We start from the raw sequence: 55,345 nt of genomic DNA on the forward strand, positions 1-55,345 counted from the left end.
GGGTTCGACACGCCCTACCCGGCGTCGAAGGTCGAGGACCACTTCCTGCCGGACCTGGACCGCCTGCTCGACGCGGTCGACCGCGTCATGGGCAGAGCCCACTCCCTGACCGGTTGGAGGGCGTCATGATCAAGACGATCACGCTGCCCGACCTGGGCGAGGGCCTGACCGAGTCCGACCTGGTCGGGTGGACCGTCGCGGTGGGGGACACGATCGAGCTCAACCAGGTGGTCGCCGAGGTGGAGACCGCGAAGGCGCTCGTGCAGCTGCCCTCGCCCTATGCCGGCGTGGTGGCCGAGCTGCTCGTCCCGGCCGGGGCGACCGTTCCCGTCGGGGCGCCCCTCCTGACGATCACGGTCGATGTGCCCGCGGCCGTCGACGACGCGGTACCGGTCGTCGACGAGCCGGACGTCGTCGAGCCCGACGCCGCCGAGCCCGCCGCGGCTCCCGAGCGGACCGCGGTCCTCGTCGGCTACGGCCCGCTCGTGGAGGCCTCGTCGCGCCCGCGGCGTCGCGCGCGGTCGGCGGCTTGGACGGCTGCGCACGCGGTTGAGGAGGTCGCGGCACTCGTCGCCGGCCGCCCGATCGGCCCGCGGGTGCTGCCGCCGGTGCGCAAGCTCGCGCACGACCTCGGCGTCGACCTCAACCGCGTGGCCGGCACCGGCAAGGACGGCCTGATCACCCGCGAGGACGTGCTGCACGTCGTCTCGGGCGACCGGTCCACGCCGGTCGTCGCGCGGGAGGCAGCGGTCCGCCCGCCCGCACCGGCGTCCCGGCCGAGTGTGCCCGCGAGTGCGCCTCGCGAGCGGCGGACCCCCGTCACGGGCGTCCGCAAGCAGACCGCCGCGGCGATGGTGGCCAGCGCGTTCACCGCGCCGCACGCGTCGACCTCGGTCACGGTCGACGTGACGCCCACCCTCGAGCTGCTCGAGCACTTCCGGGCCGACCGCGCGATGGCCGGGCACCGGCTCACGATCCTCACGCTCGTCGCCAAGGCGGTGACGATCGCGCTCGGCCGCAACCCCTCGCTCAACGCGCGCTGGGACGAGGCCGCGGGGGAGATCGTCGAGCACGCCTACGTGAACCTCTGCATCGCGGCGGCGACCCCGCGCGGCCTGCTCGTCCCGAGCATCAAGGACGCCGAGCGGCTCCGGCTCCCGGAGCTGGCGGACGCGATCGACTCCCTCACTGAGGCCGCGCGTGCGGGGACGACGACGCCCGCGGACCTGACGGGCGGCACGATCACGATCACCAACATCGGGGTGTTCGGCGTCGACACGGGGACGCCGATCCTCGTGCCGGGCCAGGCGGCGATCCTCGCGATCGGCACGATCCGGCGGCAGCCCTGGGAGTTCCAGGACGAGATCGCGCTCCGGCACGTGATGACGCTGAGCGTGTCCTTCGACCACCGGCTCGTCGACGGCGCCGAGGCGGCCCACTTCCTCACCGACGTGGCGGGGATCCTCGCGCGGCCCGGATCGGTGCTCAGCCTGGTGTGACGTCCCTGCTGCCGAGGGCCGCCAGTGCCATCTCCTCGAGCAGCGCGCGGGTCCGGGCCACCGTCACGGACCGCGCGCTGTGCGGGGTCGAGTTGAGCAGCCCGAAGGTGGCCTGCGCGCGCAACCGCAGCTCGGCGCGCTCGGTCGTCGGGCTCAGCCGGTGCAGCACGTCGACCCACAGGTCGACGTAGCGGCGCTGCAGGGCGCGCACGGACTCGCGGTCCTGCGCGGACAGGGCCGCCAGGTCCCGGTCCTGCACGCGGATCACGTCGGGGTCGCGCAGTGCGAAGTCGACGTGGAACCGCACGAGCGAGCCGAGCGCGGCCGACGCGTCCGGGCCGGCATCGTCCACGACGGTCCGCCCGCCGGAGAGCAGCCCCTCGCTCACGCCGACGAGCAGGGCCGCGAGCACGGCCTGCTTGCTCGCGAAGTGCCGGTACACCGCGGGCCCGCTCACGCCGACCGCCGCCCCGAGGTCCTCGATCGACACGCCGTCGAACCCGCGGCCGGCGAACAGCCGGGCGGCCGACGACAGCAGGGCGTCGCGGCGCTCGGTCTTGGCCCGGCCGCGCGCGGTCGGGACGATCTCCTGCGGCTCGGCGGCCATCGGGCTCCTTCGTGGACAACTCCGTGGGAGAACTGTAACGTCAGTTGAGTTAGTCACCACTAACTGGAATGCCCTTCTCCCACCACCCCGCGGAGACAGCGTCGATGGAGATGCTCAGCAGCACGGCCGTCCCGGACGCGGACTCGTTCCGCGCCAACGCCGAGTCCCAGCGCGCGCTCGTCGGGCAGCTGCGCGACCGCCTGCGTACCGCGGCCCTCGGCGGGCCGGAGCGCTCGCGCGAGCGTCACGTGGCCCGCGGCAAGCTCCTCCCGCGTGAGCGGATCGACGTGCTCCTCGACGACGGCAGCCCGTTCCTCGAGGTCGCGCCGCTCGCCGCGTACGAGCTGTACGACGGCGAGGCGCCCGGGGCCGGGGTGATCGCGGGCATCGGGCTCGTCCATGGGCGGCACGTGATGGTGCTGTCCAACGACGCGACCGTGAAGGGTGGCACCTACTACCCGCTGACCGTGAAGAAGCACCTGCGCGCGCAGGAGATCGCGCTCGAGAACCGGCTGCCCTGCCTCTACCTCGTCGACTCGGGCGGCGCCTTCCTGCCCAAGCAGGACGAGGTCTTCCCGGACCGCGACCACTTCGGGCGGATCTTCTTCAACCAGGCGCGCATGTCCGCGGAGGGGATCCCGCAGATCGCGTGCGTGATGGGCTCGTGCACCGCGGGCGGCGCCTACGTGCCGGCGATGAGCGACGAGACGGTCATCGTGCGCGACCAGGGGACGATCTTCCTGGGCGGTCCGCCGCTGGTGAAGGCCGCGACGGGCGAGGTGGTCACCGCCGAGGAGCTCGGCGGCGGCGAGCTGCACGCGCGGACGTCGGGCGTCACCGACCACCTCGCGGAGAACGACGCGCACGCGCTGCAGATCGTGCGGGACATCGTCGCGACCCTGCCCGCGCCGCAAGAGCCCGCCTGGGAGGTGCACGAGAGCCGGCCGCCCGCCGCGGCGGAGGACGAGCTGTACGGCGTGGTCCCCACCGACCTGCTCACCCCGTACGACGTGCGCGAGGTCATCGCGCGGCTCGTCGACGGCAGCGAGCTGCACGAGTTCAAGCGCGAGTACGGCACCACGCTCGTCACCGGCTTCGCGCGCCTGCACGGGCACCCCGTGGGCATCGTCGCGAACAACGGGGTGCTGTTCGCCGAGTCCGCGCTCAAGGGCGCGCACTTCGTCGAGCTGTGCGACCAGCGCGGCATCCCGCTGGTGTTCCTGCAGAACGTCAACGGCTTCATGGTCGGCCGCGACTACGAGGCCGGCGGCATCGCCAAGCACGGCGCCAAGATGGTCACGGCGGTCGCGACGACGCGCGTGCCCAAGCTGACCGTGGTGATCGGCGGCTCGTTCGGGGCCGGCAACTACTCGATGTGCGGGCGGGCGTACTCGCCGCGGTTCCTGTGGATGTGGCCCGGGAGCCGGATCTCCGTGATGGGCGGACCGCAGGCAGCCTCGGTGCTGGCCACGGTCCGCCGCGAGCAGCTCGGCGACGACTGGAGCGCGCAGGACGAGGAGGCGTTCAAGGCGCCGCTGCGCGAGCAGTACGAGACGCAGGGCAGCCCGTACTACGCGACCGCGCGGCTGTGGGACGACGGGATCATCGACCCCGCCGACACGCGGCGCGTGCTCGGGATGGCCCTCGACGTCTGCGCGACCGTGCCGCTCGGCGAACCGCGCCTCGGCCTGTTCCGGATGTGAGCGCGATGTTCGAGGCCGTGCTCGTGGCGAACCGGGGCGAGATCGCCGTCCGCGTGATCGCGACCCTGCACCGGCTCGGGATCCGTGCGGTCGCCGTGTTCACGGACGCGGACCGCGGCGCGCTGCACGTCGGGCGCGCGGACACCGCGCTGCGGATCGAGAGCTACCTGTCGATCGACGAGGTCGTGCGCGCCGCGATCGCGTCCGGCGCGCAGGCCATCCACCCCGGCTACGGCTTCCTGTCGGAGAACGCCGACCTGGCACGCGCGTGCGAGGCCGCCGGCATCGCGTTCGTCGGCCCCGGCGTCAAGGCGCTCGAGGTCATGGGCGACAAGGTCCGCGCCAAGGAGCACGTCGCCGCGGCGGGGGTCCCCGTGATCCCCGGCGTCGCGCTGACGGGTACGCGCGACGACGAGGCCGCGGCCCGGCTCGGCTACCCGCTGCTGGTCAAGCCGTCGGCGGGCGGCGGCGGCAAGGGCATGGTCGTCGTCGACTTCGCCGAGGACCTGCCCGCGGCGCTCGCGGGTGCCCGGCGCGTCGCGGCGGCCGCGTTCGGCGACGACACCCTGCTGCTCGAGCGCCTCGTCCGGGCCCCGCGGCACATCGAGGTCCAGCTGCTGGCCGACGAGCACGAGCACGTGATCCACCTCGGCGAGCGGGAGTGCTCGCTGCAGCGGCGGCACCAGAAGGTCGTCGAGGAGGCGCCCTCGCCGCTGCTCGACGAGCCCACCCGCGCGCGGATCGGGGCCGCGGCCCGCGACATCGCGCGCAGCGTCGGCTACGTGGGCGCGGGGACGGTCGAGTTCCTGGTGTCCGACGAGGCGCCGACGGAGTTCTTCTTCATGGAGATGAACACGCGGCTGCAGGTCGAGCACGCGGTCACCGAGCTCGTCACGGGGCTGGACCTGGTCGAGTGGCAGCTGCGGGTCGCCGCGGGGGAGCGGTTGACGCTCGCGCAGGACGACGTGGTCCTGACCGGCCACGCGGTCGAGGCGCGCGTGTACGCCGAAGACCCGGCGCGCGACTTCCTGCCGTCGGCCGGGACGGTGCTCCTGCTCGACGAGCCCTCCGGCGACGGCGTCCGGGTCGACAGCGCGCTCGTCGACGGCCTCACCATCGGGTCCACCTACGACCCGATGCTCGCGAAGGTGGTCGCGTGGGCCCCCACGCGGGCCGGCGCGATCGCGCGGCTCGACGGCGCGTTGGCCCGGACCACCGTGCTCGGCGTGCGGACCAACGTCGAGTTCCTCCGGTGCGTGCTCGCGGACGCCGACGTCCGCGCCGGCCGGCTCGACACCGGCCTGCTCGCGCGCCTCATCCCGCAGCTCGCGCCGAGCACCCCACCCGTCGCCGCGTACGCCGCGGCCGTGCTCTCGCGCGGCTCCGCTGCGCGGGGTCCGTGGAGCGCCGACGGGTGGCGCCTGGGCGAGCTGCGCGCGGTGCGGTGGGACGTGGGCGGTGTCGAGGTGAGCGTCTTGGGCGACGTCATCACCGTGGGCGACCACGCGCCCGTGCGGGCTTCCTTGCTCGCCCCCGGGGTCGTCGAGGTCGACGGCGTCGTGCACCGGATGAGCATCGCGTCGGACGGGCCCGTCACCTGGGTGGGCGACCAGGGATCGACCTACGAGCTGCGCCTGCGGAGTCGCATCGAGCGGCTGGCCGACGACCTCGCGGCGCGCACCCGCGGCGCGCGGCCGGTGGACCCGGAGGTCCGCTCCCCGATGCCCGGCACGGTGGTCTCGATCGAGGTGCAGACCGGCGACGAGGTCGTCGTCGGCCAGGTCCTGCTGACGATCGAGGCCATGAAGATGGAGCACCGGATCGCCGCGCCCAGCGCCGGCGTCGTCACGCTCTCGGTCCGACCGGCCGAGCAGGTGGCTCTCGACCGCGTGGTCGCCACCATCACGTCCACCCCCCACGAAGGGATCCGGCATGAGCCTGCGACTGACTCCTGAGCAGCAACGACTGAGCGACGAGGTGCGCGACTTCGCCGACAACGTCGTCGCCCCGGCGGCCTACAAGTACGACACGCTGCGGGAGCTGCCCTACGAGATCATCGGCCAGATGGGCGCGATGGGGCTGTTCGGCCTGCCCTTCCCGAAGCAGTACGGCGGGCAGGGCCGCGACTACGTGGACCTGTGCCTCGCGGTCGAGCAGCTCGCGCGCGTCGACCAGTCCATCGCGGTGACCCTCGAGGCCGGCGTGGGGCTCGGGGCGATGCCCATCTTCCGCGACGGGACCGAGGCGCAGAAGCAGGAGTGGCTGCCGATGCTCACGAGCGGCACCGCGCTCGCGGGCTTCGGGTTGACGGAGGCCGACGCGGGATCGGACGCGGGCGGGACGCGGACCACGGCCGTGCTCGACGACGGGCAGTGGGTCATCAACGGCACCAAGCAGTTCATCACCAACTCGGGCTCGGAGATCACCCGCCTGGTGACCATCACGGCGGTGACGGGCGAGAGCGTCCGCGCCGACGGGTCGGTGAAGAAGGAGCTCACGGCGATCCTGGTCCCGAGCGGGACCCCCGGCTTCACGGTCCTGCCCGCGTACGACAAGGTCGGCTGGCACACCTCGGACACCCACCCGCTGCGGTTCGAGGACGTGCGCGTGCCCGAGGCGAACCTGCTGGGGGAGCGCGGGCGCGGCTTCGCGTCGTTCATCCGGACGCTCGACGAGGGCCGGATCGCGTTCGCCGCCCTCGGCGCCGGCGCCGCGCAGGGCTGCCTCGAGGAGGCCGTGCGCTACGCCAGCAGCCGCAGCGTGTTCGGCCACGCGATCGGCGAGAACCAGCACATCGCGTTCACGATCGCGCGCATGCAGGCCCGCGTGCACTCGGCCCGCCTGGCCTGGTACGACGCCGCCAACCGCCTGGTCGCGGGCCGGCCGTTCAAGCTCGAGGCCAGCCTCGCCAAGCTCATCGCGAGCGAGGCCGCGATGGACAACGCGCGCGACGCGACGCAGATCTTCGGCGGCTACGGGCTGATGAACGAGAACCCCGTGGCCCGGCACTACCGCGACTCGAAGATCCTCGAGATCGGCGAGGGGACCACCGAGATCCAGCTCATGGTCATCGCGCGCGAGCTGGGGTTCGCGGGGGCACCCCGATGACCCGCGACGTGGTGCAGCGCGGCTTGTACTACGAGGAGCTCGAGCTGGACGCCCGGTACCTGCACCGACCCGGCCGCACGCTGACCGAGGCGGACAACGTCCTGTTCAGCACGCTGACGATGAACGGCCAACCGCTGCACCTCGACGCCGCGTGGTCCGCCGAGCAGCCGTTCGGGCAGCGCCTGGTCAACTCGATGATGACGCTGGCCGTCCTGGTCGGCAGCTCGGTCGACCAGCTGACGCAGGGCACGATCGTCGCCAACCTCGGGTTCACCGATGTGCGCTTCCCGCACCCGCTGTTCCACGGCGACACCCTCTACGCCGAGACGGTCGTGACCGCGAAGCGCCTCTCGGCGTCTCGGCCCGGCCAGGGCGTGGTCACGCTCGAGCACACCGGGCGCAACCAGGACGACGTCGTCGTCGCCAGCGCCACGCGCTCGGTCTTGTTCTGGTGCCGGGAGGCCGCGCCATGACGTCCTTCACGATGGGCCCCGCGCTCCTGTTCTGCCCGGCCGACCGCCCCGACCGCTACGCGAAGGCCGCCGCGCGGGCCGACGCCGTGATCCTCGACCTCGAGGACGCGGTGGCGCCGGACGCGAAGCCGGCGGCCCGACGCCGCCTGGTCGAGACGCGGCTGGACCCCGCCCGCACGATCGTCCGCCTCAACCCCGCGGGCACCGACGACCTCTGCGAGGACCTGCGCGCGCTGGTCGAGACGCCGTACCGCACGGTCATGCTCGCCAAGACTGCGGGCGCGGACGACCTGCGCCCGCTGGCCCGGTACGACGTGGTCGCGCTGGTCGAGACGGCCGCAGGCGTCGTGCAGGCCGCCGCGATCGCGGCCGAGCCGAACGTCGTCGCGCTGATGTGGGGCGCCGACGACCTCGTCGCCTCGATGGGTGGGACATCGAGCCGCACCCCCGAAGGCGCCTACCGCGCGGTGGCGCTGCACGCGCGCTCGACCGCGCTGCTCGCGGCGAGCGCGTGCGGCCGCGTCGCGATCGATGCCGTGCACCTGGACATCGAGGACCTCGACGGGCTCTCGGCCGAGGCCGTCGACGCCGCGGCCTGCGGGTTCGCGGCGACGGCGTGCATCCACCCGTCCCAGGTGCCGGTGGTCCGGGCGGCGTACCGGCCGTCCGAGGCCGAGGTGCGGTGGGCTCAGGACCTGCTCGCGGCCGCGGTGGGGCAGCCCGGCGTGTTCCGCTGGGACGGGTCGATGGTCGACGGCCCGATCCTGCGGCACGCCGAGCGCGTGATTGCCCGCGCCGGGCATCGTCCTCAGGCGGGATGACGAGCCGCGCGACGCCCCACCGCGGGGCGTCGCGCGTTGTGCGCGAGCGTCAGGACCGGGCGAGCTTCGCCCGTACGCCGGCGACGAGGTTCGCCGGGCGCTGCTGCTCGCCCTGCTGCGCTCCGAGCACGACGAGTGTCCCGACGAGCGCCGGGGTCACCCACTGCAGGATCCGCTGCTGCTGCTGGGCGGACGCGACCTCGGGCGGCGTGCCGGTCGAGGGGGTGACGCCGCTGTCGGCCGGGGCGGACTCGTGCGCCGCGATCTTGGCGCCCAGGATTCCGCTGTACAGGGTGGTGCCCGCGGCGGCCACGGTGAGCACCGTCTTGACGACCGTGTTGGCCGCCGCGCCTTGCTGCCCCTTGATGCGCCCGCGGTTGGCGAGGATGAGCCCGAGTCCGCCGACCGCGTGGGCGCCGATCGCGACGGCGTTGACGGGAGCCCACTTCGCCCAGCCGACGGACGCGGTGCGGATCCGGTCGGTCGGGTCGGTGACTGCGGCCGAGGCGCCGTTGAGGCCGACGGCGCCCATGAGCGTCCCGCCGAACCATGCTGCGGCACCGAGGTCGTGCAGGGAGCGGACGAGGAGATTGCTGGTTGCTGCCATGGGGGGTGCCCTTCGGATGGCTGCGCCTCGAGCGGGGGACACGGTCCCGGTCCCGGGCTGGCGTGCGCAGGGCTCCACCTTCCGCGACACGTGCCGCCCCCGCATCCGGTGGCGGGCCCGAACCTGAGAGGTCTGCCAGGAATCTCCCACCGAAAGGGGGGGACGGGGTGGTCTACGCCGAGCCGCGCCAGACGATCGGCGTCTCCAGCACGATCTGGTCCACCTCGGGCTCGGCCCCGTCCACCTGCCGCAGCACCGACTCGGCCGCGCGCTGGCCCAGCCCCGCGGCGGGCTGGTGCACGGTCGACAGCGGCGGCTGGCAGCGGGTCGCCCACGCGCTGTCGTCGAACCCCACCACGCCGACGTCCTCCGGGACGGAGCGGCCGGCCTCGCGCAGGGCCTCCAGCGCGCCGGCGGCGACGGCGTCCGAGGCGGCGAAGACGCCGTCCACGAGCGGTTCGCGCGCGAGCAGCGCGCGCATGCCCTCGAGGCCCGCCCGGTAGGAGTACAGCGGCACCGGCTCGACGAGCGTGGGGTCGAACCGGGCGCCGAGCGCCTCGGTGAAGCCGGCCAGGCGGTCCGCGCCGGAGTCGCGGTCGAGGGCCGCGGCGATCATGCCGACCCGCGTGCGCCCGGTCTCCAGGAGGCGGGTGGTGATGGTGCGGGCCGAGCCGCGGTTGTCGATGCCGACGAACGCGGCGGTGCCCAGGTCCGGCGGGTGCCCGACGAACGCGGCGGGCAGCGACAGGCGCTCGACGACCCGGGTGATGGGGTCGTCCTGGCGCGCCGAGACGATGATGACGCCATCGACGAAGCCACCGCTGAGGTACCGCGCGACGCGCTCGGTGTCGCGGTCGGAGTCCACGATCAGGCAGACCATCTGGTAGTCCGACGCCGACAGCGCGGTGTTGGCCCCGAGCAGGATCTCGCCGATGTTGGGGTCCTCGAGGAACAGCGAGTGCGGCTCGTGGACGATGAACCCCACGGCCTGCGAGCGCTGCATGACCAGCGTGCGGGCCGCGGTGTTCGGCACGTAGCCGACCTTCTTGATGGCGGCCTCGATCGCCTCGCGCGCGCTGGCCGAGACGTAGCCGTCGCCGTTGATGACGCGCCCGACCGTGCCGCGCGAGACGCCCGCCTCGGTGGCGACGTCGTGGACCGTGGCGCGGCGTCGGCGGCTCGGGGGAGAGGTCACGATCAGGACTCTATCGTCGCGACCCGTTGACGAGCCGGGACTGCCCATGCCAATGTGTGCACGTACACACAAACCCGGTCGCGGTTCGCCGCGAGGGAATGTGTGCACGTGCACACACGCGAAGGAGCGGGTCGACGATGGAGTCACGGGCACAGCGGCACCCAGCCGCGCCGCACGACGGTTTTGCCCACGAGGGCATCGCCTTCGGGTGCGACTACAACCCCGAGCAGTGGGACGAGTCCGTGTGGGCCGAGGACGTCGCGCTCATGCAGGCCGCCCACATCGACCTCGTCGCCATCAACATCTTCGGCTGGTCGCACCTGCAGGGGCCCGACGGGATCGTCGACTTCACCGGCCTCGACACGGTCGTCGGGCTGCTGCACGACGCGGGCATCCGCATCAACCTCGGCACCGGGACGGCCTCGCCGCCGCCGTGGCTGACCACGCGCCACCCGGAGATCCTGCCGATGGCGCAGGACGGCACCACGCGGTTCCCGGGCGGGCGGCAGGCCTGGTGCCCGAGCTCGCCGGTGTTCCGCCGCTATGCGCTCGAGCTGGTCGAGCAGGTCGCGGCCCGCTACGGCGACCACCCGGGCGTGGCCGTCTGGCACGTGTCCAACGAGCTCGGCTGCCACAACGCGCTGTGCTACTGCGACGAGAGCGCGGCCGCGTTCCGCCGCTGGCTCGAGGCGCGGTACGGCACGATCGAGCGCCTGAACGCGGCGTGGGGCACCACGTTCTGGAGCCAGCGCTACTACGGCTGGGACGAGATCGGCACGCCGCGGCTGACACTCTCGACCCGCAACCCGGGCCAGGTGCTCGACTTCCAGCGCTTCAGCTCCGACGAGGTGCTCGGCTACTACCTGGCCGAGGCCGAGACGATCCGGCGCCACAGCCGCGTCGCGGTGACGACCAACTTCATGGTCACCGCGCACATCCGCAACCTCGACTACTGGGACTGGGCCGGCCACGTCGACGTCGTCGCGAACGACCACTACCTCGACCACCGGCTCGAGGACCCCACGGCCGAGCTCGCCTTCGCCGCCGACGCGACCCGCGGGCTCGCGCAGGGCGCCCCGTGGCTGCTCATGGAGCACTCGACGGGCGCGGTGAACTGGCAGCCGCTCAACCTGACCAAGGGGCCGGGCGAGATGGTCCGCAACTCCCTGACCCACGTCGCGCGCGGCGCCGACGGCGTGTGCTTCTTCCAGTGGCGCGCCTCCCAGCAGGGGTCGGAGAAGTTCCACTCCGCGCTCGTGCCGCACGCCGGCACGGACAGCGCGAGCTGGCGCGAGGTGGTCGAGCTCGGCGACCTCGTGGACCGGCTCGGCGAGGTCGCGGGGACGCGCGTCGAGGCCGACGTCGCGCTCGTCTTCTCCTGGGAGAACTGGTGGGCCGCCGAGGCGGAGATGCGCCCGAGCCACGACGTCGCCTACCTCGACCAGGTGCACGCGCTGTACGGCGCGCTGCACGCGGCGGGCGTGACGGTCGACGTGGTGCGCCCCGGCGCGGACCTGTCCGGCTACCGCGTCGTCGTCGTGCCCGGCCTGTACCTCGTCTCGGACGCCGCTGCCACGGAGCTCGACGACTACGTCCAGGCCGGCGGCACCGCGGTGGTCACCTTCTTCAGCGGCATCGTCGACGAGGACGACCGCGTGCGGCTCGGCGGCTACCCCGGTGCGTTCCGCGACCTGCTCGGCGTCCGGGTCGAGGAGTTCGCACCCCTGCGGGCGGACGAGTCCGTGGCGCTCTCGTCGGGCGCGACGGCACGCCTGTGGACCGAGCGGCTCACGACGACGACGGCCACGGCGGTCGACTCCTTCGTCGACGGCCCCGCAAGCGGGGTCCCTGCCGTCACCCGGAACGCGCGCGGCACCGGGACCGCCTGGTACGTGGCTACGACGCTCGACAGCAAGAGCCTGGGCGGGCTCGTCGAGCGCGTGCTCGCCGAGGCCGGCGTCGACCGCCACCCGGCGGCGGGCAACGGGCTGGACGTCGTGCGCCGCAGCGCCGCCGACCGGTCCTACCTCTTCCTCATCAACCACCGCACGGACGACGTCGACGTGGACGTCGTCGGGCACGAGCTGGTCACCGGCACCTGGGCGGACGCCTCGGTCACCGTGCCCGCCGGCGCCGTGCGGATCATCCGAGAGAGGAGCGCGGCATGACCGCGACACTCACCACCCCCGCCCCCGGGCGCACGGGCGGGCGCAAGCGCCGGACCAAGGTGCACCACAAGGGCGCGATCTTCGCGTTCGTCGTGCCGTTCGGCGTGCTGTTCGCCGCCTTCTACCTGGTCCCGATCGGCTACGCGATCGTCCAGTCGACGCTCGTCGTCGAGCGCGAGGGCACGTTCGGCAAGGCGACCGAGGTCTTCGGCGGGCTGCAGCAGTACGCGCTGGTCTTCCAGAACGCGCCGTTTTGGCGCTCGGTCGGCCGGGTGCTGCTGTTCGGCGTCGTGCAGGTGCCCGTGATGCTCGGGCTCGCGCTGCTGTTCGCGCTCCTGCTCGACTCGCCTCTGGTCAAGGGCAAGAAGTTCTTCCGGCTCGCGTTCTTCGTGCCGTACGCGGTGCCCGGGGTCATCGCGGCGATCATGTGGGGCTTCCTGTTCTCGCCCGACCTGTCGCCGTTCACAGCGCTGACCCAGAACGTGCACTTCCTGTCGGCGGACCTCGTGCTGTGGTCGATCGCCAACGTCGTGACCTGGGTGTTCGTCGGCTACAACATGCTGATCATCTACTCCTCGCTGCTGGCGATCCCCACCGAGGTGTACGAGGCGGCGCGGCTCGACGGCGCGAGCCAGGCGCGCATCGCGTGGTCGATCAAGATCCCGATGGTGCGGCCCGCGATCGTCCTGACGGCGATCTTCTCGATCATCGGCACGCTCCAGCTGCTCGCCGAGCCGCAGGTGTTCCGGTCCTTCAGCTCGGCCGTGACCAGCACGTTCACGCCGAACATGACCGTCTACGCGACCTCGTCGATCCCGAACTTCAACCTCGCGGCCGCGTTCTCCGTGGTGCTCGCGCTGGCGACGTTCGTCCTGTCCTTCACGTTCCTGAAGTTCACGCAGCGAAAGGACGCGTCATGAGCGTCGCCACCGCCGAGCGGACCGCCGCGTCGTCCACCAGGCCGCGCGCGACGGGCGTGCGCGAGTCCCTGCTGTCCCGCACGGGCGCCATGCTCGTCATGGGGATCTTCACGGTCTACTTCCTCATCCCGATCTGGTGGCTCGTGGTCGCGTCCACGAAGTCGTCGGGCGAGTTCCTCTCGTCGAACCCGCTGTGGTTCGCCGACATGGACCTGGTCGGCAACCTCAAGGCGCTCTTCCAGTACCGCGACGGGCTCTACCTGCAGTGGCTCGGCAACAGCGTCCTGTACGCGGGCGTCGGCTCGTTCCTCGCGACGCTCATCGCCGGCATGTGCGGCTACGCCCTGGCCAAGTACCGGTTCCCCGGGCGCGAGCTGCTGTTCAACGTCGTCCTCGGCGGCGTGCTCGTGCCGGCTACCGCGCTCGCGCTGCCGCTGTTCCTGCTGTTCAGCAAGGTCCACCTGACGAACACGTACTGGGCGGTGTTCCTGCCGAGCATCGTCAGCCCGTTCGGCGTGTACCTGGGCCGGGTGTTCGCCGCGGCGAGCGTGCCCGACGAGCTGCTCGAGGCGAGCCGCATCGACGGCGCCGGCGAGATCCGCACGTTCTTCACCGTCTCGGTCCGGCTGATGATGCCCGCGCTGGTCACGGTGTTCCTGTTCCAGTTCGTCGCGATCTGGAACAACTTCTTCCTCCCGCTGATCATGCTGCGCAGCGAGAAGCTCTTCCCGGTGACCTTCGGGCTCTACACGTGGAACTCCCAGCTCAACCAGTTCCCCGAGCTGCGCACCTTCGTGCTCGTCGGCGCGCTCGTCTCGATCGTGCCGCTCGTCGTCACCTTCCTCCTCCTGCAGCGCTTCTGGCGCACCGGTCTGGGCACCGGCTCGCTGAAGTGACCCCCTGACTGAACGACCCCACGCCGTGCTGTCCGCACGGCTCCACCCCCACCAGGAAATGGATCACCATGTTCACCAAGAGAGCGGCCACCGTTGCCCTGCTCGCTACGGTCGCCCTGGCCGGTTGCTCGAGCTCGGGCGGGAGCACCGAAGGCAGCACCGACGCCGCCGACGCGGGCGCCTGCGCACCCTCGGGCGGCAACGTCACCCTGCAGTTCACGTCGTGGATCCCCGGCATCGAGGACGTCGTGAAGCTGTGGAACGACAAGAACCCTGACATCCAGGTCAAGGTCCAGACGGGTCCGAGCGGCAACGCCGGCACCTACCAGAACCTGTTCAACCAGCTCAAGGCCGGCAACGCGCCCGACCTGGGCCAGATCGAGTACGACGCGCTGCCGAACTTCCGCGTGCAGGACGGCCTCGAGGACCTGGCCGCGTGCAAGGACGTCGTCGCCGCCAAGGACAAGTTCGTCGACTGGACCTGGGGCCAGGTGACGCTCGGCACCGACTCGTCGGTCTACGGCGTCCCGCAGGACTCGGGCCCGATGGCGCTGTTCTACCGCTCGGACCTGTTCAAGAAGAACGACATCCCCGTGCCGACCACGTGGGCGGAGTACAAGGAGGCCGCGAAGAAGATCCGCGCCCTCGGTGGGTACATCACCAACTTCTCGCAGTCGGACATCAACCAGTTCGCGGGCTTCGTGTGGCAGGCCGGCGGTCAGTGGTTCGCCAACGACGGCAGCGACTGGACCGTCGACATGACCACCGGCGCGTCGAAGGAGGTCGCCGACTACTGGCAGGACCTGATCGCCGAGGACCTCGTCTCGACGTACCCGGCGTGGACCGACGAGTGGAACAACGCCTACAACTCGAGCAAGGTCTGGACCTGGAACTCCGCGGTGTGGGGTGCCAACTCGATCGCGAGCGGCGCACCGGACACCTCCGGCAAGTGGTCCGTCGCGCTCGCTCCGCAGTGGAACGCGGGCGACAAGGCCGCCGGCAACTGGGGCGGCTCGTCGATCGCCGTGCTCAAGGGCAGCAAGCACCTGTACGAGTCGGCGAAGTTCGCGTTGTGGCTCAACACGTCCGACGAGGCGCTGACCGCGCTGAACAAGGCGGCGAACATCTACCCCGCCACGAAGGCCGGGCTCGACCTGCCCGTGCTCAAGGAGGGCGTCGAGTTCTACGGCGGCCAGCCGATCTACGACGTGTTCGCGCAGGCCTCCGGCGAGGTCAACCCCGACTTCGTGTGGGGACCGACCATGACGCAGACCTACGCTGACGTGTCCGACGGCTTCAAGTCCGCCGCCAGCGGCAAGGGCACCCTGCTCGAGGCGCTGACCTCCGGGCAGCAGTCGACGATTGACACCATGAAGGCCCAGTCGATCCCGGTGAAGGGCTGACCGAGTTGCTCCACCACCTCCGTGCCGCGGGCGTCAGCGCAGTCATCGACGCCCGCGGCACGGGCGTGCCCCGGGTCGTGCACTGGGGCCGTGACCTCGGCGACCTGCCCGACGAGGACCTCGCTGCGCTCGCGGCCGCGACGGTCCCCGCCGTGCCACCGAGCTCGGTCGACCACCCGCTGGCCGTCTCACTCGTGCCGACTCTCGCCTCCGGGTGGAGCGGGCGGCCCGCGGTGGCGGTGCACCGTCCGGGAGCGCCGCTCGATCTCGACCTGCGCTCCGCGGGCGGGTTCGCCACGCTCGACGCGGCGGCCGGCGTGGCCGTCGAGACCGAGGTCGAGCTGACCCCGCAGGGCGTGCTGCGCCTGCGTCAGATCGTCAGCAACGTGGGGTCGGCCCCGCTGGCGGTCGACTCGGCGGCCGTCGTCGTCCCCGTCCCCGACCGCGCGCGCGAGGTGCTCGACTTCTCCGGCCTGTGGAGCCACGAGCGCCGACCGCAGCGGCACCGGCCGCCGCACGGCGTCTGGTCGCGCGAGTCGCGGCACGGCCGCCCCGGCCACGACGACGCGCTCCTGCTGACCGTCGGCGTGCCGGGGTTCGGCTTCCGGCACGGCGAGGTCTGGGCCGCGCACGTCGCGTGGAGCGGCGACTCGGTCTCGTGGCTCGAGCGCTCGTCGCTGGGCGTCTCGGTGCTCGGTGGAGGCGAGCTGCTCGCCCCCGGTGAGGTCACGCTCGCGCCGGGCGAGAGCTACACCGGGCCGTGGACCGTGCTCGTCTGGTCGGACGCCGGCCTCGACGGGCTCTCGGACCGGCTGCACGCGTGGATCCGCTCGTGGTCGGCGATCGACCGCCCCCGCCCCCTCGTGCTCAACACGTGGGAGGCCGTGTACTTCGACCACTCGCTCGAGCGCCTCGAGCCGCTGGTCGACGCGGCGGCCGCCGTGGGCGTCGAGCGGTTCGTGCTCGACGACGGCTGGTTCCGCGGCCGCGGCGACGACACGCGGGCGCTGGGGGACTGGTTCGTCGACGCGGACAAGTGGCCCGACGGCCTGACCCCGCTGATCGAGCGGGTCACCGGCGCGGGCATGGAGTTCGGCCTCTGGGTAGAGCCCGAGATGGTCAACCCCGACTCCGACCTGGCTCGCGAGCACCCCGAGTGGCTGGTGGGCGCGGGGACCTGGCGCCACCAGCGGGTGCTCGACCTGACGCAGCCCGCCGCCTTCGACCACGTGCGCGACCGGCTCGACGCGCTGCTGTCCGAGTACCCGATCGCGTACCTCAAGTGGGACCACAACCGCGACCTGCTCGCGTCGGGGGCGCACGGGCAGACCCGCGCGCTCTACCGGCTCCTGGCCGCGCTGCGGGCGGACCACACCACCGTCGAGATCGAGTCCTGCGCGTCGGGTGGTGCCCGGATCGACCTGGGGATCCTGCCGCTCGTCGACCGTGTGTGGACGAGCGACACCAACGACCCGCTCGAGCGGCAGTCGATCCAGCGCTGGACCGGGCTCGTGATCCCGCCCGAGTACCTCGGCAGCCACCTGGGAGCGGCCCGCGCGCACACCACCGGGCGGACGGCCACGCTCTCGTTCCGGCTGGTCACCGCGCTGTTCGGGCACGCCGGGATCGAGTGGGACCTCACGCGCGCCTCGGCCGACGAGCTCGCCGCAGTGACCCGCTGGACCGCGCTCTACCGGTCCTCGCGCGCGCTGCTGCACGGCGGCGTCGTGGTGCGCGGCGACTCGAGCGACCCCGCCTGGATCACGCACGGCGTCGTCGCGCCGGACCGTTCCGAGGCGCTGTTCGCCGTGGTCGCGCTCGGGACCGCGGAGGGCGCGCTGCCGCCCGCCGTCCGCCTGCCGGGCCTCGACCCTGAGCGGTCCTACCGCGTGACGGTCGTCGACGTGGGCGCCGAGCCGACGGTCGTCCAGCCGCGGCCGCCCGCGTGGTGGCCCGGCGGGGTCACCGCCTCGGGTCGGGTGCTCGCCGAGGTTGGGTTCGCGGCGCCGCTGCTGGCACCGGAGAACGCGGTGCTGCTGCGGTGCGAGGCCGTCTGACTACGACCCGATCTGCTGCCGCGCGACCGACACGACCTTGCCGAGGTTGACCGTCCAGCCGACCCCGAACACCCTCGGGTTGATCACGTGCGAGCTCTCCGGGTCCCACATGCGCTTCTTGAGGCGCGCGATCGTCGGGATCCGGAAGTCGTAGGGCACGAAGCCGACGACCACGCCGTGCCACTCGCGCTCCTCGGCCGGCGTGCGGACCTCCTTGACGATCGCCGCGACCGCGAGGCCGAAGGTCGCCAGGCGGATCAGGCGCTGGATGTCGCGCGGGCCCTTCGAGTGCTTGTCTGACGTCATCTCGCGTCCTCACGGTCGGGTCGGGCTTCCACTATCCACCCGGGCACCGGCGTGTGCATCGATTCGGTGACGGTTCGCGAACCGGGTCAAGCCGCCGTCCGCGCGCGTCGATGCCTCGAAGGACGAGGGGGAGGGGCGCCCATGCGCGAGGCACGACCGGCAGTGGCGTGGCTGACGCACCCCGTGACGCTCGTCGCGCTCGCGGTCCTGGTGCTCAACGACCACGTGCTCAAGGCGGCGTACGGCACGTGGTGGACGGGGAAGCTGTCCGATGTCGCGTGGCTGGTGCTCGCCCCGCCGCTGCTCGCGACGGTCGTGGCGCTGACCGCACGACGCCGGATCGGCGCCGGATGGAGCGTGGCGGCGGCCGGGGCCGTGTTCGTGGTCGTGAAGGTGACGGCCTTCGGCGCCGCTGCCGCGTCGGCGATCCTGAGCCTCGTCGCCGGCCGGAGCGTGGTGCTCGCCGACCCGACGGACCTGCTCGCGCTGCCCGCGCTCGGCCTCGCGCTCCTGGCCGCCGCTCGCGGGGCGCGCGCCCCGAAGCGCCAGCTCGCGCTGCTCGTCGTGCTGCCCGCCGCGGTGCTGGCGACCGCGGCGACGAGCAGCATGGGCGCGGACGGCGCTACGCACATCGGCGTCGTCGACGGGGTGCTCGTGGTCGCGGACGCGTACTCGGGGGACGACTTCGCCGGGGCGACCTGGTACCGGTCATCGGACGGCGAGACCTGGGAGGCCGTGCCCTACTCCAGCGACCGCGCCGACGAGCTGGCGGCCCGGTTCGTCGCGGTCGACGCCGACCGCGAGGTCCAGTGCTCGGGAGACGACTGCTTCCGGGCCGGCGACGGCCCTGGGCTCGAGGTCGAGCACAGCACGGACGGCGGCAGCACCTGGAGCACGGAGTGGTCGGTCTCGGGCGCTGCGCTGCAGGGACTGGCCGACCGGTACGAGGGCGACATCCCTCCGCTGCAGACCGAAGGTGTCGCCGTCCTGACGACGCCCGACGGGTTCCGGGTCTACGCGGCCAACGACGGCGACGGGCTCGCCGTGCGTGACGAGGCCGGGACGTGGCAGCGGATCGGCTTCGGGTACCGCGGGGAGACGTCGGTCGTGCCGCTGCCCGGCGAGCCGACCGTGATCGACCACCCCGCCCCGGCCGCGCTGTTCGTCGGCCTGCTGGCGGCGCTCGTCACCCTGGCGCTGGGCCGGCCGCGGACCGAGCGCTCGGGCGGGCGGACCGTCGGCGGGAGGATCTGCGCCGTCGCGGCCGCGCTGACGCTGTGGGCGGGGGCGGCTGTGAACGACGCCGCGGGCGTGGTGGCGGGGCAGCCGTTCGGGGCCGACTTCATCCTGGGGGCGATCGGGCCGTTCGGGCTCGTCATCGTCCTGGCCCTCGCCACGATGGTGCTGCTCGGCGTCGCCGCCGGACTCCTGCGCGGCACCCGGGGGTGGCTCGTCGCGTTCGCCGGCGTCGGCGTGACTCTCGTCGTCCAGCTCGTCTCGCCCTGGCCGCTCGCCGCGCTCGGTGCCGTCGCGGTGGTCGTCGGAGCCGTCGTCGTGTCCCGTGCCCGGACGGCCGCGGCCGTCCCCGCGTGACGCGCTACTTCTGCTGGCCCACGGGCCCGATGTCCATCTTCACCGCGCCCTTCTTGTAGCCCACGCGGTTCTCGGACCCGGGCTTGGAGTAGAGCTCGAGGTTGACCACGGTGAACGTGCGGTCCTCGCCGAGCAGGACCTCGCCGAAGCACAGGGTGTACTGCGTGGCGTCGGCGCTCGAATCGGAGGCGGCAAGGCCGACGATCTGGGGGCCGTTGGCGATGTTCACGTACACGCCGTACTCGCGGAAGCTCCCGGTGCCGTTCTCCAGGGCGGAGTAGCTCGACAGTGCGATCGAGGCGATGTCCGGGTGCCACGTGATGGTGATCGTCTCGAGGGCTCCCGGCGTGCGGATGTCGCCCGAGTGCCGGACGGCTCCGTCGGGCGTGACCAGCACCTCGTCCGCGTTGGCGGCACCGACGTAGACCAGGCGACCGTCGCGGTAGCGGACCAGCGCCTTGAGGTCGTAGTCCTTCTTCTTCGCGGTCCAGCCGTTGCTCGCCTCGATCGTCGGGCGCTCGGCGGCCGACTTGGTCAGCGTGATCCGCGAGCCCTTGGTCAGGTTGACGGTCGGCGCGGCTGCCGGGGCGGGAGCGGGCTCGGGCTCGGGCTTGGAGCGGGAGAACAGGCCCATCGGGACTCCTCGGTGCGATGCGGTCGGGGTTCGGGTCCACCGTAGCGACGAGGGCGGCCCCGCAGGTGCGGGACCGCCCTCGTCGGGCCGGTCAGGACTGGATGAACTCCAGCAGGTCGGCGTTGATCGTCGCCGCCTCGGTCGTCGGCATGCCGTGCGGGAAGCCCGCGTACGTCTTGAGCGTGCCGTTGCGCAGCAGCTGCGCCGACAGCGGGCCGGAGTCCGCGTAGGGGACCACCTGGTCGTCGTCGCCGTGCATGACCAGCACCGGCAGCGTGATCTTCTTCAGGTCCTCGGTGAAGTCCGTCTGGGAGAACGCGACGACGCCGTCGTAGTGCGCCTTCGCGCCGCCCATCATCCCCTGGCGCCACCAGTTGGCGATGATCGCCTCGGACGGCTCGCGGCCCGGGCGGTTGAACCCGTAGAACGCGGTCGACGGCAGGTCGCGGTAGAAGTTCGAGCGCTTGGTCGCCACCTGCTCCTGGATGCCGTCGAAGACCTCCTTCGGCAGCCCGCGCGGGTTCGACTCGGTCTGGACCATGATCGGCGGCACCGCGGCGATGAGCACCGCCTTGGACGCGCGGCTCTCGCCGTGCCGCGCGAGGTAGCGCACGACCTCGCCGCCACCCGTGGAGTGGCCGATGTGGACCGCGTCGTGCAGGTCGAGGTGCTCGGTGAGGGCGGCCAGGTCGTCGGCGTAGTGGTCCATGTCGTGGCCGTCGCTGGTCTGCGTGGATCGGCCGTGGCCGCGGCGGTCGTGTGCGATCACGCGGAAGCCGTGCTGGACGAAGAACAGGAGCTGGGCGTCCCAGTCGTCGGAGGACAACGGCCAGCCGTGGCTGAAGACGAGGGGCTGGCCCGTGCCCCAGTCCTTGTAGAAGATCTCGGTGCCATCCGGGGTGGTGATCGTGGCCATGCCAGTCCTCCAGGTGAGCGGTGGGGCGATCGGGCTGTGGCGATCGCCTGATCAGGCCAAACGTACAAGTCGGGCACCGCTGGGCGCGCGGCCGGGAGGTAACGGGTGCGTGAACGCGTGCCGCGGGCGGTGGTGTGACCTCGCTCTCGTCGGCCGATTGCCGGAAGAAACTGACGCCGCCCCCGGTTGCCCCCGAAGGCCGCCGAACCCGGCCGACCCCGAGCACCCTGGAGCCTTCCTCGTGAGTCCGTGGAACCTGACCGAGCGCCGCACCGTCGACCTGCACCGGGTCGCCAGCGCGCTGTGTCGGCGGTAGTCGCACCCGCCGCCCTCGCGTCCCCCACCCAGAAGGCTTCCCGTGACTGACACCATCGCCGTGCCCAAGCGCCGGCTGCGTCTTCCCTCCTTCACCGTCCAGGTCCTGCTCGGCCTCGGGCTCGGTGTGCTCCTCGGCTGGATCGCCCTGCAGATGGGCGAGACCGCCGGGGGCGACCCGAACTGGCTGACCACGACGCTCGACACCATCGGCTCGTCGTTCATCACGCTGCTCAAGGCGATCGTCCCGCCGCTCGTGTTCCTCGCGATCGTCACGTCGATCGCGAACCTGCAGCAGGTGACGAACGCCGCGCGCCTCGCGTGGCAGACCCTGCTCTGGTTCGCCATCACCGCCGCGATCTCCGTCGCGGTCGGCATCGGCCTGGGCCTGCTGTTCCAGCCGGGCTCGCACTCGACGCTCAGCCCCGAGGCGGGCGTCGACCCCGGCGTCAGCGCGAGCTGGCTCGACTTCCTCGACGGCCTCATCCCGGGCAACTTCCTGGGCCTGGGCGCCTCGACCGACGCGTCCGCGATCGACGGCGGCGGCATCGACGCGAGCACCTCGATCTCGTTCAACGTGCTGCAGATCGTCGTCATCGCGATCGTCGTCGGCATCGCGGTCCTGCGCACGGGCAAGCCCGCGGACCAGTTCCTCGGCTTCACGCGCTCCGCGCTGGCCGTCGTGCAGAAGGTGCTGTGGTGGGTCATCCGCCTCGCGCCGCTGGGCACCCTGGGCCTGATCGGCAAGGCCGTGGCGACCTACGGGTGGGACCTGCTCGAGCCGCTCGGCACGTTCGCCGTGGCGATCTACGTGGGGCTCGCGATCGTGCTGTTCGTGGTCTACCCGGTGATCCTGAAGAGCAACGGGCTGCGCATCGCGAGCTTCTTCCGCGGCGCGTGGCCGGCGATCCAGCTCGCGTTCGTCTCGCGCTCGTCGGTCGGCACGCTGCCGCTGACCGAGCGCGTGGTCGAGCGCAACCTCGGCGTGCCGCGCTCGTACGCCTCGTTCGCCGTGCCGCTCGCGGCGACGACCAAGATGGACGGCTGCGCCTCGATCTACCCGGCGATCTCGGCGATCTTCGTCGCGCAGATCTTCGGCATCCACCTGGGGCTCACGGACTACCTGCTCATCGCGTTCGTGTCCGTGGTCGGCTCCGCCGCGACCGCCGGGCTCACCGGCGCGGTCGTCATGCTGACCCTGACGCTCTCGACGCTCGGCCTGCCGCTGGCCGGCGTGGGCCTGCTGCTCGCGATCGACCCGATCCTCGACATGGGCCGCACCGCGGTGAACGTCGCGGGGCAGGCGCTCGTGCCGACGGTGGTCGCCAAGCGCGAGCGGATCCTCGACCTGGAGCAGTACGAGGCTGCCTCCGCGGAGGACCTGTTCGCGGACGACAAGCCGGTCGACGAGTCGCGCGAGGCCGGTGCGGACGTGCCGGAGCTGGTCGAGGCTCGCTGACCCGCTGATCGCGACGCCCCGGCCGCTGCTCCACGGAGCGGCGGCCGGGGCGTTCGTGGTCCTTGACGCGACCTTGACGCCGGGACCCGGCAAAACGAGTCCTCGGGCGTCGCGGCAGGCCGCATGCTGTACCCCGGGCTCCACCGGGCCCCGGCCAGCACGCAGGCAGGAGGTGCCCCGTGGCACTCATCGACAACGCCATCTACGTCGACGGCGACCGTTCCGGGAACCCGCACACGCTCGAGGACACCTACGAGCTGTTGCGCGAGCGCAACGGCATGGCCTGGATCGGGTTGTACCGGCCCGACGAGGCCGAGCTGCACTCGGTCGCGGCCGAGTTCTCGCTGCACCCGCTGGCCGTCGAGGACGCGCTCAAGGGGCACCAGCGCGCCAAGCTCGAGCGCTACGGCGACACGCTGTTCGTCGTGCTCCGGCCGGCCTGGTACCTCGACGCCGAGGAGGAGGTCGCGTTCGGCGAGGTGCACCTGTTCATCGGACCCGAGTTCGTCGTCACCGTCCGGCACGCCGAGAAGCCGGACCTCGGCGACGTGCGGCGGCGCCTCGAGAGCGACCCCGCGCTGCTCGCGCGCGGGCCCGAGGCCGTGCTGTACGCGGTGTTCGACCAGGTCGTCGACGGGTACGGGCCGGTCATCGCCGGGCTCGAGAACGACATCGACGAGATCCAGGACCAGCTGTTCGGCGGCGACCCGGCCGTCTCGCGGCGCATCTACGAGCTGCTGCGCGAGGTCATCTCCTTCCAGCGGGCCACCGGTCCGCTGCAGGAGATGCTCGAGGCGCTGCGCCGCGGCGCGGACAAGTACCAGGTGGACCTCGAGCTGCAGCGCTCGCTGCGCGACGTGCTCGACCACGCGCTGCGGATCGCCGAGCGGGCCGACGGGTTCCGCGTGCTGCTCGAGAACGCGCTCGTCGTGCACTCGACGCTCGTGACCCAGCAGCAGAACGACGTCATGCGCGAGCTGACCGAGTCCGGGTTGGCGCAGAACGAGGAGGTCAAGAAGATCTCGTCGTGGGCCGCGATCCTGTTCGCGCCGACGCTCGTCGGGACGATCTACGGCATGAACTTCACGCACATGCCCGAGCTCGACTGGCGTTTCGGGTACCCGCTCGCGCTGACCGCGATGGTCGTCATGGGGTTCGTGCTCTACCGGATCTTCAAGCGCCGCCGCTGGTTGTGACTCATGGCGGGCGCACAGGAAACTCCGAGAACTCTCGGAGGACCGGTGCGCACAGTGAACCCATGACCACGACGACACGAGTCGCCCCGCCGACGATCGCTGCCGTCGCCGGGCGTGCGCCCGCGCCGCGTCGTCGCGTGTCCGCCGTGCTGGTCGCGACCTGGCTCGGGTGCGCGGCCGTCCTCATGTTCTGGTGGCAGGGCGCGTCGCCGGCCGTCGCCGCGGCGCCCGGTGGCGCGCTCATGAGCGTGGGGGAGCTGGCCGGGCTGCTCGCGTCGTTCCTCGTGTGCGCGCAGGTGCTGCTCATCGCGCGGGTGCCGTGGTTCGAGCGGTCGGTCGGGTTCGACCGGCTCGTCGCGTGGCACCGGTCGCTCGGCACGACCGTCGTGCTGCTCGTCGTCACGCACGTGCTGCTGATGATCGTCGGTGGCGCGCTGCTCGACCGGGTGTCGGTGTGGGCCGAGGTGCCCGCCGCGCTGAGGACGCAGCCGTACCTGTGGTGGGCGCTGGTCGGGACCGTGCTGTTCGTGGCCGTCGGCGTCTCGAGCGCGCGGCTGGCTCGTCGCCGGCTGCGGTACGAGGTGTGGTTCGCCATCCACCTGACGGTCTACGTCGGGATCTTCCTCGCGTTCTTCCACCAGGTCGCCGGCGGGACGCACTTCGTCTCGTCCTCGTGGGCTCGTATCGCGTGGATCGTGCTCTACGCCGCGACGGGCGGGGCGATCCTCGTCTGGCGGACGGTCCTGCCGCTGCTCGACCACCGTCGCCTCGCCCTGCGCGTCTCGGCCGTGGTGCCCGAGGGGCGCGGACTGGTCAGCGTGTGGCTGTCCGGCGCCGGGCTGTCCCAGCTGCACGCGCAGGCGGGTCAGCACCTGCTCGTGCGGTTCGTGACCCGCGGGCACCTGGGCACCGCGCACCCGTACTCGCTGTCGATGGTCCCGACCGACGACCGGCTCCGGCTGACCATCGGCGCGCTCGGTGACCACTCCACGGCGGTCGCCGGCCTGCGGCCCGGGACGCGCGTGCAGGTGGAGGGGCCGTTCGGGCGGTTCACGGCCGACCGCGCCTCGACCCACCAGGTGCTGCTCGTCGGCGGCGGCGCGGGCATCGGACCGGTGCGCGCGCTCGCGGAGGAGCTGGTGGGGCGCGGGCACGAGGTCGTCGTGGTGCACCGCGCGCACACGGCCGACGGGCTGGCCCTGGCCGGCGAGTTCACGGAGTCGGCCCGGTTGCGCTACCTGCCGGTGCCCGGACGTCGGGCCGAGCTCGGGTACGACCCGCTCGCCCCGGCCCACCTGCGGGCGCTCGTGCCGGACGTCGCCGCGCGTGACGTCTTCGTGTGCGGGCCGCCGGCCATGATCACGACCGTCGTGCGGTCCGCGCGCGCCCTCGGCGTGCCCGCGGCCGCGATCCACCGAGAGGAGATCGGCTGATGGCTGCACGACCGTGGCGGGGGACGCTGCTGTACGTGGGGGCGGTGGCTGCGATGGCGGCGGCCGGGATCGCGAAGTTCGCGGGGGTCGCGCCCGAGGTGGCCGCGGCGCCGGCGGCGACGGCGACGACGGGATCGTCGGGTGTTGGGTCGCCGGACGCTGGGTCTGCGGACTCGTCGGGCTCGTCGGACAGCGGCACGACCGACGGCTCGGCCGGTACCGACTCCGGCACGGACACCGGGGGCGACGCCTCGTCGTCCTCGGACGACGTGACGATCGTCGGCGACGTCGAGCAGACCCGGTACGGCCCGATCCAGCTGTCCGTGACCTTCTCGGGCGACACGATCACCGACATCACGGCCCTGCAGACCCCGAGCCGCGAACGCGAGAGCGAGCGCATCAACCAGCAGGCCGTGCCGGTGCTGACCCAGGAGGCGCTCGCTGCGCAGTCGGCGCAGATCGACACCGTCTCGGGGGCGACGTACACCTCGCAGGGGTACCTCGAGTCCCTGCAGTCCGCGATCGACCAGAGGGGCTGAGCTGGTGCGCCACCAGGAGACCGTGATGGGCATCCCGATGTCGCTCGACGTGCCCGGCGCGCGCCGCGATCACGTCTGGGGGCTGGTCTCGGACGCGTTCGAGGTGCTGCACGCGGCGAACCGCCGGTTCAGCCGCTTCGACGCGAGCAGCGAGGTGAGCCGCTACGGGCGCGGCGAGATCGTGCCGTGGGAGATGTCCGACGACCTGCGCGAGGTGCTTGCCGTCGCCGAGCGCGCGTCGGCCGACTCGGGTGGCGCGTTCTCGGTCCGACGGCCCGACGGGTCGCTCGACACCGATGGCGTCGTCAAGGGCTGGGCCGCGCAGCGCGCGGTCGATGTGCTGCGCGCGGGCGGGCTCACGCGGTTCTGCCTGAACGCCGGGGGAGACGTCGCGGCGGCGGGCGAGCCCGAGCCGGGGCGCGGCTGGAACGTCGGCGTGCGAGACCCCGCCGACGCGCAGCGGATGCTGGCGATACTCGAGGTGCGCGACGGCGCGGTAGCGACGTCCGGGCTCTACGAGCGCGGCCACCACGTCTGGGACGGTCGGACGGGCGAGCCCGCCTCGGGGCTCGTCTCAGCCACGGTCGTGGCCGCTGACCTCATGACCGCCGACGTGCTGGCGACGACGGTGCTGGCGCTCGGGCCCGAGGGCGTCGACTGGGCGCGGGACCACGGCGCGGTGGCCGTCATCGCGGTGCTGCCCGACGGGCGCGTGACGACCGGCGGCGCCGCGCGGGAGGGCGCGTTCGTCTGACGGGTCAGCGCGCGAGCCGCTCGACGATGCTGCCGTACAGCCGGGGCGTGGCGGCAGCGAGCGGCACGATCCCGCCGCGGAGCGGCGAGCCCGCAGCAGCCAGCAGGCCCGACGTCAGCACCCGGTAGCTGCGGGTCGCGCGGGTCCACGCGCGCTCGTACTGCGCGTTCGCGGTCGCCACGTCCGGCCCGAGGGTCGCGATCGCCGCGTGCGCCTGGGCCAGCCCGACGCGTACGCCCTCGCCCGTGAGCGCGTCGACGTAGCCGGAGGCGTCGCCCACCAGCCGCACCCGCCCGGCAGTGCGTGCCGACGTGCGTTGGCGCAGCGGTCCGGCGCCGCGCACGGGTCCGATCGTCGGCGCCCCGGCCAGGTGGCGGCGCAGGTCGGGGAACGCGTCGAGCGTGTCCTCGTAGTCGCGGTGCGGCGGCCCCAGCAGGGCCACGCCGACGACGTCGTCGTCGACCGGCGTCACGTACGCCTCCACGTCCCGCCCCCAGTGCACCTCGACGAGGTCGGCCCACGGGGCCACGCGGAAGTGGCGGCGGATCCCGTACCGGCGGCCGGCGTGCGCGCGGGACGCGACCTCGAGCCCGAGCCCGCGACGCACGGGGGAGTGCAGGCCGTCGCACGCCAGCAGCCAGCGGGCGCGGATGCCGGCGCAGCTGATCGAGTCGGCGTCCTGCTCGACGTCGCCGGCCTTCCCGGTGACGATCTGCGCGCCCAGCTCGTCGGCCCGCCGCGCGAGCGCGGCCTGCAGCGTGGTGCGTCGCACGCCGCGGCCGTGCGACGTCGCGAAGAGGTGGTCGGCGACGCGTGTGCCGGACAGGTAGCGGATGCCCGTCAGCCGGTGCCCGGTCGGGTCCACCCCGAGCCGTGCCAGGGCCGCGACGGCACCGGGCATGAGCCCCTCGCCGCACGCCTTGTCGACCGGTGTCGCGCGCGGCTCGAGGACCGTGACGGACAGCCCGGCCAGGCGCGCCTCGATCGCGGCGGCGAGCCCGACCGGTCCGCCGCCGACGACGAGCACGTCGATGGTCATGCGACGAGCGCGCGCAGGGCGCGTTCCTCGGTGGGGATCCGGAAGCGCAGGAGCAGGATCGCGTTGAGGACGGTGAAGGCGATCGCGGTGACCCACGCGGTGTGCACGAGCGGAAGCGCCAGGCCCTCGACCGCGACGGCGACGTAGTTGGGGTGCGAGAACCAGCGGTAGGGACCGCGGCGCACGAGCGTCGAGCCGGGCACGACGATCACCCGGGTGCTCCAGTGCCGGCCCAGCGTCGCGATGCACCACCAGCGCAGCGCGTTCGCCGCGACGACGAACGCCAGCGCGGTCCAGCCCAGCGCGGGCAGGAACGGGCGGTCGGCGGCGTGCACCTCGACGACGCACGCCACCAGCAGCCCGGTGTGCAGCGCGACCATCGGTGGGTAGTGCCGCTGCCCGGACTCGATCCCGCCGTGCGCGAGCGCCCAGGTCACGTGCCGCTGGGACACCACGAGCTCGGCGACCCGCTCGAGCGCGATCACCACGATCAACCAGTCGTAGGGGCTCACCAGGTCTCCTCGGGCCAGCGCAGCAGGACGGTCTCGGTGCACACACCCGGGCCGATCGCGAACAGCACGCCCGGGGAACCGGGGATGTGGCCGCCCGCGTGCAGCTCGTCGGCCAGCACGTGCAGGACGCCCGACGAGGAGAGGTTGCCGACCCGCGCGAGCGAGGCCCAGCTCGCCGCGAACGCGTCGTCGGGCAGCTCGAGCGCACGGGTCGCGGCCTGCAGGATGCGCGGCCCTCCGGTGTGCGCGACCCACGTGCCGACGTCGCTGACCTTGAGCTGGTGCGCGGCGAGCAGGTCGACGACACCCGGGGCGAGGTGCTCCCCGACGATGTCCGCGAGGCTCGCCGCGAGCACGATCCGGAAGCCGCTGCCGCCCACGTCCCAGCCGAGCGCATCGGCGGTGTCGGGGACCAGGGCGCTCCGGGTGTCGAGCACGTCGACGCCGGGAGCGTCACCGGCGCGATCGTCGCCGAGCATCACCGCCGCGGCCGCACCGTCGCCGAAGAGCCCGCTCGAGACGATGTTGGCCATCGAGGCGTCCCCGTGCTGGAGCGTCAGGGAGCACAGCTCGAGCGAGACGAGCAGCGCGACGTCCTGGGGGTGGCCGACGAGGTAGTCACGGACCCGGGCGATGCCCGCGGCCCCTGCCACGCACCCGAGCCCGAAGGACGGGATGCGCCTGACGTCGCTGCGCAGCCCGAGCCGCGCGACGAGCAGGGCGTCGACGGACGGGGCGGAGATGCCCGTGACCGAGGTGAAGAAGATCAGGTCCACCTCGTCGGGTTCGACGCCTGCCTCACCCAGGGCCCGCCGGCAGGCCTCGGCCGCCAGGTCGGTGCCCTCGCGGACGAAGGCGTCGTTCGACGAGTCGAACGAGGTCAGGTTCGCGTAGGCGTCCAGGGGCAGGACCGTGTGCCGCGTCTCGACTCCCGTGTGGGCGTGGATCCGCGCGATCGTCGCCAGACGCCGGGGGTCGGTCGTCAGGAGGGGCGCGATGGCCGCGGTGATCTCGGACTGCGGGTGGACGTGGCGGGGGAGGACGGGGGCGATCGAGGTGATACGCACCATGTCGCGCATCGTGTCACGGGGTCCGGCGTCCGGCTCGGCGAGCGTCCTGGGGTGCGGCCCGGATGCGCCGCACCTAGCGTCGCTGGATGGACACGCCGCTGCACCACGTCGTCATCGTCGGCTCCGGGTTCGGCGGGCTGTTCGCCGCCCAGGCCTTCGCGCACGCCCCGGTCCGCGTGACGTTGCTCAGCGGCACCAACCACCACCTGTTCCAGCCGCTGCTCTACCAGGTGGCCACGGGCGTGCTCTCGTCGGGAGAGATCGCGCCGCCGACGCGCGACGTGCTCAAGCGGCAGCGCAACGTGCGGGTGCTGCTCGGCCTCGTCACCCACATCGACCTCGACGCACGCGAGGTCACCTCGACCTCGCCCCTCGGTGAGCGGCGAACCTCGTACGACAGCATCATCGTCGCGGCCGGCGCGGGTCAGTCGTACTTCGGCAACGACCAGTTCGCGCAGTTCGCGCCGGGCCTGAAGGGCCTCGACGACGCCCTCGAGGTCCGAGGCCGCATCCTTGGCGCGTTCGAGCTCGCCGAGCTCTCGACCGACGACGAGACCCTCGACAGGTTGCTCACGTTCGTCGTCGTCGGTGCGGGAGCGACCGGCGTCGAGATGGCGGGCCAGATCGCCGAGCTGTCCCGGCGGACGTTGCCCGGCACGTTCCGGCACATCGACCCGTCGCGGACCCGCATCGTCGTCATCGACCCGGTCCCGCAGGTGCTGCCCGGCTACAGCGACAAGCTGTCCCGCGCGGCCGCCGACCGCCTCGAGTCGCTCGGCGTGGAGCTGTGGCTGGGGCGCAAGGTGGTCGACGTCGACGAGGACGGTGTGGTCGTCGAGGACGCCGACGGCACGCGGACCCGCCTCGAGGCCGCGTGCAAGGTCTGGGCTGCCGGCGTCGGGGCCTCCCCGCTCGCGGCGCAGCTCGCCGAGGACTCGGGCGCTCCCACCGATCGCGCGGGGCGCATCGAGGTGGAGGACGACTGCACGCTGCCCGGCCACCCCGAGGTCTTCGTCGTGGGCGACCTCATGACGATCAAGGGCTACCCGTGGGTCGCTCAGCTCGCGATGCAGAGCGGCACCTACGCGGCCCGCGCGATCACCCGGCGGGTGCGGGGCGAGGAGCCCGCTCCGCCGTTCCACTACCGCGACAAGGGCATGATGGCCACGGTCGCGCGGTTCCATGCCGTCGCTCGCATCGGCCGGTTCGAGACGGCCGGGCTGTTCGCGTGGGGACTGTGGCTCGGCGTGCACCTGCTGTACCTGATCGGCTTCAAGAACCGCGTCTCGACCCTCATGCACTGGGTCGTCAGCTTCGTCGGGCGATCACGGTCCGAGCAGGCAGCGACGTGGCAGCAGGTGGTCGGACGCAACGCCTTGCGGCGGGAGGGCAGCCCGCCGCTGGCCGCTCAGCCGGGCACGGATCCGGGCTGACGCCCGCCTACGATCGGTCCGTGGCGATCCCCGAGTTCATCCTGGCGCTGCGAGCCTCCGTCGGTCACGAGTCGCTGTGGCTCAGCGGCGTGACCGCGGTGGTGGTGCGCGACGACGACCACGTGCTGCTCGTCCGTCGCGCGGACACCGGGGCGTGGACCCCGGTGACCGGGATCATCGATCCCGGCGAGGAGCCCGCTGTGGCGGGAGCGCGCGAGGTGCTCGAGGAGGCCGACGTCGTGGCGGTGCCCGAGCGGCTCGCCTCGGTGCACGTGCTGCCGCCGATGACCTATGAGAATGGCGACCGGGCGCAGTACCTCGACCTGGTGTTCCGGTTCCGCTACGTCTCTGGGACGCCGCACCCGGCGGACGGCGAGAACACCGACGCCGCGTGGTTCCCGCTGGACGCGCTGCCGCCCGTGTCGGCGGACATGGGCGGCAGGATCCGCCGCGCGCTCGCCTCCGGCGAGGCCGAGTTCGGCCGCTAGCCCCAGAACGCGGCGAGCTGCTGCGCGAGGGCACGGCCCTGGTCGTAGCCCCCGCGCGCGGCCTGCGGGCGGGTGGACGGGTCCATCGCCCTGGCGTTGAACACGTCGCCCGCGCTCGCGTCAGGGAACACCACCTCGACCGTGCTGCCCCCGGCGCGCAGCTCGTCGACCTGGGTCGCGAGGTCCATGCCCCACGCGAGCGGGTGGCGCGTGCGGCCCGAGAACGGTGACATCACGAGCACGCGCGCGTACCCGGCCGCGAGGTCGGCGTTCTCGTTGCGCCGGTAGCCGCCGTTGATGAGGCGCTGCCCGCCGATGCCGTACGTGCCGGCGAAGCCGTTGCTCGTGCTCGCGGCCACGGCGTCGACCAGGTCGACCCCGCTGTCGCGGTCGAGGACCACCGGTTCCCCGGTGCGGGCGTCGACCGCGGCGAGCCGGACCAGCTGCGCGGGCCAGTCGTGGCGGGGGAGCCGAGCCGCGACGGTCGCGCGCCAGCGGGTCGTGCCCGCGTCATCGGGCGTGTCCTTCTCGAGCGCTGCGGCGCCCATCCGGCGGCGCATCTCCGCCGCGTCCGCCGAGGAGGCGATGGTCGTGTCCGACCAGTCCATGAAGCTCTGGGCGGACGCCTGCGGCGGGCGGGTCGGCTGTGGACCGGCGGGAGGAGTCTCGGCGACGACGGCCGCGTAGAGGTCGGCCGGTCGCGTGCCGCTCGTGATCTGGGCGGCCACGGTCGAGCCGGCCGACGTGCCGACGACGAGGTCGGCCGCGGTGAGGTCGACGCCGGCGGCCGCGAGCCCGGCGACGAGGCCGAGCTCCCAGGCGTTGCCGGCGGCGCCGGCTCCGGCGAGGACGAGGGCGCGGGTGATGCGTGGGTCCGAGACGTTCATGGGAGTCGCCTTTCGCGATGTGCCTGTGCGGCGCTCCCGGTCGCGACCAGTTCAGTCGCGGGCGCTGGGGAGCACCCGGTGGGGTCCTGCGTCCATGGGTGTCACCTCCGGCTGGTCGATCGAGTCATTCGGACGCTAGCACCGCGGTCAACCGAGATCCTCGACGTACCCCGCGACGAGTGCGCCGATCGGGGACGGGTGGCTCAACGGGGCGAGGTGGCCCCCGGGACCACGTCGGGCTCGACGCCGACCCGATCGAGCGCGACGCGCTGCTGCAGCGCGAGCGGGAACAGCCGGTCGTCGCGGCCCGCGATCACGTGGATCGGAGCGTCGGGCCAGGAGAACCGCGACGAGTCGGCGAACACGGCGTCGGACTGCGGCTTGTCGTGCCGGGCGACGTCGCGGACCAGCTCGGGGGCGAAGCCGTCGAGGAAGTAGACCTCGTCGGTGAACTCCGTGGGGTAGCCGCCCGCCCGGGCTGCCGTCTCTCGTGCCTGCGTCGACCCGACGTTCTCGCCCCACTCGCCGACCGTCTCGCCGGGCAGGGGGATCATCGCGTTGACGAACACGACCATCCGCATGCTCACGCGCGACCAGACCAGGGGCGCCGTGAAGCCGCCCATCGACTGCGCGACGAGCACGACGTCCGTGCGGCCGCCGATCGCGTCGACCACCGCGTCGGCGGCGGCGGCGGCGAGCCCGTCGTGCGGGCCGGCCGTGGGCAGGTCGACCGCGAACGCGTCGAAGCCGCGCCCGCGCAGGTCGGTGACCAAGGGGTGCAGGAACCAGCCGTCCCCGCCCGCCCCCGGGATCATCGCGATCGTGGTCACGCAGCGACCTCGTCGCGCGCGGCCGCGAACGCCTCGACGCACGCCCGGATGTCCGCCTCGGTGTGGACGGCCGAGAGCTGGACCCGGATGCGGGCCTTGCCGCGCGGCACGACCGGGAAGCTGAACGCCGTCACGTACACGCCACGTGCCTCGAGGGCCCGCGCGACCCCCGCGGCCAGCACGGCGTCGCCGAACATCACGGGCACGATCGGGTGCGAGCCGGGCAGCAGGTCGAATCCCGCGTCGGTCATGAGCTCCCGGAACAGCGCGGCGTTGGTGTGCAGCGCCGCGCGGGCCTCGTCGGACGAGGCGACGAGCTCGAGTGCCGCGAGCGTCCCGGCGACGACCGACGGCGCGAGCGTGTTGGAGAACAGGTACGGGCGCGCGCGCTGGCGCAGCAGGTCGACGATCTCCTGCTGGGCCGCGACGTAGCCGCCCGACGCACCGCCGAGCGCCTTGCCGAACGTGCCCGTGAGGATGTCGACGCGGTCGGCCACGCCGAACAGCCACGGAGTGCCGCGGCCGCCGTCGCCGACGAACCCGACGGCGTGCGAGTCGTCGACCAGCACGAGCGCGTCGTACCGGCCGGCGAGGTCGCAGATCCCGTCGAGCGGGGCGTAGGAGCCGTCCATCGAGAACACGCCGTCGGTCACGATGACCCGCGTACGCGCGCCGGCCGCGGCGACGAGCTGTGCCTCGAGGTCGGCCAGGTCGGCGTTGCGGTAGCGGAAGCGCTGCGCCTTGCACAGCCGGATGCCGTCGATGAGGGACGCGTGGTTGAGCTCGTCGGAGATGATCGCGTCCTCAGCGCCGAACAGGACCTCGAAGACCCCGCCGTTCGCGTCGAAGCAGGACGAGAACAGGATCGTGTCGTCGCGCTGCAGGAAGTCCGAGACCGCCTTCTCGAGCTCGAGGTGGATGTCCTGCGTGCCGCAGATGAACCGCACGCTGGCCAGCCCGAAGCCGCGGTCGCGGATCGCGGCGACCGCGGCGGCCTCGATGCGCTCGTCGTCGGCCAGGCCCAGGTAGTTGTTGGCGCAGAAGTTCATCAGCCGGGCCTCGCCGAGCCCGATGTGCGCCGACTGCGGGCTGCTCAGCGGCCGCTCGTGCTTGGTGAGCCCCGCGGCCTCGATCTCCGCCAGCTCGTCGGCGAACCGCTGCCTCGTCGTCGCGTGCATCAGATCTGCGTCCAATCGATGATGACCTTGCCGACCCCGCCCGACGCGGCCGCGTCGAACGCCTCCCGCCACTGCGTGGCGGCGAACCGGTGCGAGACGAGTGACGCGATGCGCCCGCGGAGCACCTCGCTCGTGTGCAGCATGGCGCTCATCGAGTTCCACGTCTCGAACATCTCGCGCCCGTAGATCCCCTTGAGCGTGAGCATGCGCGTGACGACCACGCCCCAGTCGATGCTGAACGGCTCGCTCGGCAGCCCGAGCATCGCGATCCGACCGCCGTGATTCATGTTGTCGATGACCAGCGGCAGCGCGGTCGGCGAGCCGCTCATCTCGAACGCGATGTCGAACCCCTCGCGCATGCCGACCTCGCGCTGGAGCTCGTGCAGGTTCTCGCGCGTGACGTCGAGGGCGCGGTCGGCGCCCATCTCCTTGGCCAGCGCGAGGCGCGCGTCGTTGATGTCGGTGGCGACGATGAACCGTGCCCCGGCGTGCCGCGCGACCGCGATCGACATCAGGCCGATCGGGCCGCAGCCGCTGACGAGCACGTCCTCGCCGACCACGGTGAACGCCAGCGCGGTGTGCACGGCGTTGCCGAGCGGGTCGAACAGCGCGCCGACCTCGGGCTCGATCGCGTCGTGGTGCACCCAGACGTTCTCGGCGGGCAGCACGACGAACGGCGCGAACGCGCCGTCGCGCTGCAGGCCGACCCCGACCGTGCGGATGCACATCTGGCGACGCCCGGCGCGGCAGTTGCGGCACGTGCCGCACACGATGTGGCCCTCGCCGGAGACGAGGTCGCCCGGCGCGATGTCGTGGACGCCCGCGCCGATGTCGACGATCTCGCCGCAGAACTCGTGCCCCGGGATCAGAGGCGCTCGCACGGCGCCCGCCGCCCAGGGATCCCAGCGCTCGATGTGCAGGTCAGTGCCGCAGATGCCCGTGCGCAGCACCCGGATCTTGACCTCACCCGGTCCCGCCTCGGGCTCCGGGCGGTCGACGAGCTCGAGGCCGGGTCCGGCGGTCGCCTTGTAGAGGGCCTTCATCGGGTCCGCAGGTCCTTGCGCAGGATCTTGCCGGACGCCGACTTCGGCACCGCGTCGATGAACTCGACGCGGCGGACCTTCTTGTGCGCCGCGACCCGCTCCGCGACCCACGCCATCAGCGCGTCGGCGGTGACGTCGTCGGAGGCGCGCACGACGAAGGCCTTCGGCACCTCCTGGCCGTCGCCGTCCGGCACGCCGATCACCGCAGCGTCCTGCACGCCCGGGTGCGTGAGCAGCAGCGCCTCGAGCTCCGCGGGCGGCACCTGGTAGCCGTGGTACTTGATGAGCTCCTTGAGCCGGTCGACGATGGAGAACGCGCCGGCGGCGTCGACGGTCGCGATGTCGCCCGTGTGCAGGTAGCCGTCCGCGTCGAGCGTCTGCGCGGTCGCCTCGTCGTCGCCGAGGTAGCCGGTCATCACGTTCGGGCCCAGGCACCACAGCTCGCCGGGTTCGCTCATGCCCTCGTCGGGCACCGGGATGTCCGTCCCGTCGGCGGGGTCGACGAGGCGGCACACCATGTTCGGGATGATCAGGCCGACCGAGCCGCGCGGGATGTCGGTGCGGTCGGCGGGGACCGCGTGCGAGACCGGGCTCATCTCGGTCATCCCGTAGCCCTGCACCACCCTGCAGTCGAGCCGCTGCGCGACCGCGTCGGCCAGCGCGCCGTCCAGCGGGGCCGCGCCGGACAGGATGGTGTGGACGCTGCTCAGGTCGTGCTCCGCGACCAGCGGGTGGCGCGCCAGGGCCAGCGCGATCGGCGGTGCGATGAACAGGTAGGTGCAGCGCCGCTCGGCGATCGCGCCGAGGAACTGCGCGAGGTCGAACCGCGGGAACGTCACGAGCTGTGCGCGAGCGAACAGCGACAGGTTGAGCAGCACCGTCATGCCGTAGATGTGGAAGAACGGCAGCACCGCCGCGACGCGGTCGTCCGGGCCGAGCGTGATGATGCCGATGGTCTGGGCGACGTTCGCGACGAGGTTGCGGTGCGTGAGCATGACGCCCTTGGCCAGGCCCGTGGTGCCCGACGAGTACGGCAGCACCGCCAGGTGCGTGGCGGGGTCGATGCTCACCGCGGGGGCGGAGCGCCCCTCGCCGAGCCAGTCCGCGAGCGACTCGTGCCCCTCGGCGCCGTCGACGACCATCACGGTCTCGACCCCCGCCGCCGCCGCGCCCGCGGCCATGTTCTCCCGCAGCACGCCGACCGTGATCGCCAGCCGTGCCTTCGAGTCGGCGAGCTGGCGGCCGATCTCGTCGCCCGTGTAGAGCGAGTTCACGGTGGTGACCGTGGCGCCCGCGCGCAGGATGCCGTGGAACAGCGCGACGAACGCGGGGGAGTTGGGGGAGTGCAGCGCGACGACGTCTCCCGGGCTGATCCCGCGGGCGGCGAGCGCCCCGGCGACCCGGTCGACCTGCTCGAGCAGCTCGCCGTAGGTCGTGGCACGCCCCGATGCCGCGTCGATCACGGCCGTGCTGGTCAGCGCGCCGTCCGGCAGGTCGCTGAACAGGAAGTCGTACACCGGCAGGTCCGGGATCTCGACGTCGGGGAACGGGCTGGTGATGGCCACGGGCACTCCTTGCAGCGACGTACGACCGCGCACGTCGTTGTGCGCGGTCTTCTTGGCACGCTACCTCCGCGCGGGTCCCGACGCAGCAGGCTCGCTCATCCGCTGGTCGTGGCCGGCTCAGCCCCAGCAGAGGCAGAACGGGTGACCCGCGGGGTCCGCGTACACCTGGAACCCCTCGGGCGACTCCGGGTCCTCGGCCGCCTGCAGCAGCTCCGCGCCCAGGGCGATCGCCTCGGCGTGCGCGCTGGGCAGGTCCTCGATGTACAGGTCGAGGTGGATCTGCTGCGGCGTGCCGTCCGGCCACTGCGGGCGCTGGTGGTCGGGGGCGAGCTGGAAGCCGAGCTGCGGCTGGGAGTCGACGTAGACGGTGTGCCAGTCGTCCTCGGCCTCGACGGTGCCGCCCAGCAGCCCGGCCCAGAAGGCGGACTCGGCGGGCAGGTCGGCGGCGTCGAACACGGTGATGCGCTTCTTGATGTCCATCCGGCCATGCTGCCGCGCCCCTCCGACACGCGCTCAGTCGGGAAGCATCGGCACGGAGAAGCCGTCCCCCGCCTTGATCAGGCTCGCGCGCATCACGGCGCCGCTGCCGAACCGGGCGGCGACCGCATCGACCGCGGCGTCCATCCCGCTCGTGTCCACCGGGCCGAACGAGAGCTGCGGCTGGACCACGGCGTCCGACTCGAGGTTGGTCAGCGCCACGCCGACCAGCGTCAGGCCGCGCTCGCGGATCAGCGGCCGGGCGGCGTCCAGCAGCATGGTTGCCGTCGCGGCGAGGTCCTCGCCCGACGAGGTCGCGTGCGCGAACGAGTGCGACCGCGTGGCCTTGGTGTAGTCCTCGAACCGGAGCCTCAGGACCACCGTCCGGGCGATCCGATGGGCGGTGCGCATCCGCCGGCACACGCGGTCGACGAGGCCCAGGAGTGCAGCGGTGACGAACTCGGGGGAGTGCCTGCCGTGGCCGATCGCCCGCTGCGCGCCGATCGAGCCCCGTCGCCGGTCGGTGACCACGCGCTCGGGGGTCCGCCCGTGCACGACCGCGAAGAGGTGCCGTCCCGCTGCCGGGCCGAGCAGCCCGCGCAGGACGGGCTCGCCCAGCGCCGCGACGTCGCCCGCGGTGCGCAGGCCGTACCCCTCGAGCTTCGTCGCCGTCACCTCGCCGACGCCCCACAGCATCGTCAGCGGCAGCGGGTGCAGGAACGCGTCCTCCCCGTCCGGCGGCACGAGCAGCAGCCCGTCGGGCTTGGCGACGCGACTGGCGACCTTCGCGAGGAACGGCGTGCGGGCGACCCCGACCGTGATCGGCAGCCCGACCTCGTCGCGGATCCTGGCCCGCAGCCGTGCGCCGATGTCGAAGGGTGCGACGTCGATCCGGTGCAGCCCCGCGACGTCGAGGAACGCCTCGTCGATCGAGACGCCCTGGACCTGCGGCGTCGTGTCCCGGAACACGTCGAACACCGCCTTGCTCGCCTCGACGTAGGCGTCGAACCGCGGCCGCACGTTGATGACGTCCGGGCACAGCATGCGCGCCTGCCGGCCGCTCATTGCGGTCTTCACGCCACGTCGCTTGGCCTCGTAGGAGGCCGCGAGCACCACGCCGCCGCCCACGACGACGGGCCGGTTGCGCAGCCGCGGGTCGTCGCGCTGCTCGACCGAGGCGTAGAACGCGTCGAGGTCGGCGTGCAGGATGGCGGCGCGCGGCTCTGGCATAGAACACATGTTCTACCCCGGGTCTGACATCGCGCCAGACGCGGTCGCGCCACACACTGGGCCGATGGACGTCGCGGCGTGGGTCGAGGAGTACGAGCGGGCGTGGCGCGAGCAGGATGCCGCCGCGGTGGATCGGCTGTTCACGCCTGACGCCACCTACCTGCGATCCGGGTACGACGACGGGCTCGTCGGGCACGAGGCGATCCGCGACTTCTGGGACGACGACACCCCGTTCACCCTGACGTGGTCGCCGCTGGCCGTGGACGGCGCGACCGCAGTGGTGCGCGCCGAGGTCGTCTACGGAGGCGACGAGCCGCGGGAGTACCGCGACCTGTGGATCCTCGTGTTCGTCGACGACGGGCGCGTGCGGCACTTCGAGGAGTGGGCGCAGTGGCCCGGTGTGCCCTGGATCCAGTCGGAGCCCTGAGCCTGACCTCGCCGCGCGCGGTCCGCGAGCCCGCGCCACACTGTCTGGCAGTCCGAAGCCCCCCAGCCAAGGAGCAGCCATGAGCATCCTGCGCACCAAGAGCGTCGAGCAGTCGTTGGCAGACGCCGAAGAGCCGGAGTTCAAGCTCAAGCGCTCGCTGTCGGCGTTCGACCTCATCGTGTTCGGCGTCGGCGTCGTGATCGGCGCCGGCATCTTCACGCTCACCGGTCGCGCGGCGCACGACGTCGCCGGGCCCGCCATCGTCCTCAGCTTCGTCGTCGCCGCGATCTGCTGCACGCTCGCCGCGATCTGCTACGCGGAGTTCGCCTCGACCGTCCCGGTCTCCGGCTCGGCGTACACGTTCAGCTACGCGAGCCTGGGGGAGATCTTCGCCTGGATCATCGGCTGGGACCTGATCCTGGAGATGTTCCTCGGCGCGAGCGTCGTGGCGCAGGGCTGGTCGGCCTACCTGAGCGTGTTCCTCGAGAACGTCGGGATCACCACGCCCGCGGCCATCAGCTCGGGCGGGACGGTCGACCTGTTCGCGATCGGGCTCGTCGTGCTCCTGGGCGTGCTCATCACGATCGGCATCAAGGAGTCGATGCGGGTCAACATCGTCCTCGTCGGCCTCAAGCTGTTCATCGTCCTGTTCGTCATCATCGCGGGCATCGGGTTCATCTCGACCGCGAACTACGACCCGTTCATCCCGCCGGCCCAGGCGACCGAGACGACGACCGGTCTCACGCAGCCCCTCATCCAGGCGCTGTTCGGGCTCGCGCCCACGGCGTTCGGCATCGGCGGCATCTTCGCGGGCGCCGCGCTGGTGTTCTTCGCGTTCATCGGGTTCGACGTGGTCGCGACGACCGCCGAGGAGACCAGGAAGCCGCAGCGCGACCTGCCGATCGGCATCATCGGCTCCCTCATCATCTGCACGATCCTGTACTGCGCGGTGTCGATCGTCGTGACCGGCATGGTGCCGTTCGACGGGCTCGACCCGAAGGCCGCCCTCGCGAACGCGTTCGAGGCGCACGGGCAGGACTGGATGGCCACCGTGATCGCGGCTGGTGCGGTCGCGGGGCTGACGACCGTGGTCCTCACGCTGATGATCGGCGCGACGCGCGTCGTGTTCGCGATGAGCCGCGACAGCCTGCTGCCCCGCGGCCTCGCCCGCGTGCACCCCACGTTCCGCACGCCGTACGTCATCACCGCGGTCGTCACGGTCGTCACCGCGCTGGTCGCGGGGCTGACGCCCGTGGGGGTGCTCGAGGAGATGGTCAACATCGGGACGCTGTCGGCCTTCGTGCTGGTCAGCCTCGGGGTCATCGTCCTGCGCAAGAAGCGCCCCGACCTGCCGCGCTCGTTCCGCGTGCCGTGGGTGCCGGTCCTGCCGATCGTGTCCGCGCTGATCTGCCTGTACCTGATGCTCAACCTCTCGGTCGAGACCTGGCTGCGGTTCGTCATCTGGCTCGCGATCGGGTTCGTCATCTACTTCGTCTACTCGCGTGGCCACTCGCGGGTCACGGACGACGAAGCCCCGACGAAGGCTACGACTCCTCGATGAGGACGTGCTGAGTCCCGGGGGAGTTTGCCCGGTTCGTGTGGGTGCTCGCTCGTAGCGTCGCCACCGGTGACGGACGAGCGAGGGGAGCGGTGCGATGTGCATGAAGTGCCAGGGGATGACCGACGAGGAGGTCCGGGAGGACTTCCTCGCGAAGATCGAGCGATTCGGCTGGACGTTGTGCTCCGTGGAGGGCGGCGGGGGTCGCCTGTCGTTCACCTACACGATCGGTCTCACGCGATACCACGGGCATCCTGAGCTCGTGGTGAGCGGGCTGGACCAGTTCGACGCGGCGAGCGTGCTCAACGACCTCGGCGCGCGGGTGCGTGGCGGCGAGCGGTTCGAGCCCGGGCAGGTCGTCCCGTACGAGGGCACGAGCCACCGCAGCCTGATGGTGCGCGTGACGAGCCCGGAGAAGCTCGCCTTCGCCCAGGAGATCTACCGGATGCCGGGTGGCCGGCCTGTGCCGGCGCTCCAGGTGATCTGGAGCGACCACGCCGGCGCGTGGCCGTGGCAGGTCGACGCACGGCCGCGGCGGCAGGAGCTGCTCGGGCGCCCGCAGCACCTGCGGCGCGGGTAGCGGACGGTGGCTCCTTCCCGTTGCGCACTCGCGCCACCAGGAGAATCGTGAGCCTCGACGCGCTTCGCCGACCGCGTCCCCGCGCGTGAAGAGGGACCATGACCGACGCGACCGCCACGCCCGCTGCCTCCCCGTTCACCGTGCCGCGCTCGGCGTGGAACGCGCTCATCGTCCTCATGGCCGGCATGTTCATGGCCCTCCTGGACACGACGATCGTCAACGTCGCGCTCCCGACGATCCAGCAGTCGCTCGACGCCAGCGAGGCGACGCTCAGCTGGATCATCTCCGGCTACGCGCTCGCGTTCGGGATCGCGCTGATCCCGGCCGGCCGGATCGGCGATCGCGTCGGGCACAAGTGGGTGTTCTTCGTCGGCCTCGCGCTGTTCACGCTCGCGAGCCTGTTCTGCGGGCTGGCCCAGAACAGCATCCAGATGATCCTGGCGCGCGTCGTCCAGGGGCTCGCGGGCGGCATTTTCGTGCCCGCGGTGACCGCGTTCATCCAGCTGCTGTTCCCGGGCCCGGTGCGAGGCAAGGCGTTCGCGATCCTCGGGTCGGTCATCGGCGTGTCCACCGCGCTCGGCCCGATCCTCGGCGGCCTGATCATCGAGGCGTTCGGCGACGAGAACGGCTGGCGGCTGGTGTTCTGGGTGAACATCCCGATCGGCATCGTCGCCCTGATCGCCGCGGCCAAGCTGCTGCCGGCCGGGGCCGAGGGAGGCGCGCGCGAGGGGTCGGACTACTTCGGGCTGCTGCTGCTCAGCGCCGGGCTCGTCGCGCTGCTCGTGCCGCTCATCGAGGGGCAGGACAAGGGCTGGCCGGCGTGGACGTTCATCACGCTCGCGCTCGGCGTGCTGCTGATCGTCGCGTTCGCGTTCTGGGAGCGGCGCGAGGCGTCGGCGGACAAGAATCCGCTCGTTCCGCCGCACCTGTTCTCCCACCCGGCGTTCACGGGCGGCACGATCCTCGCCCTGGTCTACTTCGCGGCGTTCACGAGCATCTTCTTCACGATCTCGCTGCTGTGGCAGGCAGGCCTCATGCACACCGCGCTGCAGTCGGGCCTCGTCGGCGTGCCGTTCGCGCTCGGGAGCATCGTGGGCGCCTCGCAGAGCAACCGCCTGAGCCAGAAGCTCGGTCGCACCGTGCTCATCATCGGCACGGCGATGGTCGCGGTCGGGCTCATCTGGGTGTGGCTGGTGCTGCGGACCCAGGACGCGAGCGGGCTGACCAACTGGGACCTGGCCGCTCCGCTCGCGATCGCCGGCATCGGCAACGGGTTGTTCATCGCCCCGAACGCGCAGTTCATCGTCGCGACCGTCGACCGGACCGAGGCCGGGGCGGCCAGCGGTGTGATCTCGGTGATGCAGCGGGTCGGCAGCGCGATCGGCATCGCCGTGATCGGCAGCGTCCTGTTCGGGACCCTGCACGTCACGAGCAGGGACCCGGCGGCGATCGGGCAGGCCTTCGCCGACAGCGCCGCGCACGCGATGGCGGTCAGCGCGGCGCTCGCGGTGGTCAGCTTCCTGCTCGTGTTCGCCCTGCCCAGGAAGGTCGACCAGTTCCGCGGGTGAGCCTCAGCGCGGGAGCGTAACCCCGGTCAACGCCGCCAGGCGGTCGAGCAGGCCGTCCTGCACGGCGATGTCGCGGGCGAGCGGGTTCGGCACCTGGACCTCGTGGCGCTTGAGGTACTCGCCCGTGACCCGCGCGCCGGCGTCGTCCGATGTCGCGAGCCAGACCTGCGTCGCCGCGCCCTCGTCGACCTCGTCCCACGCGTCCGGGCCGCCGAGCTTCGTCTTGATCCAGCCCGGGTCGACCGTCGTGCTGAGCACGTCGGGCCACAGCCGGGCGACCGCGAAGGCGAGGACGACGTCGTGCAGCTTGGAGTCGGAGTACGCCTGCATGCCGTGCCAGGGGCGCGCCGCGTACTGCAGGTCGTCGAGCTCGGCGACCCCGTCCTCCTGCAGCCCGGACGTCAGGTAGACGAGGCGCTCCGGGCGAGGCAGCAGCGCGGTCAGCAGGTAGGGGGCGACGACGTTGACCTGGAAGATCCGCTCGAGGCCATCTGCTGTCTCGACGCGGGTCGGCTCGCCGCCGCCGATGCCGGCGTTGTGGATCACGGCGTCGACGGGTCCGGCGGCCGCAGCCTGCTCGGCCAGTGCGCGCGTCTCGGAGAGCGAGGCGAGGTCGCCCACGACGACGCCGCGGACGCCCGGCAGCGCCGCCCGGAGCTCGTCGGCACGCGCCGCGTTGCGCGCGTGTCCGGTGACCTCGTGCCCGCCGGCGAGGAGCTGGCGGGCGGTTTCACGGCCGATGCCGTCCGACGAGCCGGTGACCAGGACGTGCGACATGCGGGAGCTCCGATGGATCAGGGGGTGGAGGTCGCAATCTAGTCTGCGTCCGCCCACGGCGGCGCGGCGAGACCCTCGTCGTACGCGCCGCCGGCGCCGCATCCCTCCCCGTAACCGGGGCCGACCCGGGGGTACGCCTCGATCCAGTACTGCCGAGCCAGCCCCTGCCCCTGCGCGGGGGTCGCGCCGAGGGCAACGGCCATCTCCGCGTCGCGCTGGATCGCCGCGCACTCGGCCTGCGACTCGTTCTTCAGCCCGACCATGTGCATGGTCTCGTGCGTCAGGACGTGCACGGCGATGACCTGGTCGAGCGTGGGGGCGGTCTTGGATGAGGCCAGCCACGCGCTCAGGTCCCTGCACGGCTCACGCTTGATGAGGGTCGAGCGCTCAGGCGCGCCGTCGGATCCCCACCTGACCCACCCGAGCTCGGCACCGACGTCCACGAACGCCTCGCCGAACGTCTGGCAGTGCACGGTCACGGGTCCACCCGCGACCGCGCTCGCAGCAGCGGACAGGCGCGACTCCAGGCGCGCGTGCGTCCACATCGGGATCGCGCAGCCGACCGCGATCGCGAGGCACAGGGCCATGCTGATGCGGGGGAACGGGCGCGCCCGGCCCAGGCCGTCGAACCGACGCGGGATCCACCGGACGGTGATGACGGCCGCCAGGGCGAGGAAGCCGAGGAGCGCCCAGGTGAGCAGCACCCTGGTGCTATCGGTCGATCGCCCTCACGGCTGGAGCCGCTGGGCCGTCCAGGTGCCGTCGATGAGCGTGTACTGCAGCCGACGGTGCAGCCGGTCCGTGCTGCCGTACCAGAGCTCGATGCGCTCGGCGACGACCCGGTACCCCGTCCAGTCGGCCGGGCGGGCGATGGGACCACCGGCGGCGAGAGCGGCGGCCGCCGCGCGCAGCTCGGCCTCGGAGACGAGCGGCTCGCTCTGCCGGGAGGCCGCGGTCGTGGCCTGCGCGAGCGGCGGGCGGTCGTGGAACAGCGCGTCCGAGGCGTCGTCGGGCAGCGTCTCGACCGGGCCCGCGACCGTCACCTGCTGCAGCGTCTCGCGCCAGTAGAAGGTGAGCGACGCGCGGGGCCGTGCGGCGAGCTCGCGGCCCTTGCGGCTGCCCGTGAACGACCCGAACACGAGGCCGCGCTCGTCGATGCCCTTGATGGCCAGCGTGCGCGTCGAGGGAGTCCCGTCCTCGTCGGCCGTCGCGAGCGTGGCCGCCCAGGGCTCGCGCACCCCGCGCTGCTCGGCCGCGGCGAACCAGGCGCGGAGCAGCGCGAGTGGCTCGCGCGGCGGCGAGTCGAACTCGGGCAGGACGAGTGTCGGGTCTCCGGAGAGCGTCACGGCCACGGGTCCAGGAGGGGGAGGGGACCAGTGAGGTCGTCGCCCGACGAGCGGCCCGCGAGCCACTCGGCCAGCGCGTGCTGCGGCCCGGTGATCGGGACGGGCGAGTCCCCCTCGGTGGTCCACGTGCGGCCGGTGTCGGACGCCGTCAGCTCCGCGGCCGTGGGGATGCGCACCAGGAGCCAGTCCACGAGGTGCCCGCTCGTCGCGAGCGACCAGTCGGCGGCGGTCCGGCCGATCTCGAGGTCGACCCAGTGCACCTCGAGCTCGCGCCACCAGCACAGCCGCGTGGCGTGCAGGTCGCTGTCCCGGTAGGCGCACGGCAGCGACCAGTCGGCGTCGCTCAGGGCGCCCCACGCGTCGGAGAGCTCCGCGAAGCCGGCCCGCACGCCGTCGAGGATGTCCGGCAGCGCGCGTCCCGCGCCCAGCTCGATCGCCGCGTCGCGGGCCGGGCGGCCGCCGTCGTACACCTCGATCTGCTCACCGCGCTGGGCGTACCGGGCCTGGCGCGCGAACGCCGCCGAGAGGTGACCCAGGTGCGTGAGCACGTGGGCGCGCGTCCAGCCGGGCAGGGCGATCGACGCGTGCGCCTCGGCCTCGGTGAGCTGCTCGGCGCGTGCGAGCAGGGCGGCGTTGCCGGCGAGGAGGTCTTCGGGGGTCATGCGCTCTCCTGGGGCTGGGTCAGGGCGTTGGCGTCGACCGTGTAGAGCTGGTCGACCAGGGCGTCGGCTCGGTCGACGTCGCCCGCGACGAGCGCCGCGTGCAGGTCGCGGATGAGGGCGGCGTTGAGCGTGGCGGACACGGCGGGGTCGTGCAGGATGTACCAGCGCACCCGGGCCGTGGACCGCGCGATCAGCTCGACCAGGACGGCATTGCTCGTGAGCACCTCGACCCGAGCAGCCATCGTGGTCGCGGCCTCGACGACGGACGCCCCCCGGTCCAGCTCGGTCACGGCTTCCGCCACGGCGGCCGTGGTCCCCCCGGGGTCTTGCGCGAAACCCTCGCGCAGCGCCAGTCGGCGCAGCAGGCCCGTCGCGCGCATCGCCTGCTGGAAGGCGAGCGGGTCCAGCGTCGCGACGCGCGCGGGCCGGTGGTACGCCTGCTCGACCAGCCCGAGCGCGGCGAGTCGCGCCAAGGCCTCTCGCACCGGGGTGCGCGAGATGTTCATCCACTCCATGAGCGCCGACTCGTGCAGGATCTCGCCCGGGACGAGCGTGCCGTCGAGGATCGATCGTTGGACGAGCTCGGCGGCCCGGTCGCGGATGAGCGGGCTGGGGGCGGCGACTGGTACGGGTTCATCGCCTCTGACCCTCGCCAGAGCAGCCGGCAGGTGCACCGTCGCGTTCGCCTCCCAGGCCTCCAGCGCAGCCGTGGTGTCACCCACGAGCGCTCCGGCGACGACGGCCCGCTGGTGGCGGCGGGAGGCCGCGGCGTCGAACTCGTCGGCGAACTGGGCGTTGACCCGCAGGAGCGTCGGGTTGAGCCAGCCGCGCAGCCGGTCGTACTCGGGGTTCGCGATCCGCTCGAAGAACACGCCGTACAGCTCGCTGACGACGGCGTTCGTGCGGATGGCCTCGCGCGTGCTCACCTCGTCGGCGAGCGCGGTCAGGGAGTATGCGGTCAGCCGAGCCCGGTCCTCGTCGGTCAGCAGGGGTGTGCCCTCGGCGATGCCCTGCGCGACGACGGCGTGCACGACGGCGAACGTGCCCTGGACCCGGTCCGGCTCGATCGGGGCGACCTGGGTGGACTGTCGGGGCGCGACGTCGACCATGCCGACCGCCGCGAGCCGGTGCATCGCCTCCCGCAGCGCGGCCCGCGGGGCGTCGAAGCGGGTCAGCATCTCGGGCTCGGCCAGGCGGGCGCCCGGGGGCAGCTCGCCCGTGACGATGGCGTCGAGGATCCGGTCGTACAGCTCGTCGCGGTGCGGAGTCAGGTCGACGCGGGTGCTGGGGATGGGCACGATGCCATTCAACAGGGATTTCCCGGACGAGTGCGGGACCAGTGGGACCAGGGGTGGGTATGGAGCTCGAGTTCGAGGGCAGGTTGCGGCTGTGGGACGCACGGCGCGACGAGGGCTGGACGTTCGTGGACGTGCCGACGGAGATGGCCGACGAGATCCTCGAGGTCGCCGAGGGCGTCGCGCGCGGGTTCGGATCCGTGCGCGTGCAGGTGCAGATCGGCTCGACCACGTGGCGGACGAGCCTGTTCCCTGGTGAGTCGACGTACGCGCTGCCGATCAAGAAGGCCGTGCGGACTGCGGAGGGGTGCGAGGCGGGGGACTCCGTGCACGTGCGGATCGAGCTGCTCGACGTCCCACGTCCGTAGCGCGGCCCGTCCTGCTCCTGTGGTCCGAGCGAAGGAGGTCGACCGATGGACGAGCTGAACGCGGCGCGCAGCTGGCTGCGCCTCAACCAGCGCAAGTTCGCGCAGATCCATCCCGAGGGTGGGTTGGACGGCCACCGGGTTGCGCTCGCGCGTGTCGACGAGCGGGAGCGGGCCGCGATTCCCGACGGCGACGACGTCCGGGTCGAGGGCTTCCGGTTCGGCGCAGCGAGCGAGCGCGACCGGCTCGAGCGGTCCCGGGTGATCATCGACCGCATCGAGCCGGGCCCGTACGAGGACGGGATCAAGCTCGAGATCCTGGCCCGGCAGGCGGCGCCCCTGGAGCTCGCGCTGCTCGACCTCGAGACCGACCGGGTGACCAGGCCGATCGCACGCGCCCTGGACCACGTCATCATCGGGACCACCGGATGGCAGCGGCACGACGCCGTGACCAGCAAGGTGGGAGGCGGGTCCGCCATCACCTTCTCCGACGGCATGATGACCGCCTACTACCAGTCGGCGAAGGCCGTCGTCCTCGCGTGGCCACTGGTCACGGGCACCGACGGGCTGGAGTACCTCTCGACCCGGCTCGAGCTGATGGCCGCTGGGCTCGACCGCGACGGGGCGCCGGTGCTGCAGCTCGAGGAGGTCTTGGGCAACTGGTTCTACTCGGGCAGACCGCTCCCGCAGCGCTCCGTGCCGCCCGCCTCGGAGCAGCGCCGCCGCGGGCTGACGGTCCTCACCGCCTGCATGGAGCGGTTCGTGCTCGCGCACGAGTACGTGCACGCCGTCTTCGATCAGCAGGGTGCGCCGTTCCCCGGCGAGGAGCCCGCGTCCGCGATCGAGCGCGAGGTCCGTGCCGACCTCGTCGCCGCGCAGCTCGTCATGGGCAGCGCCTCGGTCTGGGACAGGTTCGCCCCCAACATGTCGCTGCAGGGAGCCCTGCTGGCCGTGCGGATCCACGAGGTCGTGCAGGAGGCGTTGACGATCGCCGGCAGACCCGAGGCCGCGCCGTCGGACACCCACCCGCCGCTGCGGGACCGGCTCGCGATGCTCGTCGACCTCTACCGGGAGGACGTCCACCAGGAGGGGACCGACCTTGACGTGCGCGGCATGCTGTACGCGACGCAGACGCTCGACGAGCTGTGGTCCCGGGCCCGGGTGCCGCTGGGCGAGTGGCTGACGTCGGACCGACCGTTCCACACGACGTGGGGAACCACCTGAGGGGGAGCGATGGACCAGGAACAGGGTGAGGCCGAGCTCGTGCTCGACCCGACCGAGGTGGCCGACGTCCAGCGGTGGGCGGCCGAGGAAGGGCTCGAGGTGGTGTCCGTCGAGCAGCAGGGCTTTGAGCCGATCACCACGGTGACCCTGCTGATCTTCGGGGGGATCGCGGGGGTCGCCCTGGTCAAGCACCTGCTCGACCAGCGCCGCGGTGGTCAGGTCATCGACCTGCGCGGCGGCGAACCTGCCTTCCGGCGGGACCCTGAGCTGATCTACGGCCTCGTCGTGATCCTCGTCGCCGACGGCACCGTCACGGTCGACGTCAAGGAGCCGAAGGGCATCCTCGGCGAGATCATCGAGGCGCTGCGCAGCACGATCACCGACCTGGGCAAGGCGGGGATCGAGACGATCGCCGCGGCCGCGCGCACCGCGGTCGGCGCGCGCGGCTCGGTGACGACCAGCTAGCTCGTCACGTCCGCGGTCGTGAACCGGCTCCAGGCGAGCGCCCCGAAGATCGCGACCCACGCGGCCTGCACCGCGAGCCCGCCGCCGATCACGCCCCAGTCCGGCTCGATCCGCAGGAACTCCGCGAAGTCGAGCCAGTGGTGCGTGAGCAGCGCGGGATGGATCGCGGACAGGGCCGGGATGGTGTCGAGCACGCCCGAGACGATCGCGACGACGACGGTCGCAGCCATCGCGCCGACGGGCACCTCGGTGAGCGTCGAGAAGAACAGCCCGACGGCGACGAGGCCGGTCAGCGACAGCCCGACGTAGACGACCACGGCCAGGACGCGCAGCGCACCCGCACCCAGGGACACGGTGTCGCCGGAGAGCAGCGTCACGTCGTGCACCCCGAACAGCGCGGCACCTGCGATCAGCCCGACGACGGCGATGGACGCGACGGCTGCCGCGGCGAACGCGAGCGCGCCGACCGCCTTGACCAGCAGGAGCCGCGTACGACCCACCGGCACGGTCAGCAGGTACCGCAGCGTGCCGGCCGAGGCCTCGCCCGCGATCGCGTCGCCGGACGCGATGCCGATCGTCAGCGGGAGCAGGAACGGCAGGCACAGGAACACGGACGCGACCACGAGGAACAGGCCGTTGCCCGTCACGCGGCCGAGGAACGCGGGACCCTGACCGTCCAGCGCGGTGTCCTGCGTGAAGAACAGGACGAGCCCGAGCAGCAGCGGCACGGCCGCGAGCCCGAGCAGGAGCACGAGGTTGCGTCGTCGGCCCAGCACGAGCCGGAGCTCGGAGCGCTGCAGTCGCCAGTACGCGGCGGCAGTCGACTGCGCGGGTGCCTCAGCGAGCGACATCGAAGCCCTCCCCGGTCAGCTCGACGAAGACCTGCTCGAGGCTCGGGCGACGGACCTCGAAGCCGGTCACGTCGACGCCCGCGTGCACGAGGGCCTCGGGGATGCGGGCGGGCGCGAGCGTGCCGAGCTCCGCGCCGAGCGTCAGCTCCTCGATGCTCACGTCGAGGCCCAGCACCCGGAGCACGCCCGCTGCGGTCGCGACGTGCCCCGGGGCGACGGTCACCGCGACGCGCGCGACGCCGCGGGAGTCGATCACGTCGCGCGGGCCCTGCAGGAGCAGGCGTCCGCGGCTCATGATCCCGATGTGGGTGCAGACCTGCTCGATCTCGCCGAGCAGGTGCGAGCTGACCAGCACCGTGGTCCCGGCCTGGGCGAGCTCGCGGATGAGCAGCCGCACCTCGCGGGTGCCCTGCGGGTCGAGGCCGTTGGTCGGCTCGTCGAGCACCAGCAGGTCCCGGCGACGCAGCAGCGCCGCGGCGAGGCCGAGGCGCTGCTTCATGCCGAGCGAGTACTGCCGGTAGGGCTTGCCCTCGGCGGCCAGCAGGCCGACCCTCTCGAGGGCCTCGGACGCCCGCCGGTCGGCGGTACGGGCGTCCGAGGTCTGGTCGGCCGCGTCGAGCCGGGCGAGGTTGGCGCGGCCCGTGAGGTACGGGTGGAAGCCCGGTCCCTCCACGAGCGCGCCGACCCGCGGCAGCACGTCGGCCGGGTTCGGGGAGTCGAGCAGCCACGCCTGGCCGCTCGTCGGGCGCACGAGGCCCAGGATCATGCGGATCGTCGTCGTCTTCCCCGACCCGTTCGGGCCGAGGAAGCCGTAGACCGCGCCGCGCGGGACGAGCAGGTCGATGCCGTCGACCGCGACCTGCCCGGACCGGAACCGCTTCGTCAGCCCCTGCGTGCGTACCGCGGTCCCGGCGGTGACTGGGGATGTCACCGCCGGGACGACCGTGGCCGGAGCCGTCATCGCGCGTCAGCCTGCAGCGTCGCTCCGGGCACCGCGCCGACCAGCACGCGGCCGTCGTCGGTCACGAGCACGCTGGCGAGCCTGGTCTCGATGAGCCGACCCTCGGGGACCTTCGTCGTGATCGTGTCGAACAGGGTGCCCAGGTCGAGGTCGCGGACCTTGCCGCTGCCGTCGGCGCCGAACTCGTCGAGCAGCTTCTGGCCGCTCTTGGAGCCGATGGCCGGCTGGCTGCCCGGGACCGAGGCCAGGGCGTCGGTGTCGCCGGCCAGCAGGCCCGCGACGTCCACGCCGCTCGCCTGCACGACCGTGTCCCAGCCGGTGCCGGTGACCGTGGTGCCCTCGGGGATCCCCGCCGCGGGGCGGTCCGTGGCGGCGGGCAGCGGGACGGTGACGTCCTTGGTGCTCGCGCCGGCGGGCGCGCTGAACGAGAGGACCGAGGCCGACGGGGTCGCGAAGCGGACGTCCGTGAAGCCGACCTCGAGCGCGGGGGCCGTCGAGTCGCGGTCCCAGACCTGCACGCGCAGCGGCGTGCTCGTCTTCGCGTCGACCGAGATGACGACGTGCCCGACGAGGGTCGTGGTGCTCTTCGGAGTCACGACCAGGTTGTACGCGTCGCGCCCGGCGACGGTCGACTGCGCGTCGAGGCTCACGGTGGAGAACTGCTCGACCAGGCCCAGCACCGAGGTGGCCGCGGCCGCGGGGGTCGGCAGGTCGCCCTCGACGGTCGGGTCCTGCGCGAGGGCGTCGTAGCGCGCCTGGTCCTTCGCGGGGAGCGCGTAGTGGACGACCGCGTCGTCGGTGCTCGAGTACGTCCAGGCCTGCGAGCCGTCGCGGACCACCGAGTACTCGGAGGTGGCGCCCAGCAGGGAGGCCCGCGAGCGGTCGACGCCGTCGGTCCAGACCCGCATGGTCGAGCTGCCGTCCAGGAGGTTGACCGGCGACGCGCCGGCCATGTCGCCGAGCGGCAGCGAGGGCAGGCCGAGGCGTGCGGTGTAGACGACCGTGCCGGACAGCGGCTGGTCCTTCGCGTCCGCGACCGCGGTCACGAGCTGCTGCGGCGTGAGGGTGGGCAGGTCGTCGCTGCTGGCCGAGGCGACCAGCGGGGGAGCGACGAACGCGGCGGCGACCACCACGCCGACGACGGCGGGAACGGCCCAGCGGGCCCGGGGCGACAGGTTGCTCATGACCACACCCTGCGCCGCGAGCCCTGTGGGGAACCTGAGAGGCGGTGCGCGCCGTGATGCGCGGGCGGTGACATGCTGCCCGTATGCGGGTCCTGGTGGTCGACGACGAGCGCGGGCTCGCGCGCGCCCTGCAGCGCGGGCTGACCGCGGAGGGCTTCGCGGTGGACCTGGCGCACGACGGCGAGCGCGGCCTCGAGATGGCGACCGACCACGAGTACGACGCGATCGTGCTCGACATCATGCTGCCGCGCCGCAACGGCTACGACGTCGTCACCGAGCTGCGCGCCCGCGCGATCACGACGCCCGTGCTCATGCTCAGCGCCAAGGACGGCGAGTACGACGTGGCCGACGGCCTCGACGTGGGGGCGGACGACTACCTGACCAAGCCGTTCTCGTTCGTCGTGCTCGTCGCCCGGCTGCGCGCCCTGCTGCGCCGGCCCGCGCGCGTGACCGCCCCCGTGCTCGAGGTGCGCGACCTGGTGCTCGACCCGGCCGCACGCACGCTGACACGGGCCGGCGAGCCGGTCGCCCTGACCGCGCGCGAGCTCGCCCTGCTCGAGTACCTCATGCGGCACACGGACCGCGTGGTCGGCAAGGTCGAGCTGCGCGACCACGTGTGGGACGGCACGGGCGAGGACGTCAACGTCGTGGAGGTCTACGTCGGCTACCTGCGACGCAAGCTCGGACGTGACGCGGTGGCCACCGTGCGCGGTGCGGGCTACCGCGTGGCGGGGTAGCGCGTGGGGCGCTGGTCGCTGCGCGCGCGGCTCACGGTCGTCACCGCGGCGCTGCTGTGCGTCGCGCTCGTCGTCGGCGCCGTCGCTCTGACGACCGTCCTGTCCCGCAGCCGGATCGCGGCGCTCGACGACGTGGTGACCCCACGGGCCTCGACGGTCGCGGCGCTCGCGGCCGACGACCGGTTGCCGGCCGCCCTGCCCGTCGAGCAGCCGGGCGAGATCGTGCAGCTGCTCGACGCCTCCGGGCACGTCCTGGCGTCGTCCACCTCGGCGAGCCGTACGCTGCCGGTGCTGCCTGCCGACGTGGTCGCCGACCTGGGTCGTCGCTCGCCCTGGGTGGGGAGCACGAGCGACAGCGCGTACGACGAGCAGGCGCGCGTGGCGGTCCGCACGACGACCTGGCAGGGCGAGCCCGCGACCGTCGTCGCGACCGTGCCGCTGGGCGAGGTGCGCAGCCTGCTCCGCGCGCTCACCGTCGCGCTGCTCGTCGTGGTCCCCCTGCTGACCGCGCTGCTCGCGGCCGCCATCTGGTTCGCGCTCGGGCGCGCGCTGACGCCCGTGGAGCAGCTGCGGCGGGCCGCGGCGCAGGTCGCGGTGAGCGGCGGGCCGGGCTCGCTGCCGGTCCCGGCGGCCGACGACGAGCTCGGCGCGCTGGCTCGCACCCTGAACGAGATGCTCGACCGGCTGGAGACGGCCGCCGCGCGGCAGCGGACCTTCGTGGCCGACGCCGCGCACGAGCTGCGCTCGCCGATCGCCTCGTTGCGCGCTGCGGTGGACGTGGCCCGGGCGCACCCCGGCTCCTACGCGCCCGACGAGCTCGCCGCGGACCTGGACGGCGACCTGGCGCGGATGCAGGCGCTCGTCGACGACCTGCTGCTGCTGGCCCGCGTCGGCTCGGCGTCGCACGGGCGCTCGACGGTCGACCTGGCGGCGCTCGCGGCGTCCGTCGGGGCCGTCGAGGTGGTCGGCTCGGGGTCGGCAGTCGTGGACGCCGACGCCGTCGGGCGCGTGCTGCGCAACCTCGTCGACAACGCGACCCGGCACGCCTCGTCGCGCGTCCTCGTGACCGTTGCCCCCGGGTCGGTGACGGTGGACGACGACGGCTCGGGCGTGGCCGCGGCCGACCGTGAGCGGGTGTTCGAGCGGTTCGTCAGGCTCGACGAGGCGCGCGAGCGCGAGGCGGGCGGCAGCGGCCTCGGGCTGGCCATCGCCCGGGAGATCGCGCGCGATCAGGGCGGCGACGTGACGCTGGCGGACTCGCCGCTGGGCGGGCTGCGCGCGGTCCTGACGCTCAGCTGATGCGGATCCGCGCCCACTGCAGGTTGTGGTCCGAGCCGCGGTAGCGCTCGTCGAAGCGGCCCGACGATGTGAGGATCATCTGGTTCACGAAGGTCGAGACCCCGCCGCCGTTCTTGACGAAGATGTAGTCGATCCTCGTACCCGTGTACTTGTAGTTGTACGGCTTGGCGGGGAAACCGCCGTCCTTGCTCGCGTAGTGCGAGTTGGACGTCGTGTCCGACCGCTTGACCGTGCGCTGCGCGGCCGTCGCGCTCGCGTACCCGGCCTTCACCAGGGCGACCTGGGGGCCGCTCGTCCAGCGCGAGTCCGAGTTGAGGTCGCCCATGAGCACGATCGGGGCGCCGGACAGGCCGGCGGCCTTGGCCTTGCCCTCGATGAACGTCCGCACGCCGGACATGGCCGCCTTGCGCATCGTCTGCAGCGTCGCGCTCGTGCCCTGCTCGAGGTGCGTCGAGACCACGTAGAACTTCGCGGCGGTGGCCTTGGAGCGCATGAGCGCCCACGTGAAGTCACGGTCGAACTTGCTGCGGTCCCAGGTCACGCCACCGGAGACCGCGAACGTCGAGTGCACGCCTGCGGACAGCACGGTGACGTCGGCGGGCTTGTAGAGGATGTGGTCCGAGCGCGAGACGCCGTTGGCGCCGAGGCGCTTGGCGGCGTTGATCTGGTCCGTGCTCACGCGGAGCTTGTCCACGCCCACGGCGCTGCGATACGTGCCGGAGAGCATCCTCGTGAGCTCCTGGAACTGCTGGCCGGCCGAGAGGGAGGAGGCGGCCTCCTGCACGGCCACGACGGACGCGTCCGCCTTGAGGAGGCCGTTCTTCACCGCGGCCTTGCGCTGGTCCCAGCTCCGGCCCTTCACGTCGGCCGTTGCTGTCGAGCTCGCGATGTTCCACGTGGCGAAGGTGATCGCGTCCTTGGCCGAGCCCTGCAGGGCCGGCGCGCTCGGGTACCCGAACGCCGTGACCGAGTGCGCGGTCTTCGAGCCGTTCCTCGCGTACAGGTGCACGTAGACCGGTTCAGTGCCCGTCGAGCCCATCAGTGCCCGCCACTTGGCGGGGACTGTGAGCGTGACCGACGTGCGCGCGACCGGCACGCTCGTGATCCACACCTTGCTCGGGTTCACGGCGCCGACGGTCGTCTTCCCGGCTGTGTAGACGTTGTCGTTGTTCCACGACGCGACGACCTTGAGCGAGGTGCCGGCGACATACTTGGGCCAGCTCACCTTCACCTTGTTCGTGCCCGCGGCCGCGACCGTCACGCCGGTCTTGTAGCGGGGCGAGTTCGTGGTCGGAACGGTCGAGACCTTCGTGCTCCAGCTGCCGCCTGCGGCCTTCGCGCGCACCCAGTAGGTGGTGCGCAGCGCCAGCGACTCCGAGGTCAGCACGGTCTTCGTCGTCCTGATCGTCCGCGTCTTCGACCTCGCGAACGACTTCGAGCGCGAGATCTGGACGGTGTACTTCTTCGCGCCCTTGACGGCCTTCCAGCCCACGCTGATCTGCTTGTTGCCGGGCACCACCACCACGGACGTCGGCGCCGGCGTGGCCGCCTCGGCGATCGCCGGCACGAGGCCGACGAGAGCGAGGACGGCGACGATGGCGATCGTCACGAGGCGTAGCGCTGAGCGGCTCATCCGGAGAAGTCCTCTTTCGGGTGAATTCGGGGGTGAACTTCGATGGTACGTCGGGGCGA

At 72.6% G+C, this 55,345-nt stretch carries 53 protein-coding genes; 28 read left to right on the forward strand and 25 right to left on the reverse strand.

Translation table 11 applies throughout. The annotated features are described in order from the left end of the window. The first annotated feature begins 125 nt into the window (after positions 1-125). On the forward strand, positions 126-1,499 hold the full coding sequence (locus tag D1825_RS14675) for a dihydrolipoamide acetyltransferase family protein (protein WP_118768159.1): 1,374 nt from the start codon (positions 126-128) through the stop codon (positions 1,497-1,499). On the opposite strand, the gene D1825_RS14680 is transcribed toward D1825_RS14675, so the two are convergent. Then, complete coding sequence (locus D1825_RS14680) at positions 1,486-2,106, reverse strand: SACE_7040 family transcriptional regulator (RefSeq protein WP_118768160.1); 621 nt, start codon at positions 2,104-2,106, stop codon at positions 1,486-1,488. The genes D1825_RS14675 and D1825_RS14680 overlap by 14 nt on opposite strands. A 104-nt stretch (positions 2,107-2,210) precedes the next feature. Between D1825_RS14680 and D1825_RS14685 the strand changes: the two genes are divergently transcribed. From D1825_RS14685 to D1825_RS14705, 5 genes are read left to right on the forward strand one after another with little or no spacing between them, the layout of a single operon-like run. Then, on the forward strand, positions 2,211-3,809 hold the full coding sequence (locus tag D1825_RS14685; RefSeq protein ID WP_118768220.1) for a carboxyl transferase domain-containing protein: 1,599 nt from the start codon (positions 2,211-2,213) through the stop codon (positions 3,807-3,809). A gap of 5 nt (positions 3,810-3,814) precedes the next feature. Continuing rightward, a complete protein-coding gene (locus D1825_RS14690) occupies positions 3,815-5,764 on the forward strand; it encodes an acetyl/propionyl/methylcrotonyl-CoA carboxylase subunit alpha (protein WP_118768161.1) in 1,950 nt (649 codons plus the stop codon). Beyond that, positions 5,742-6,917 (forward strand): acyl-CoA dehydrogenase family protein, encoded by a 1,176-nt coding sequence (locus D1825_RS14695; protein ID WP_118768162.1) that lies wholly within the window; start codon positions 5,742-5,744, stop codon positions 6,915-6,917. The genes D1825_RS14690 and D1825_RS14695 overlap by 23 nt, the downstream gene beginning before the upstream one ends. Beyond that, on the forward strand, positions 6,914-7,390 hold the full coding sequence (locus D1825_RS14700) for a MaoC family dehydratase (protein ID WP_118768163.1): 477 nt from the start codon (positions 6,914-6,916) through the stop codon (positions 7,388-7,390). Before D1825_RS14695 ends, D1825_RS14700 begins: the two co-directional genes overlap by 4 nt. Then, positions 7,387-8,211: an HpcH/HpaI aldolase/citrate lyase family protein gene (locus tag D1825_RS14705; RefSeq protein WP_118768221.1), complete on the forward strand. Its 825-nt coding sequence runs from the start codon at positions 7,387-7,389 to the stop codon at positions 8,209-8,211. The genes D1825_RS14700 and D1825_RS14705 overlap by 4 nt, the downstream gene beginning before the upstream one ends. Before the next feature lie 49 nt (positions 8,212-8,260). On the opposite strand, the gene D1825_RS14710 is transcribed toward D1825_RS14705, so the two are convergent. Both D1825_RS14710 and D1825_RS14715 read right to left on the reverse strand, forming a co-directional pair. Next, positions 8,261-8,818 (reverse strand): hypothetical protein, encoded by a 558-nt coding sequence (locus tag D1825_RS14710; RefSeq protein WP_118768164.1) that lies wholly within the window; start codon positions 8,816-8,818, stop codon positions 8,261-8,263. Between the two features lie 172 nt (positions 8,819-8,990). Further along, positions 8,991-10,013: a LacI family DNA-binding transcriptional regulator gene (locus D1825_RS14715; RefSeq protein WP_233549923.1), complete on the reverse strand. Its 1,023-nt coding sequence runs from the start codon at positions 10,011-10,013 to the stop codon at positions 8,991-8,993. 137 nt (positions 10,014-10,150) lie between these two features. On the opposite strand from D1825_RS14715, the gene D1825_RS14720 reads away from it, so the two are divergent. The 5 genes from D1825_RS14720 to D1825_RS14740 all read left to right on the forward strand — a co-directional run bounded on the left by D1825_RS14720 (position 10,151) and on the right by D1825_RS14740 (position 17,457). Then, positions 10,151-12,181 (forward strand): beta-galactosidase, encoded by a 2,031-nt coding sequence (locus D1825_RS14720; RefSeq protein ID WP_118768166.1) that lies wholly within the window; start codon positions 10,151-10,153, stop codon positions 12,179-12,181. Beyond that, positions 12,178-13,101, forward strand: a complete 924-nt coding sequence (locus D1825_RS14725; protein WP_118768167.1) for a carbohydrate ABC transporter permease — start codon at positions 12,178-12,180, stop codon at positions 13,099-13,101. The genes D1825_RS14720 and D1825_RS14725 overlap by 4 nt, the downstream gene beginning before the upstream one ends. Then, complete coding sequence (locus D1825_RS14730) at positions 13,098-13,997, forward strand: carbohydrate ABC transporter permease (RefSeq protein WP_118768168.1); 900 nt, start codon at positions 13,098-13,100, stop codon at positions 13,995-13,997. The genes D1825_RS14725 and D1825_RS14730 overlap by 4 nt, the downstream gene beginning before the upstream one ends. Positions 13,998-14,065: 68 nt before the next feature. Further along, on the forward strand, positions 14,066-15,400 hold the full coding sequence (locus D1825_RS14735) for an ABC transporter substrate-binding protein (protein ID WP_118768169.1): 1,335 nt from the start codon (positions 14,066-14,068) through the stop codon (positions 15,398-15,400). A 5-nt stretch (positions 15,401-15,405) separates the two neighbouring features. After that, positions 15,406-17,457: an alpha-galactosidase gene (locus D1825_RS14740; RefSeq protein ID WP_199721613.1), complete on the forward strand. Its 2,052-nt coding sequence runs from the start codon at positions 15,406-15,408 to the stop codon at positions 17,455-17,457. On the opposite strand, the gene D1825_RS14745 is transcribed toward D1825_RS14740, so the two are convergent. Next, positions 17,458-17,763, reverse strand: a complete 306-nt coding sequence (locus tag D1825_RS14745; protein ID WP_118768171.1) for a DUF5808 domain-containing protein — start codon at positions 17,761-17,763, stop codon at positions 17,458-17,460. A gap of 141 nt (positions 17,764-17,904) precedes the next feature. Between D1825_RS14745 and D1825_RS14750 the strand changes: the two genes are divergently transcribed. After that, entirely contained in the window at positions 17,905-19,356 is a 1,452-nt protein-coding gene (locus tag D1825_RS14750; protein ID WP_138067692.1) for a hypothetical protein, read from the forward strand. Positions 19,357-19,360: 4 nt separating this feature from the next. On the opposite strand, the gene D1825_RS14755 is transcribed toward D1825_RS14750, so the two are convergent. Together D1825_RS14755 and D1825_RS14760 are read right to left on the reverse strand one after the other, a co-directional pair. Next, positions 19,361-19,990, reverse strand: a complete 630-nt coding sequence (locus D1825_RS14755) for a TerD family protein (protein ID WP_118768173.1) — start codon at positions 19,988-19,990, stop codon at positions 19,361-19,363. Between the two features lie 91 nt (positions 19,991-20,081). Further along, on the reverse strand, positions 20,082-20,906 hold the full coding sequence (locus D1825_RS14760; RefSeq protein WP_118768174.1) for an alpha/beta fold hydrolase: 825 nt from the start codon (positions 20,904-20,906) through the stop codon (positions 20,082-20,084). Positions 20,907-21,264: 358 nt separating this feature from the next. Between D1825_RS14760 and D1825_RS14765 the strand changes: the two genes are divergently transcribed. From D1825_RS14765 to D1825_RS14785, 5 genes are all read left to right on the forward strand, one after another. Further along, entirely contained in the window at positions 21,265-22,680 is a 1,416-nt protein-coding gene (locus D1825_RS14765) for a dicarboxylate/amino acid:cation symporter (RefSeq protein ID WP_118768175.1), read from the forward strand. Between the two features lie 179 nt (positions 22,681-22,859). Beyond that, the gene (locus D1825_RS14770; protein WP_118768176.1) at positions 22,860-23,876 is read left to right on the forward strand and encodes a magnesium and cobalt transport protein CorA; all 1,017 of its coding nucleotides are present in this window, start codon (positions 22,860-22,862) and stop codon (positions 23,874-23,876) included. 62 nt (positions 23,877-23,938) lie between these two features. After that, complete coding sequence (locus tag D1825_RS14775; protein ID WP_118768177.1) at positions 23,939-25,309, forward strand: ferredoxin reductase family protein; 1,371 nt, start codon at positions 23,939-23,941, stop codon at positions 25,307-25,309. Then, a complete protein-coding gene (locus D1825_RS14780) occupies positions 25,309-25,848 on the forward strand; it encodes an FMN-binding protein (RefSeq protein ID WP_199721614.1) in 540 nt (179 codons plus the stop codon). Before D1825_RS14775 ends, D1825_RS14780 begins: the two co-directional genes overlap by 1 nt. Positions 25,849-25,852: 4 nt before the next feature. Then, entirely contained in the window at positions 25,853-26,602 is a 750-nt protein-coding gene (locus tag D1825_RS14785; RefSeq protein WP_233549924.1) for an FAD:protein FMN transferase, read from the forward strand. Between the two features lie 4 nt (positions 26,603-26,606). Here the strand turns inward: D1825_RS14785 and D1825_RS14790 are convergent, their stop codons facing one another. The 3 genes from D1825_RS14790 to D1825_RS14800 are packed head-to-tail and all read right to left on the reverse strand — an operon-like array spanning position 26,607 to position 29,223. After that, on the reverse strand, positions 26,607-27,641 hold the full coding sequence (locus tag D1825_RS14790; RefSeq protein ID WP_118768178.1) for an NAD(P)/FAD-dependent oxidoreductase: 1,035 nt from the start codon (positions 27,639-27,641) through the stop codon (positions 26,607-26,609). Beyond that, positions 27,638-28,153: an isoprenylcysteine carboxyl methyltransferase family protein gene (locus D1825_RS14795; RefSeq protein WP_118768179.1), complete on the reverse strand. Its 516-nt coding sequence runs from the start codon at positions 28,151-28,153 to the stop codon at positions 27,638-27,640. The genes D1825_RS14790 and D1825_RS14795 overlap by 4 nt, the downstream gene beginning before the upstream one ends. Beyond that, the gene (locus D1825_RS14800; RefSeq protein ID WP_118768224.1) at positions 28,150-29,223 is read right to left on the reverse strand and encodes a type III polyketide synthase; all 1,074 of its coding nucleotides are present in this window, start codon (positions 29,221-29,223) and stop codon (positions 28,150-28,152) included. The genes D1825_RS14795 and D1825_RS14800 overlap by 4 nt, the downstream gene beginning before the upstream one ends. 86 nt (positions 29,224-29,309) lie before the next feature. On the opposite strand from D1825_RS14800, the gene D1825_RS14805 reads away from it, so the two are divergent. Beyond that, positions 29,310-30,656 carry an NAD(P)/FAD-dependent oxidoreductase gene (locus D1825_RS14805; RefSeq protein WP_118768180.1) on the forward strand — a complete coding sequence of 449 codons (1,347 nt, stop codon included), beginning with the start codon at positions 29,310-29,312 and terminating at the stop codon, positions 30,654-30,656. A 20-nt stretch (positions 30,657-30,676) separates the two neighbouring features. Next, positions 30,677-31,144: an NUDIX hydrolase gene (locus tag D1825_RS14810; RefSeq protein WP_118768181.1), complete on the forward strand. Its 468-nt coding sequence runs from the start codon at positions 30,677-30,679 to the stop codon at positions 31,142-31,144. Here the strand turns inward: D1825_RS14810 and D1825_RS14815 are convergent. The 7 genes from D1825_RS14815 to dinB all read right to left on the reverse strand — a co-directional run bounded on the left by D1825_RS14815 (position 31,141) and on the right by dinB (position 38,354). Then, positions 31,141-32,031 (reverse strand): patatin-like phospholipase family protein, encoded by an 891-nt coding sequence (locus tag D1825_RS14815; RefSeq protein ID WP_118768182.1) that lies wholly within the window; start codon positions 32,029-32,031, stop codon positions 31,141-31,143. The genes D1825_RS14810 and D1825_RS14815 overlap by 4 nt on opposite strands. A 203-nt stretch (positions 32,032-32,234) precedes the next feature. Beyond that, a complete protein-coding gene (locus tag D1825_RS14820) occupies positions 32,235-32,861 on the reverse strand; it encodes an alpha/beta hydrolase (RefSeq protein WP_199721615.1) in 627 nt (208 codons plus the stop codon). Then, positions 32,858-34,039 carry a glycine C-acetyltransferase gene (locus tag D1825_RS14825; protein WP_118768183.1) on the reverse strand — a complete coding sequence of 394 codons (1,182 nt, stop codon included), beginning with the start codon at positions 34,037-34,039 and terminating at the stop codon, positions 32,858-32,860. The genes D1825_RS14820 and D1825_RS14825 overlap by 4 nt, the downstream gene beginning before the upstream one ends. After that, positions 34,039-35,082: an L-threonine 3-dehydrogenase gene (gene tdh / locus D1825_RS14830; RefSeq protein ID WP_118768184.1), complete on the reverse strand. Its 1,044-nt coding sequence runs from the start codon at positions 35,080-35,082 to the stop codon at positions 34,039-34,041. The genes D1825_RS14825 and tdh overlap by 1 nt, the downstream gene beginning before the upstream one ends. Next, a complete protein-coding gene (locus D1825_RS14835) occupies positions 35,079-36,647 on the reverse strand; it encodes an AMP-binding protein (protein ID WP_118768185.1) in 1,569 nt (522 codons plus the stop codon). Before D1825_RS14835 ends, tdh begins: the two co-directional genes overlap by 4 nt. A 117-nt stretch (positions 36,648-36,764) precedes the next feature. Further along, positions 36,765-37,127 (reverse strand): VOC family protein, encoded by a 363-nt coding sequence (locus tag D1825_RS14840; RefSeq protein WP_118768186.1) that lies wholly within the window; start codon positions 37,125-37,127, stop codon positions 36,765-36,767. A 33-nt stretch (positions 37,128-37,160) separates the two neighbouring features. Then, complete coding sequence (dinB, locus tag D1825_RS14845; RefSeq protein WP_199721616.1) at positions 37,161-38,354, reverse strand: DNA polymerase IV; 1,194 nt, start codon at positions 38,352-38,354, stop codon at positions 37,161-37,163. A gap of 64 nt (positions 38,355-38,418) precedes the next feature. Here dinB and D1825_RS14850 point away from each other — a divergent pair, with 64 nt between their 5' ends. The 4 genes from D1825_RS14850 (at position 38,419) to D1825_RS14865 (ending at position 42,487) form a co-directional block, all read left to right on the forward strand. Continuing rightward, positions 38,419-38,781 (forward strand): nuclear transport factor 2 family protein, encoded by a 363-nt coding sequence (locus D1825_RS14850; RefSeq protein ID WP_118768188.1) that lies wholly within the window; start codon positions 38,419-38,421, stop codon positions 38,779-38,781. Between the two features lie 79 nt (positions 38,782-38,860). Next, on the forward strand, positions 38,861-40,342 hold the full coding sequence (locus D1825_RS14855; protein WP_118768189.1) for an amino acid permease: 1,482 nt from the start codon (positions 38,861-38,863) through the stop codon (positions 40,340-40,342). A 115-nt stretch (positions 40,343-40,457) separates the two neighbouring features. Further along, positions 40,458-40,919 (forward strand): DUF4262 domain-containing protein, encoded by a 462-nt coding sequence (locus tag D1825_RS14860; protein WP_158580745.1) that lies wholly within the window; start codon positions 40,458-40,460, stop codon positions 40,917-40,919. 98 nt (positions 40,920-41,017) lie between these two features. Beyond that, the gene (locus D1825_RS14865) at positions 41,018-42,487 is read left to right on the forward strand and encodes a DHA2 family efflux MFS transporter permease subunit (protein ID WP_118768191.1); all 1,470 of its coding nucleotides are present in this window, start codon (positions 41,018-41,020) and stop codon (positions 42,485-42,487) included. 3 nt (positions 42,488-42,490) lie between these two features. Here the strand turns inward: D1825_RS14865 and D1825_RS14870 are convergent, their stop codons facing one another. The 5 genes from D1825_RS14870 to D1825_RS14890 are packed head-to-tail and all read right to left on the reverse strand — an operon-like array spanning position 42,491 to position 46,570. Then, on the reverse strand, positions 42,491-43,264 hold the full coding sequence (locus D1825_RS14870; RefSeq protein WP_118768192.1) for an SDR family NAD(P)-dependent oxidoreductase: 774 nt from the start codon (positions 43,262-43,264) through the stop codon (positions 42,491-42,493). 38 nt (positions 43,265-43,302) lie between these two features. Next, entirely contained in the window at positions 43,303-43,968 is a 666-nt protein-coding gene (locus D1825_RS14875; RefSeq protein WP_118768193.1) for a hypothetical protein, read from the reverse strand. Positions 43,969-43,992: 24 nt separating this feature from the next. Then, a complete protein-coding gene (gene phzG, locus D1825_RS14880) occupies positions 43,993-44,610 on the reverse strand; it encodes a phenazine biosynthesis FMN-dependent oxidase PhzG (RefSeq protein ID WP_233549925.1) in 618 nt (205 codons plus the stop codon). Next, entirely contained in the window at positions 44,607-45,272 is a 666-nt protein-coding gene (locus D1825_RS14885; RefSeq protein ID WP_118768195.1) for a maleylpyruvate isomerase family mycothiol-dependent enzyme, read from the reverse strand. Before D1825_RS14885 ends, phzG begins: the two co-directional genes overlap by 4 nt. Continuing rightward, a complete protein-coding gene (locus D1825_RS14890; protein WP_158580746.1) occupies positions 45,269-46,570 on the reverse strand; it encodes a GntR family transcriptional regulator in 1,302 nt (433 codons plus the stop codon). Before D1825_RS14890 ends, D1825_RS14885 begins: the two co-directional genes overlap by 4 nt. Positions 46,571-46,629: 59 nt before the next feature. On the opposite strand from D1825_RS14890, the gene D1825_RS14895 reads away from it, so the two are divergent. Genes D1825_RS14895 through D1825_RS14905 form a run of 3 tightly spaced genes read left to right on the forward strand, consistent with a single transcriptional unit; the run spans position 46,630 to position 48,621 of the window. Further along, positions 46,630-46,935, forward strand: a complete 306-nt coding sequence (locus D1825_RS14895) for a DUF1905 domain-containing protein (RefSeq protein ID WP_118768197.1) — start codon at positions 46,630-46,632, stop codon at positions 46,933-46,935. 45 nt (positions 46,936-46,980) lie between these two features. After that, complete coding sequence (locus tag D1825_RS18305) at positions 46,981-48,156, forward strand: ImmA/IrrE family metallo-endopeptidase (RefSeq protein WP_158580747.1); 1,176 nt, start codon at positions 46,981-46,983, stop codon at positions 48,154-48,156. A gap of 9 nt (positions 48,157-48,165) precedes the next feature. After that, complete coding sequence (locus D1825_RS14905) at positions 48,166-48,621, forward strand: hypothetical protein (RefSeq protein ID WP_118768199.1); 456 nt, start codon at positions 48,166-48,168, stop codon at positions 48,619-48,621. Here D1825_RS14905 and D1825_RS14910 read toward each other — a convergent pair. Genes D1825_RS14910 through D1825_RS14920 form a run of 3 tightly spaced genes read right to left on the reverse strand, consistent with a single transcriptional unit; the run spans position 48,618 to position 51,617 of the window. Then, positions 48,618-49,472 (reverse strand): ABC transporter permease, encoded by an 855-nt coding sequence (locus D1825_RS14910; protein WP_118768200.1) that lies wholly within the window; start codon positions 49,470-49,472, stop codon positions 48,618-48,620. The genes D1825_RS14905 and D1825_RS14910 overlap by 4 nt on opposite strands. After that, positions 49,459-50,433, reverse strand: a complete 975-nt coding sequence (locus tag D1825_RS14915) for an ABC transporter ATP-binding protein (protein ID WP_118768201.1) — start codon at positions 50,431-50,433, stop codon at positions 49,459-49,461. Before D1825_RS14915 ends, D1825_RS14910 begins: the two co-directional genes overlap by 14 nt. Next, a complete protein-coding gene (locus D1825_RS14920; RefSeq protein WP_118768225.1) occupies positions 50,430-51,617 on the reverse strand; it encodes a LolA family protein in 1,188 nt (395 codons plus the stop codon). The genes D1825_RS14915 and D1825_RS14920 overlap by 4 nt, the downstream gene beginning before the upstream one ends. An 83-nt stretch (positions 51,618-51,700) precedes the next feature. Here D1825_RS14920 and D1825_RS14925 point away from each other — a divergent pair, with 83 nt between their 5' ends. Continuing rightward, positions 51,701-52,354, forward strand: coding sequence for a response regulator transcription factor (locus D1825_RS14925; RefSeq protein ID WP_118768202.1), 654 nt, complete (start codon positions 51,701-51,703; stop codon positions 52,352-52,354). A gap of 3 nt (positions 52,355-52,357) precedes the next feature. Continuing rightward, a complete protein-coding gene (locus tag D1825_RS14930; protein ID WP_118768203.1) occupies positions 52,358-53,653 on the forward strand; it encodes an ATP-binding protein in 1,296 nt (431 codons plus the stop codon). Here the strand turns inward: D1825_RS14930 and D1825_RS14935 are convergent. Continuing rightward, on the reverse strand, positions 53,646-55,286 hold the full coding sequence (locus D1825_RS14935) for an endonuclease/exonuclease/phosphatase family protein (RefSeq protein WP_118768204.1): 1,641 nt from the start codon (positions 55,284-55,286) through the stop codon (positions 53,646-53,648). The two genes, D1825_RS14930 and D1825_RS14935, sit on opposite strands and share 8 nt — an antisense overlap. Positions 55,287-55,345 lie beyond the last annotated feature (59 nt).

The sequence above is a fragment of the Cellulomonas rhizosphaerae genome (genome assembly GCF_003470205.1).
GTDB classification, from domain to species: domain Bacteria; phylum Actinomycetota; class Actinomycetes; order Actinomycetales; family Cellulomonadaceae; genus Cellulomonas; species Cellulomonas rhizosphaerae.

Excerpts from the sequence above, each read along its gene's own strand:
- D1825_RS14685 (WP_118768220.1), top strand. The coding sequence starts at position 2,211 with ATGGAGATGCTCAGCAGCACGGCCGTCCCGGACGCGGACTCGTTCCGC.
- D1825_RS14755 (WP_118768173.1), bottom strand. The coding sequence starts at position 19,990 with ATGGGCCTGTTCTCCCGCTCCAAGCCCGAGCCCGAGCCCGCTCCCGCC.
- D1825_RS14800 (WP_118768224.1), bottom strand. The coding sequence starts at position 29,223 with ATGGTGCGTATCACCTCGATCGCCCCCGTCCTCCCCCGCCACGTCCAC.
- D1825_RS14860 (WP_158580745.1), top strand. The coding sequence starts at position 40,458 with ATGACCGACGAGGAGGTCCGGGAGGACTTCCTCGCGAAGATCGAGCGA.
- D1825_RS14700 (WP_118768163.1), top strand. The coding sequence starts at position 6,914 with ATGACCCGCGACGTGGTGCAGCGCGGCTTGTACTACGAGGAGCTCGAG.
- D1825_RS14760 (WP_118768174.1), bottom strand. The coding sequence starts at position 20,906 with ATGGCCACGATCACCACCCCGGATGGCACCGAGATCTTCTACAAGGAC.
- D1825_RS14750 (WP_138067692.1), top strand. The coding sequence starts at position 17,905 with ATGCGCGAGGCACGACCGGCAGTGGCGTGGCTGACGCACCCCGTGACG.
- D1825_RS14825 (WP_118768183.1), bottom strand. The coding sequence starts at position 34,039 with ATGCACGCGACGACGAGGCAGCGGTTCGCCGACGAGCTGGCGGAGATC.
- D1825_RS14675 (WP_118768159.1), top strand. The coding sequence starts at position 126 with ATGATCAAGACGATCACGCTGCCCGACCTGGGCGAGGGCCTGACCGAG.
- D1825_RS14915 (WP_118768201.1), bottom strand. The coding sequence starts at position 50,433 with ATGACGGCTCCGGCCACGGTCGTCCCGGCGGTGACATCCCCAGTCACC.
- D1825_RS14815 (WP_118768182.1), bottom strand. The coding sequence starts at position 32,031 with ATGAACGTCTCGGACCCACGCATCACCCGCGCCCTCGTCCTCGCCGGA.
- D1825_RS14920 (WP_118768225.1), bottom strand. The coding sequence starts at position 51,617 with ATGAGCAACCTGTCGCCCCGGGCCCGCTGGGCCGTTCCCGCCGTCGTC.
- D1825_RS18305 (WP_158580747.1), top strand. The coding sequence starts at position 46,981 with ATGGACGAGCTGAACGCGGCGCGCAGCTGGCTGCGCCTCAACCAGCGC.
- D1825_RS14840 (WP_118768186.1), bottom strand. The coding sequence starts at position 37,127 with ATGGACATCAAGAAGCGCATCACCGTGTTCGACGCCGCCGACCTGCCC.
- D1825_RS14705 (WP_118768221.1), top strand. The coding sequence starts at position 7,387 with ATGACGTCCTTCACGATGGGCCCCGCGCTCCTGTTCTGCCCGGCCGAC.
- dinB (WP_199721616.1), bottom strand. The coding sequence starts at position 38,354 with ATGCCAGAGCCGCGCGCCGCCATCCTGCACGCCGACCTCGACGCGTTC.
- D1825_RS14680 (WP_118768160.1), bottom strand. The coding sequence starts at position 2,106 with ATGGCCGCCGAGCCGCAGGAGATCGTCCCGACCGCGCGCGGCCGGGCC.
- D1825_RS14865 (WP_118768191.1), top strand. The coding sequence starts at position 41,018 with ATGACCGACGCGACCGCCACGCCCGCTGCCTCCCCGTTCACCGTGCCG.
- D1825_RS14905 (WP_118768199.1), top strand. The coding sequence starts at position 48,166 with ATGGACCAGGAACAGGGTGAGGCCGAGCTCGTGCTCGACCCGACCGAG.
- D1825_RS14910 (WP_118768200.1), bottom strand. The coding sequence starts at position 49,472 with ATGTCGCTCGCTGAGGCACCCGCGCAGTCGACTGCCGCCGCGTACTGG.
- D1825_RS14690 (WP_118768161.1), top strand. The coding sequence starts at position 3,815 with ATGTTCGAGGCCGTGCTCGTGGCGAACCGGGGCGAGATCGCCGTCCGC.
- D1825_RS14695 (WP_118768162.1), top strand. The coding sequence starts at position 5,742 with ATGAGCCTGCGACTGACTCCTGAGCAGCAACGACTGAGCGACGAGGTG.
- D1825_RS14725 (WP_118768167.1), top strand. The coding sequence starts at position 12,178 with ATGACCGCGACACTCACCACCCCCGCCCCCGGGCGCACGGGCGGGCGC.
- D1825_RS14730 (WP_118768168.1), top strand. The coding sequence starts at position 13,098 with ATGAGCGTCGCCACCGCCGAGCGGACCGCCGCGTCGTCCACCAGGCCG.
- D1825_RS14925 (WP_118768202.1), top strand. The coding sequence starts at position 51,701 with ATGCGGGTCCTGGTGGTCGACGACGAGCGCGGGCTCGCGCGCGCCCTG.
- D1825_RS14870 (WP_118768192.1), bottom strand. The coding sequence starts at position 43,264 with ATGTCGCACGTCCTGGTCACCGGCTCGTCGGACGGCATCGGCCGTGAA.
- D1825_RS14735 (WP_118768169.1), top strand. The coding sequence starts at position 14,066 with ATGTTCACCAAGAGAGCGGCCACCGTTGCCCTGCTCGCTACGGTCGCC.
- D1825_RS14775 (WP_118768177.1), top strand. The coding sequence starts at position 23,939 with ATGACCACGACGACACGAGTCGCCCCGCCGACGATCGCTGCCGTCGCC.
- D1825_RS14790 (WP_118768178.1), bottom strand. The coding sequence starts at position 27,641 with ATGACCATCGACGTGCTCGTCGTCGGCGGCGGACCGGTCGGGCTCGCC.
- D1825_RS14805 (WP_118768180.1), top strand. The coding sequence starts at position 29,310 with ATGGACACGCCGCTGCACCACGTCGTCATCGTCGGCTCCGGGTTCGGC.
- D1825_RS14885 (WP_118768195.1), bottom strand. The coding sequence starts at position 45,272 with ATGACCCCCGAAGACCTCCTCGCCGGCAACGCCGCCCTGCTCGCACGC.
- D1825_RS14895 (WP_118768197.1), top strand. The coding sequence starts at position 46,630 with ATGGAGCTCGAGTTCGAGGGCAGGTTGCGGCTGTGGGACGCACGGCGC.
- D1825_RS14850 (WP_118768188.1), top strand. The coding sequence starts at position 38,419 with ATGGACGTCGCGGCGTGGGTCGAGGAGTACGAGCGGGCGTGGCGCGAG.
- tdh (WP_118768184.1), bottom strand. The coding sequence starts at position 35,082 with ATGAAGGCCCTCTACAAGGCGACCGCCGGACCCGGCCTCGAGCTCGTC.
- D1825_RS14710 (WP_118768164.1), bottom strand. The coding sequence starts at position 8,818 with ATGGCAGCAACCAGCAATCTCCTCGTCCGCTCCCTGCACGACCTCGGT.
- D1825_RS14780 (WP_199721614.1), top strand. The coding sequence starts at position 25,309 with ATGGCTGCACGACCGTGGCGGGGGACGCTGCTGTACGTGGGGGCGGTG.
- D1825_RS14720 (WP_118768166.1), top strand. The coding sequence starts at position 10,151 with ATGGAGTCACGGGCACAGCGGCACCCAGCCGCGCCGCACGACGGTTTT.
- D1825_RS14855 (WP_118768189.1), top strand. The coding sequence starts at position 38,861 with ATGAGCATCCTGCGCACCAAGAGCGTCGAGCAGTCGTTGGCAGACGCC.
- D1825_RS14935 (WP_118768204.1), bottom strand. The coding sequence starts at position 55,286 with ATGAGCCGCTCAGCGCTACGCCTCGTGACGATCGCCATCGTCGCCGTC.
- D1825_RS14745 (WP_118768171.1), bottom strand. The coding sequence starts at position 17,763 with ATGACGTCAGACAAGCACTCGAAGGGCCCGCGCGACATCCAGCGCCTG.